This window comes from Ligilactobacillus saerimneri (assembly GCF_036689625.1).
GTDB classification, from domain to species: domain Bacteria; phylum Bacillota; class Bacilli; order Lactobacillales; family Lactobacillaceae; genus Ligilactobacillus; species Ligilactobacillus saerimneri.
This window is the reverse complement of sequence record NZ_CP144759.1, coordinates 477501-535171: the sequence shown is the minus strand read 5'-3', so window position 1 is coordinate 535171 and position 57671 is coordinate 477501. Positions and strand designations below refer to the sequence as shown.

General features: G+C 44.1%; 43 protein-coding genes, 5 tRNA genes, 3 pseudogenes, 1 riboswitch and 1 other annotated feature (2 of these 53 cut by a window edge). Of the genes and pseudogenes, 12 read left to right on the top strand and 39 right to left on the bottom strand.

Going from position 1 to position 57671, the window contains the following annotated elements; genetic code table 11:
- From truB to purB, 12 genes are all read right to left on the bottom strand, one after another.
- On the bottom strand, positions 1-223 hold the 5' portion of the coding sequence (gene truB, locus V3C97_RS02555) for a tRNA pseudouridine(55) synthase TruB (protein ID WP_317294584.1). The gene continues 686 nt to the left of window position 1, outside the view; only the first 223 of its 909 coding nucleotides appear in the window; its start codon is at positions 221-223; its stop codon lies beyond the left edge, outside the window.
- A gap of 121 nt (positions 224-344) precedes the next feature.
- Positions 345-704 carry a 30S ribosome-binding factor RbfA gene (gene rbfA / locus V3C97_RS02550; RefSeq protein WP_009554889.1) on the bottom strand — a complete coding sequence of 120 codons (360 nt, stop codon included), beginning with the start codon at positions 702-704 and terminating at the stop codon, positions 345-347.
- A 14-nt stretch (positions 705-718) separates the two neighbouring features.
- Positions 719-2962: a translation initiation factor IF-2 gene (gene infB, locus V3C97_RS02545; RefSeq protein ID WP_009554891.1), complete on the bottom strand. Its 2244-nt coding sequence runs from the start codon at positions 2960-2962 to the stop codon at positions 719-721.
- Positions 2963-3039: 77 nt separating this feature from the next.
- Complete coding sequence (locus V3C97_RS02540) at positions 3040-3348, bottom strand: L7Ae/L30e/S12e/Gadd45 family ribosomal protein (protein ID WP_009554893.1); 309 nt, start codon at positions 3346-3348, stop codon at positions 3040-3042.
- A complete protein-coding gene (rnpM, locus tag V3C97_RS02535) occupies positions 3338-3637 on the bottom strand; it encodes an RNase P modulator RnpM (protein ID WP_009554895.1) in 300 nt (99 codons plus the stop codon). The genes V3C97_RS02540 and rnpM overlap by 11 nt, the downstream gene beginning before the upstream one ends.
- Positions 3638-3658: 21 nt before the next feature.
- Positions 3659-4795, bottom strand: coding sequence for a transcription termination factor NusA (gene nusA, locus V3C97_RS02530; RefSeq protein WP_009554897.1), 1137 nt, complete (start codon positions 4793-4795; stop codon positions 3659-3661).
- Between the two features lie 20 nt (positions 4796-4815).
- Positions 4816-5295 carry a ribosome maturation factor RimP gene (gene rimP, locus V3C97_RS02525; protein ID WP_009554899.1) on the bottom strand — a complete coding sequence of 160 codons (480 nt, stop codon included), beginning with the start codon at positions 5293-5295 and terminating at the stop codon, positions 4816-4818.
- A gap of 151 nt (positions 5296-5446) precedes the next feature.
- Entirely contained in the window at positions 5447-6772 is a 1326-nt protein-coding gene (locus V3C97_RS02520) for an MATE family efflux transporter (protein ID WP_338434388.1), read from the bottom strand.
- A 232-nt stretch (positions 6773-7004) separates the two neighbouring features.
- Positions 7005-8696, bottom strand: a complete 1692-nt coding sequence (gene argS / locus V3C97_RS02515) for an arginine--tRNA ligase (protein WP_180849486.1) — start codon at positions 8694-8696, stop codon at positions 7005-7007.
- 223 nt (positions 8697-8919) lie between these two features.
- Positions 8920-8990: transfer RNA gene (locus V3C97_RS02510), tRNA-Gly, on the bottom strand.
- Between the two features lie 45 nt (positions 8991-9035).
- Positions 9036-9245, bottom strand: coding sequence for a DUF2187 domain-containing protein (locus V3C97_RS02505; RefSeq protein WP_009554905.1), 210 nt, complete (start codon positions 9243-9245; stop codon positions 9036-9038).
- Between the two features lie 153 nt (positions 9246-9398).
- A complete protein-coding gene (gene purB, locus V3C97_RS02500; RefSeq protein WP_338434387.1) occupies positions 9399-10694 on the bottom strand; it encodes an adenylosuccinate lyase in 1296 nt (431 codons plus the stop codon).
- Between the two features lie 169 nt (positions 10695-10863).
- Here purB and V3C97_RS02495 point away from each other — a divergent pair, with 169 nt between their 5' ends.
- Positions 10864-11601, top strand: a complete 738-nt coding sequence (locus tag V3C97_RS02495) for a deoxynucleoside kinase (protein WP_027826184.1) — start codon at positions 10864-10866, stop codon at positions 11599-11601.
- Between the two features lie 69 nt (positions 11602-11670).
- On the opposite strand, the gene V3C97_RS02490 is transcribed toward V3C97_RS02495, so the two are convergent.
- Together V3C97_RS02490 and V3C97_RS02485 are read right to left on the bottom strand one after the other, a co-directional pair.
- Entirely contained in the window at positions 11671-11865 is a 195-nt protein-coding gene (locus V3C97_RS02490) for a hypothetical protein (RefSeq protein WP_009554911.1), read from the bottom strand.
- 115 nt (positions 11866-11980) lie between these two features.
- Complete coding sequence (locus V3C97_RS02485) at positions 11981-13171, bottom strand: acetate kinase (RefSeq protein WP_338434386.1); 1191 nt, start codon at positions 13169-13171, stop codon at positions 11981-11983.
- Between the two features lie 165 nt (positions 13172-13336).
- Here V3C97_RS02485 and V3C97_RS02480 point away from each other — a divergent pair, with 165 nt between their 5' ends.
- A complete protein-coding gene (locus V3C97_RS02480; RefSeq protein ID WP_338434385.1) occupies positions 13337-13891 on the top strand; it encodes a nucleotidyltransferase family protein in 555 nt (184 codons plus the stop codon).
- Positions 13892-14071: 180 nt separating this feature from the next.
- Here V3C97_RS02480 and lysA read toward each other — a convergent pair whose 3' ends face one another.
- The 9 genes from lysA to V3C97_RS02435 all read right to left on the bottom strand — a co-directional run bounded on the left by lysA (position 14072) and on the right by V3C97_RS02435 (position 23236).
- Positions 14072-15382 (bottom strand): diaminopimelate decarboxylase, encoded by a 1311-nt coding sequence (gene lysA, locus V3C97_RS02475; RefSeq protein ID WP_009554917.1) that lies wholly within the window; start codon positions 15380-15382, stop codon positions 14072-14074.
- A gap of 532 nt (positions 15383-15914) precedes the next feature.
- Positions 15915-17345 carry an APC family permease gene (locus V3C97_RS02470; RefSeq protein ID WP_338434384.1) on the bottom strand — a complete coding sequence of 477 codons (1431 nt, stop codon included), beginning with the start codon at positions 17343-17345 and terminating at the stop codon, positions 15915-15917.
- A 111-nt stretch (positions 17346-17456) separates the two neighbouring features.
- Positions 17457-18023 (bottom strand): TIGR00730 family Rossman fold protein, encoded by a 567-nt coding sequence (locus V3C97_RS02465; protein WP_317294580.1) that lies wholly within the window; start codon positions 18021-18023, stop codon positions 17457-17459.
- 28 nt (positions 18024-18051) lie between these two features.
- A complete protein-coding gene (locus V3C97_RS02460) occupies positions 18052-18444 on the bottom strand; it encodes a hypothetical protein (protein ID WP_009554922.1) in 393 nt (130 codons plus the stop codon).
- A 15-nt stretch (positions 18445-18459) separates the two neighbouring features.
- Complete coding sequence (locus tag V3C97_RS02455; RefSeq protein WP_009554924.1) at positions 18460-18798, bottom strand: hypothetical protein; 339 nt, start codon at positions 18796-18798, stop codon at positions 18460-18462.
- 116 nt (positions 18799-18914) lie between these two features.
- Positions 18915-19361: a universal stress protein gene (locus tag V3C97_RS02450; RefSeq protein ID WP_180849482.1), complete on the bottom strand. Its 447-nt coding sequence runs from the start codon at positions 19359-19361 to the stop codon at positions 18915-18917.
- A 97-nt stretch (positions 19362-19458) separates the two neighbouring features.
- Entirely contained in the window at positions 19459-21246 is a 1788-nt protein-coding gene (locus V3C97_RS02445; RefSeq protein ID WP_317294579.1) for a M3 family oligoendopeptidase, read from the bottom strand.
- Between the two features lie 219 nt (positions 21247-21465).
- On the bottom strand, positions 21466-22620 hold the full coding sequence (locus V3C97_RS02440) for a transposase (RefSeq protein ID WP_338434383.1): 1155 nt from the start codon (positions 22618-22620) through the stop codon (positions 21466-21468).
- Positions 22559-23236, bottom strand: coding sequence for an IS607 family transposase (locus V3C97_RS02435; RefSeq protein ID WP_317294578.1), 678 nt, complete (start codon positions 23234-23236; stop codon positions 22559-22561). Before V3C97_RS02435 ends, V3C97_RS02440 begins: the two co-directional genes overlap by 62 nt.
- A 242-nt stretch (positions 23237-23478) precedes the next feature.
- Between V3C97_RS02435 and V3C97_RS02430 the strand changes: the two genes are divergently transcribed.
- A tRNA-Leu gene (locus V3C97_RS02430) sits at positions 23479-23562 on the top strand.
- A gap of 1008 nt (positions 23563-24570) precedes the next feature.
- Positions 24571-24993, top strand: a complete 423-nt coding sequence (locus V3C97_RS02425) for an NUDIX hydrolase (RefSeq protein ID WP_338434382.1) — start codon at positions 24571-24573, stop codon at positions 24991-24993.
- A gap of 106 nt (positions 24994-25099) precedes the next feature.
- On the opposite strand, the gene V3C97_RS02420 is transcribed toward V3C97_RS02425, so the two are convergent.
- Positions 25100-25549 (bottom strand): hypothetical protein, encoded by a 450-nt coding sequence (locus V3C97_RS02420; RefSeq protein ID WP_278838912.1) that lies wholly within the window; start codon positions 25547-25549, stop codon positions 25100-25102.
- Between the two features lie 220 nt (positions 25550-25769).
- Here V3C97_RS02420 and V3C97_RS02415 point away from each other — a divergent pair, with 220 nt between their 5' ends.
- The 3 genes from V3C97_RS02415 (at position 25770) to V3C97_RS02405 (ending at position 29120) form a co-directional block, all read left to right on the top strand.
- On the top strand, positions 25770-26945 hold the full coding sequence (locus tag V3C97_RS02415; RefSeq protein ID WP_338434381.1) for a phosphoenolpyruvate hydrolase family protein: 1176 nt from the start codon (positions 25770-25772) through the stop codon (positions 26943-26945).
- A 90-nt stretch (positions 26946-27035) separates the two neighbouring features.
- On the top strand, positions 27036-28274 hold the full coding sequence (locus V3C97_RS02410; protein WP_338434380.1) for a Tm-1-like ATP-binding domain-containing protein: 1239 nt from the start codon (positions 27036-27038) through the stop codon (positions 28272-28274).
- A gap of 15 nt (positions 28275-28289) precedes the next feature.
- Entirely contained in the window at positions 28290-29120 is an 831-nt protein-coding gene (locus V3C97_RS02405) for a phosphoenolpyruvate hydrolase family protein (RefSeq protein WP_268889311.1), read from the top strand.
- A 78-nt stretch (positions 29121-29198) separates the two neighbouring features.
- On the opposite strand, the pseudogene V3C97_RS02400 reads toward V3C97_RS02405, so the two are convergent.
- From V3C97_RS02400 to V3C97_RS02385, 4 genes and pseudogenes are all read right to left on the bottom strand, one after another.
- Positions 29199-31093, bottom strand: a pseudogene (locus tag V3C97_RS02400) (DEAD/DEAH box helicase).
- Positions 31074-32366 (bottom strand): annotated as a pseudogene (locus V3C97_RS02395) (hypothetical protein). The pseudogenes V3C97_RS02400 and V3C97_RS02395 overlap by 20 nt, the downstream one beginning before the upstream one ends.
- Positions 32350-35361, bottom strand: a complete 3012-nt coding sequence (locus V3C97_RS02390) for a type III restriction-modification system endonuclease (RefSeq protein ID WP_338434536.1) — start codon at positions 35359-35361, stop codon at positions 32350-32352. Before V3C97_RS02390 ends, V3C97_RS02395 begins: the two are co-directional and overlap by 17 nt.
- A gap of 2 nt (positions 35362-35363) precedes the next feature.
- A complete protein-coding gene (locus V3C97_RS02385) occupies positions 35364-36548 on the bottom strand; it encodes a DNA methyltransferase (protein ID WP_338434379.1) in 1185 nt (394 codons plus the stop codon).
- Between the two features lie 133 nt (positions 36549-36681).
- Between V3C97_RS02385 and V3C97_RS02380 the strand changes: the two genes are divergently transcribed.
- Entirely contained in the window at positions 36682-37605 is a 924-nt protein-coding gene (locus tag V3C97_RS02380; RefSeq protein ID WP_003709292.1) for an IS30 family transposase, read from the top strand.
- A gap of 71 nt (positions 37606-37676) precedes the next feature.
- Here the strand turns inward: V3C97_RS02380 and V3C97_RS02375 are convergent.
- A pseudogene (locus V3C97_RS02375) lies at positions 37677-38372 on the bottom strand (DNA methyltransferase); the annotation flags it as partial.
- A gap of 746 nt (positions 38373-39118) precedes the next feature.
- On the opposite strand from V3C97_RS02375, the gene V3C97_RS02370 reads away from it, so the two are divergent.
- Both V3C97_RS02370 and V3C97_RS02365 read left to right on the top strand, forming a co-directional pair.
- The gene (locus V3C97_RS02370; protein ID WP_338434535.1) at positions 39119-39853 is read left to right on the top strand and encodes a gamma-glutamyl-gamma-aminobutyrate hydrolase family protein; all 735 of its coding nucleotides are present in this window, start codon (positions 39119-39121) and stop codon (positions 39851-39853) included.
- A complete protein-coding gene (locus V3C97_RS02365; protein WP_338434378.1) occupies positions 39850-41223 on the top strand; it encodes an APC family permease in 1374 nt (457 codons plus the stop codon). Before V3C97_RS02370 ends, V3C97_RS02365 begins: the two co-directional genes overlap by 4 nt.
- 87 nt (positions 41224-41310) lie before the next feature.
- Here V3C97_RS02365 and pepV read toward each other — a convergent pair whose 3' ends face one another.
- On the bottom strand, positions 41311-42708 hold the full coding sequence (gene pepV / locus V3C97_RS02360; RefSeq protein WP_338434377.1) for a dipeptidase PepV: 1398 nt from the start codon (positions 42706-42708) through the stop codon (positions 41311-41313).
- A 190-nt stretch (positions 42709-42898) separates the two neighbouring features.
- Here pepV and V3C97_RS02355 point away from each other — a divergent pair, with 190 nt between their 5' ends.
- A complete protein-coding gene (locus V3C97_RS02355; RefSeq protein ID WP_009554953.1) occupies positions 42899-43900 on the top strand; it encodes a D-2-hydroxyacid dehydrogenase in 1002 nt (333 codons plus the stop codon).
- Between the two features lie 195 nt (positions 43901-44095).
- Positions 44096-44941 carry an NAD(P)H-hydrate dehydratase gene (locus V3C97_RS02350; RefSeq protein WP_338434376.1) on the top strand — a complete coding sequence of 282 codons (846 nt, stop codon included), beginning with the start codon at positions 44096-44098 and terminating at the stop codon, positions 44939-44941.
- A 53-nt stretch (positions 44942-44994) separates the two neighbouring features.
- Here V3C97_RS02350 and V3C97_RS02345 read toward each other — a convergent pair whose 3' ends face one another.
- From V3C97_RS02345 to V3C97_RS02305, 9 genes are all read right to left on the bottom strand, one after another.
- Complete coding sequence (locus V3C97_RS02345) at positions 44995-45720, bottom strand: pseudouridine synthase (protein ID WP_338434375.1); 726 nt, start codon at positions 45718-45720, stop codon at positions 44995-44997.
- On the bottom strand, positions 45710-47062 hold the full coding sequence (locus tag V3C97_RS02340) for an amino acid permease (protein WP_338434374.1): 1353 nt from the start codon (positions 47060-47062) through the stop codon (positions 45710-45712). The genes V3C97_RS02345 and V3C97_RS02340 overlap by 11 nt, the downstream gene beginning before the upstream one ends.
- Positions 47063-47279: 217 nt before the next feature.
- Positions 47280-50423 (bottom strand): SEC10/PgrA surface exclusion domain-containing protein, encoded by a 3144-nt coding sequence (locus V3C97_RS02335; RefSeq protein ID WP_338434373.1) that lies wholly within the window; start codon positions 50421-50423, stop codon positions 47280-47282.
- A gap of 306 nt (positions 50424-50729) precedes the next feature.
- On the bottom strand, positions 50730-53144 hold the full coding sequence (gene leuS, locus V3C97_RS02330) for a leucine--tRNA ligase (protein ID WP_338434372.1): 2415 nt from the start codon (positions 53142-53144) through the stop codon (positions 50730-50732).
- Positions 53145-53204: 60 nt separating this feature from the next.
- Positions 53205-53416, bottom strand: a binding site (T-box leader).
- A gap of 50 nt (positions 53417-53466) precedes the next feature.
- The gene (locus V3C97_RS02325; protein WP_338434371.1) at positions 53467-55854 is read right to left on the bottom strand and encodes a LysM peptidoglycan-binding domain-containing protein; all 2388 of its coding nucleotides are present in this window, start codon (positions 55852-55854) and stop codon (positions 53467-53469) included.
- 275 nt (positions 55855-56129) lie between these two features.
- Positions 56130-57323 carry a methionine adenosyltransferase gene (gene metK, locus V3C97_RS02320; RefSeq protein WP_338434370.1) on the bottom strand — a complete coding sequence of 398 codons (1194 nt, stop codon included), beginning with the start codon at positions 57321-57323 and terminating at the stop codon, positions 56130-56132.
- Positions 57321-57413: riboswitch (SMK box riboswitch) on the bottom strand. Its footprint overlaps the gene before it by 3 nt.
- Before the next feature lie 65 nt (positions 57414-57478).
- Positions 57479-57551: transfer RNA gene (locus V3C97_RS02315), tRNA-Asp, on the bottom strand.
- Between the two features lie 4 nt (positions 57552-57555).
- A tRNA-Met gene (locus V3C97_RS02310) sits at positions 57556-57629 on the bottom strand.
- Positions 57630-57642: 13 nt separating this feature from the next.
- Positions 57643-57671: transfer RNA gene (locus tag V3C97_RS02305), tRNA-Glu, on the bottom strand; it runs 43 nt beyond the window's last position.

The window sequence follows — 57671 nt, the reverse complement described above, 5'->3', positions numbered from 1 at the left end:
CAAAACCCAGGGTGATTTCTCCTTGGTAGATTTTACCTGACGCCATCAAATAATTTACTAGCTTAGTTGCTTTGCCGATACATACCGGTAAAACTCCATCAACATTAGGATCTAATGTCCCACTATGGCCGACACGTCGAGTTTGAAAAATTCCCCGACACCGAGCAACACAGGCTGCACTAGTCATTCCGCGCTCTTTAAACAAAGGTACGATTCCGTCCACTCTCCATCACTCCTCAATCACGTGGTAAATCTTTGTTATTATACCATTCTCGATACTGAAAAGGAGTGCTGGATCTGCACAAGGATCCAACACTCCTCAGTAACCTCATCTTAAAGTAACTTTAAAATGAGTTGTTCTTTTTTAAATCATTTAATAATTGGTCGATTCGGTCGCCATAGCGGACAGATTCATCCCGTTCAAACTTGATTTCCGGCGTCACATAAATTGTTAACCGGCGTCCCAGTTCTCCACGAATCAAACCTGTTGCCTTGTCCAAACCTTGTTGCGCTTTTTGCGCATCAGAAGCCTTGTCGGATAAAATACTGTAATAGATAGTTGCATGTTGCAAGTCCCCGGAAACATCTACCCCTGTGATGGTAATGTCTTGAACCCGCGGATCACGCACCCGTTTCAGCAAAATATCGCTCACTTCACGTTCGATTTCCTTGGCTAACCGTCCAACGCGATGTTCTTTAACCATACTGTCACCTCAGACTATTCTACTGGAACTTCTTCCATAACATATGCTTCGATTTGGTCGCCAACCTTGATATCGTTGTAGTTTTCAATCATTAAACCACATTCATACCCTTGCTTGACTTCCTTCACGTCATCTTTGAAGCGCTTCAAACTAGCTAATTCGCCTTCATAGATAACAATCCCGTTTCTGATAATCCGGACACCACTATCCCGACGAATATAACCGTCAGTTACGTAGCCCCCACCGATCGTTCCAAGCCGAGAAACTTTGTAAGTCTGCCGAATTTCCACCTGACCAGTGATCTTTTCTTTGAACTCTGGTTCCAGCTTCCCTTTCATGGCACTTTCGATTTCATCAATAGCTTGGTAGATCACCCGGTGTAAACGAATATCTACCTTATCCATTTCTGCTTGTTTCTTGGCATCAACAGTTGGCCGCACGTTAAAGCCGACGATGATTGCTCCTGAAGCTTCGGCCAAGGTAACGTCACTTTCATTGATTGCACCAACAGCCTGGTGAATGATATTAACGCGGACACCTTCAACATCGATCTTCTTCAAGGACCCAGCTAAAGCTTCAACCGAGCCTTGTACGTCAGCCTTGATGATCACATTTACCTGTTTCATATCTTCTTGTTTCATCGTGTCAAAGAGGTTGTCCAATGTTACCCGTTGGGTTTCAGACCGTTCCTTCATCAATGCCCGTTTAGCTCTTTCTTCACCAGCAGCCCGGGCTGTCTTTTCATCATCAAAGACAACAAACCGTTCCCCTGAGTCAGGCACATCGTTCAAACCAGTAATTTCCACTGGCATTGATGGGGTAGCTTCTTTGATACTGTGCCCATACGCATCGGTCATCGTCCGCACACGGCCGAAGGTATTGCCGACAACGATTGGGTCCCCTACCCGGAGTGTTCCTTGTTGAACTAAGAGGGAAGCTACGGAACCTTTCCCTTTATCTAACCGGGCTTCGATTACAGAACCAGCCCCATTTTGGTCTGGGTTAGCTTTGAGTTCAAGAATTTCAGCTTGTAAAAGAATCATATCTAATAATTCATCCAGGTTCTTGCCGAACTTAGCTGAAATTTGGACGAAGATTGTATCGCCACCCCAGTCTTCTGGAATCAATTCATATTCCATCAATTGTTCCATTACGTGGTTTGGATTAGCCCCAGGCTTGTCAATCTTGTTAACCGCCACAATAATTGGCACGTTAGCTGCTTTAGCGTGGTTGATCGCTTCGATTGTCTGTGGCATTACCCCATCATCGGCAGCCACCACTAAAACAGTAATGTCAGTGATGAACGCCCCCCGAGCCCGCATGTTAGTGAAGGCTGCGTGCCCTGGTGTATCCAAGAAAGTAATTGTCTTATCATCATGCTTGATCTGATAAGCCCCGATGTGTTGCGTGATTCCCCCAGCTTCACTATCAGTAATGTGGGAATGACGGAACTTGTCCAGCAAAGTAGTTTTACCGTGGTCAACGTGACCCATGATTGTTACTACTGGTGGGCGTGGAGCTAAATGCTCAGTATTCTTTTCTTCATCTTGGAAGAACTTATCAATATCAGCCACATCGACTTCAACTTTTTCTTCGGCATTGATGCCATAATCAGCAGCCAATAATTCAATTGTGTCTTTGTCTAAGGATTGGTTTTGGTTAACCATAACCCCCATCATGAACAGCTTCTTGATAATTTCGGCTGGTTCCCGGTGGATTTTCTTGGCAATTTCAGCAACATTCATGCCGACTGTGTAAACCAATGTTTCTGGTAATGGCTTGTTCTTTCTTTGTGGGACTGGCTTCTTGTTTTGTTGCCGGTTGTTGTGGCGGTTCTTTTTATTTTTCTTGTTGAACCGCTTGCGTCCCCCATTTTGAAAGTTGTTATTCCGGTTGAACTTGCCGTTACCACCACGGTTGTTCCGTTGGTTGCTATCTTCATCCCGCATAGCCCGGCGCTCGTCGCGGCCTGCAGGTTGTTCATGCTTCTTGCGGAAATCCCGTGATTTTGGTGCAGATTGCACTGGCTTCTTGTGCTCAGTGTGCTTGTTAGCCGGTGCTTTCTTTTCTGATTTTGGTTGTTGTTTTGGGGAAGTAGTATTACCCTTCATTGCTTTCTTGATAACTTGCTCCTCTCCAGCATTCACAGTTGACATGTGGTTGCCCACCGTCAACCCCTGCTCTTTAGCAATTTTAATTACTTGTTTACTGCTCATCTTGAGCTCTTTGGCTAATTCATAGATGCGTTTTTTAGTCATCTGATCACACTCCTAATCGTAACCTTACGCGGATTCGCCTGTCCTCCAGTCGGTCGACAGGAAAATCCTGTCTGAACCTAGGAGGTTGTTAATAATTGTTTCATTTTGGTACTAAAGCCTTGATCCATAACAGCCAGTAATGACCGTGAACTGCCAATCGCGTAACTCAGCTCTGCACGCGTAAACTCTGTGCACAAATAGACATTGTACGATTGACACTTATCCGTAAATTTCTTACGCGAACTCGCCCCACCATCACTAGCAAAAAAGACCAGTCCGGTTTGACGCCCACGAATAGCTGCTAAAACCCGGTCCTCACCCGTTGTCAGCTTTTGTGCACGCCGGGCAAGTCCAAGCATATTCAAAACTTGTTGCTTATTTTTCATTGCCAAATAACTTTGCACGTTCTACCTGGTGGTCAACATATGCAATTAACTCATCATAGAATTCATCAGCAATTTTCAGTCCAAAAGCCTTATCAAAAGTTCTCTTTTTCTTGGCTAACTTTGCGATAGCAACATCTAAAAAGATGTAAGCACCGCGTCCGGCTTTCTTCCCCGTAGGGTCGATGCTAACTTCATTTTGCTTGTTTTTGACAACTCGCACTAATTCTTTTTTCGGTTTCATCTCGCCGGTCACAATGTCTTTACGCATTGGAATTTTACGTTGTACCATAATAGACTTCTCCTCTAGTAATTATTCTTGGTCCGTAGCATCGTTTTGCGGATAAAAAATAATTGGTTCCAGTGCAGCTTCCTTGGCTGCAGCAATTTCTGCAAGATAATCTTCGTATGAAGGCATCTCACTTTCAGACTTAATATCAATCTTGAAGCCAGTCAACCGGGCAGCTAAGCGGACGTTTTGTCCCTTCTTACCGATAGCCAATGATAATTGGTCATCAGGAACAGCCACTGTACATTCGCGGTCGTTTTCTGGATTGAACCGTACTTCTAAGACATCAGCTGGATTCAGTGCATTGGAGATGAACTCAGCTGGATCTTCTTTCCATTCAACAATGTCCATGTTTTCCCCATGGAGTTCATTGACAATCGTTTGCACCCGTTGGCCTCGTGGTCCTACACAAGTACCAACTGGATCGATATTGTCATCATTAGAACGAACTGCGATCTTGGCCCGATCGCCAGCTTCCCGGGCAATCGAAACGATTTCGACAGTTCCATCGTACAGTTCTGGAACTTCATTTTCAAATAATCGCTTCAACAGGTCTGGATGTGACCGACTTACGAAAACCTGTGGTCCCCGTGTTACGTTTTCAACTTTGTAAACATACACTTTGATCCGTTGGTGGGCCTCATATTCTTCCGTTGGAATTTGGTCCCGCTTAGACATCAAAGCTTCGATCGTCCCAATATTTACGTAGATATTGCCCCGACTGTCACTCCGTTCAACTTCACCCGTAACGATTTCATCTTCGTAGCGAATGTACTTATCATAGATAACACTTCGTTCTGCTTCCCGCATCCGTTGCAAGATTACTTGCTTAGCAGTTTGCGCAGCAATCCGCCCGAAATTCTTAGGGGTGACTTCAAACTTGATCGTATCGCCAATTTCGTAAGCTTTGTTTTTTTGCAAAGCATCCTTCAAACTAACTTCCAACAATGGATCCAGTGCTTCTTCAACCACTGTCTTAACCGCATAAACGTGCATGTCACCTTTGTTTTGGTCAAACTCAACTTCCACGTTTTGGGCCTGGTCATAGTTGCGCTTGTAAGCAGAAACTAACGCTGCTTCCATTGCTTCAATGACGATCTCTTTCTTAACGCCTTTTTCTTTTTCCAGCGTATCTAATGCATTTAGTAATTCCTTACTCATGCTTCTTTGACTCCTTATTCTTAAAACTTAATTGCTAAACGCGCCTTGGCAACCTGTTTGCGGGGAATATCGACTGTTTTCTTGCGTGTCTTATCCATATATTCCAGCACTAAGTGTTCATCATCTAATGCGATGAGGTTACCTTCATAAACTTTCTTACCAGCAATCTGCTGGTACAAGGAAACATTGATATATTCTTGATTTGCTAGTGCCTGTTGATAATCCTGTTCCCGCTTTAATGGGCGTTCTGCCCCGGGTGATGACACCTCAAGGTAGTATGCCTGGGGGATCGGATCAGGGTCACAATTATCAAGTTTTTCGCTCAGTTGATCACTGACTAGGGCACATTCTTCAATGTTGATTCCTCCCGGCTTATCAATGTAAACCCGTAAGTACCAACTCTTGCCTTCCTTAACAAACTCAATGTCAAACAAGTCAAAATGGTGTTCCGCTAAAATTGGGTTGACCATTTCAGTGACTACTTCAACTACGTTACTCACTTGCTAACAGACCTCCTTTACATCCTTTTAAAGAAAAACCCAATAAAAAAAGTGAGCATACTGCTCACTCTTTTACGAGCTATACAATTAACAAACAAAGTATAGCATATTTACGTCTAGTGTTCAAGGACGAGCTCCAATGTCATCCCTATCATTGTTCCTTATTCTGAAATACATACCGGTAGATAAGATATCCACAAAGACAAGTAATCAAGTCTGCCACAGCCTGGGCCCAAACAATTCCGTGATACCCATTGGTCATCTTCAATATTTCCAATGCAATGAAATAGATAATTCCTTGTCGACTAACTGCCATTGCAAAAGCCGCCCAAGCATTCCCTATTGATTGAAAAACTGTTGTATAAACCAGGATCAACCCTACCAGAGGAGTAGTCAGCAGAGTTGCCCGCAACATGTATGCCCCAGCTGTTACGATTTCTGGTTGGTTCATGAACAGTCCTGTTACCGGATGTGCAGCAATAATCAAGACTCCACCAACAATGATGGCATAAACTATCTGAACCAGCATATCAAAGTGTGAAATTTCTTTTAAACGTGACCAATTCTTAGCCCCGTAGTTGTAGCCAATCAGCGGTTGCGCCCCAAAAGTGAAGCCAACAATCACCAAGATGACCACTCCGTAAATTTTTTGCGTAATCCCCATTGCTGCCACTTGCTGGGCTCCATAAACAGCTAACGATGAATTCAAAAGCGCCATCCCAAAGGTCTGCGCAAAGTTAGTAATAGAACTAGGAATCCCAATCGCAATAACCTCTTTGACCGTTCGTCCATCAAGGCAGGCTAAGCGGGGGTCCAAGCTAACATATTGTGCCCGCTGCCAAATGAAATAGACCAAGATAAGATCCGTTACCAGGTAGCCGGTAACATTGGCAATCCCCACTCCTAGAGCGCCCATCTTCAAACCAAAGAGAAATATTGGATCTAAAATAATTGCCAAAATTGTCCCTATCATGCTGGCTAGCATTGCTTGAAAAGCCAGCCCCTCAGTTCGGATAAGATTTTGGGGAATGACTGAAAAAACAACTGCAAACGCTCCAACAGCTAAAACACGATAAAAAGCGGCTGCATCCTGATAGGTTGTTGCTTTGGCCCCTAAGATCAACAGGATTGGTTTTTCAAACCATAAAAGGAGCACCGTCAACACGATGCTAGTGAGTATTCCCCAATAAATGCTAAAACTGCTTACCCGCCGACTTAAGGTATAGTTTTTCTCACCAAACAAGCGCGAGATAACTGAACTACCACCTAATCCAAAGATATCTGCAACCGCTAATAAAAAGGTAAACAGCGGGGCCCCAATGGTAATTCCTGCCACTAGATTCGGATCACCTGTTTTAGCAACAAACATCGTATCTGCCAAACTATAAATCATCGTTGTCAACATCCCCAAGACCACTGGGAGAGCTAACTGAAAGTAAACTTTCTTGACTGGTGCTTTGACAAATAATTCTTCCATTTTCCATCTCCAAAATAAAAACGAATTAAAATAACCTACCACCCGTAGTCCATGAGGTAAGTATTTTAATCGTTTCTTGTATAACACTTATTACGCTAGCATATTTCAGTTGTGTGCGTAAGTAATTTTCACATACTTATCTTATAATATGCCAACTTGAAAAACTTCCTTCCCCTAAAAAATAAAACTGGAAAACACAGCGTTTTTCCAGTTTCTTTCTTATTTTCTAATATTACATTTCGTCTGGTGCTTGGACGCCTAATAGCCGCAAGGATTCCTTCAAAACGATCGTTAAACTCTTAACCATTGCCAACCGGGATGCCTTTTGTTCATCATCAGTTAGGATCCGGGAATGTGCATAGTACTTGTTGAAAGCCTTGGCCAAGTGAATAGCATACTTCGCAATCACAGATGGTTCGTATTCTTCAACTGCCCGCTTAACCGTTGCTGGGAAGTCACCCAATAACCGTAGCGTTTCCCATGCTTCTGGATCGTCCAGGGCGTATGCTTGATCCGTTGGGATGTCCATATTAGCTTTCCGCAGGATACTCATTGCCCGTGCGTGTGAGTATTGAACGTATGGGCCTGTTTCCCCTTCAAAACGGACAACCTCTTCTAGGTCAAAGTCAAAGTTGTTCATCCGGTCATTCTTCAAATCATGGAAGATTACTGCTCCGACCCCAACGTCATGCGCTACTTCTTGCTTGTTAGCCAAGTCTGGGTTCTTAGCTTCGATTTGCTTGTAAGCCAAGTCCACCGCATCATTCAAGACGTTTTCAAGGAGGATTACCCGTCCCTTCCGGGTGGATAACTTCTTACCACCAGAAGTGATCAAGCCGAATGGAATATGCTTGATGTCATCGCTCCAGTCGTAGCCCATTTCCTTGAGAACAGCTTTCAACTGTTGGAAGTGTCCCGTTTGTTCAGACCCCACTACGTATAATGATTGCTTGAAGTTGTATGTCCGATACCGGTACAAGGCAGCAGCTAGGTCCCGCGTGATGTACAAAGTACCCCCATCAGACCGTAAAATTAAAGCTGGGTTGAGGTCATACTTATCTAAATCGACAATTTGTGCCCCTTGACTTTCTTTTAAGAGGTTCTTTTCTCGTAAGAGTTCAATAATTTCATCCATCTTGTCGTTAAAGAAGGATTCCCCATTAAAGGAGTCAAACTCTACCCCTAACTCCTTGTAAATCTTCATAAAGTAATTTAAGGATTCAGACCGGAACCATTGCCAAAGTTCAGTTGCTTCTTGGTCACCATCTTGTAGCTTTTTGAACCATGCCCGTGCCTTATCATTTAGTTCAGGATCCTTGTCAGCTTCTTCGTGGAAGTGAACATAATACTTGAGTAGCGTATTGATTGGGTCGTTTTTGACATCCGCCTCATTGCCCCACATCTTGTAGGCTTGGATCAGTTTCCCAAACTGAGTTCCCCAGTCACCTAAGTAGTCAATCTTGATTGGCTTATAGTTGGTCTTTTTCAATAATTCAGCAATTGAATTTCCAATCACAGTTGACCGCAAGTGTCCCATTGACATTGGTTTAGCAATGTTAGGTGATGACATATCAATTGGAACGTTGCCCTGGTCACCGAGATTTTGATCCCCATAGTGAGCGCCCGCAGTCAACACGTTCTGTAAAATTTCTTGACTGTATGCTTGCTTATCTAAGAAGAAGTTGATATATGGGCCCACTGCTTCGATCTTTTCAAAACCATCTTGCGGTAACTTAGCCACTAAGTCTTGGGCGATAGCTTGGGGTGCCTTACGCAAAATCTTAGCCAGCATGAAAGCTGGAAAGGCATAGTCCCCTAAGTCTAAAGTCTTGGGTACTTCAATCTTGGCACTAATTTGGTCAGCAGTTAATTGATTGTCAACAGCTGCAGCAATTAAATCAGCAATTTTTTGTTTGTAGTCCATTTTTTCCTCCTAAATAAAAAATCTCTTACATCTGAAATGTAAGAGACGAGATTTCCCGCGGTACCACTCTAATTGATAAAAAGTCCACTCAACTATTTACGATGTGATTCATAAGAAGTGCGATTCAGATACTGCCCTCACCTGGCTCCCATCAACCCAGACTCGCTAAAGAGTTTCATATCCTACTAGTTTCTATCATCGAATCAATACCTGACGGCTTATAAGCGGGTAACGAGAATCGAACTCGCGACAGTAGCTTGGGAAGCTATCGTTTTACCACTAAACTATACCCGCATAACGTGGTTTAGTATACCACACAGTTTTTTAAATGTCAGCACTTTATGCACTAATTTTTTTCATTTTCTTCAAGCTAACTACAGCTCGGTTATGAAAGTCACCAACTGCAATCGTATCTTCTTGATGATAGTTGGTAATCTCCACCATAGCAGAGTTTTCGTAAATCTTTTGAATCTTTCCCTCGAAGTCATGATTTAAAGAGGCAAATTTCTGACACTTTACTGTATCACCAATTGCAAACTTCTTTTCCATGTCTATGCTCCTTTTAATTCCGTGATTGAATACTAACAGATTGAAAAACAACTTGCAAGTAATATTTTTACTTCAACAGCCAACTCCAATAAAAATAGCAAAGGAGGCTGGCAAAACCAACCTCCTTTATACAAAATTATCAAATTGTCCTATTTAATCTAAACCAACCCGCCGGAAAATATCATCGACATGGCGTAAATGCCAGTGATAATCAAAGGCATCATCTAAGTCTGCTTTTGATAATTGCTTTTGCACCGTTGGATCGGCTTCTAAAAGTGGTCTAAACGGCACTTGTTCAGCCCAACATTGTGCCGTATACGGCTGGATCAAATCGTAAGCCTCTTCACGACTCAGACCAGATTCGACTAGCTTCAAAAGCACCCGGCCACTATAAATCAAGCCCAGCGTCTTGTCCATGTTTTTCTTCATTGTTTCTGGGAAAACGTCAAGGTTTTTGATAATGCAGGTAAACCGGTGCAGCATATAGTCTAGTAAGGATGTAGTATCCGGTAAGATAATCCGCTCTGCCGATGAATGAGAGATGTCACGTTCATGCCATAAAGTAATATTTTCATAGGCAGTAACAATATGTCCCCGGCACACGCGAGCCAAACCTGAAATGTTTTCCGAACCAATCGGGTTCCGCTTATGTGGCATTGCTGAAGAACCCTTTTGTCCTTTGGCAAAGTGCTCTTCAACTTCATGAATTTCTGTCCGTTGCAAGCTCCGAATCTCGGTTGCAAATTCTTCCAAACTCGTTGCAATCAAAGCCAGTGCAGCGATATATTCGGCATGTAAGTCCCGTGGCAACACTTGGGTTGAAATTTCTTGGGGGCGGATCCCTAATTTATTGCAGACATATTCTTCAACAAACGGTGGCACTTCAGCAAACGTACCAACTGCGCCAGAGATCTTACCTGCTTCAACTCCCCGTGCTGCATGGTCAAAGCGTTCGATATTCCGTTTCATTTCAGAATACCAGCGGGCTAACTTCAACCCAAAAGTTGTTGGTTCGGCATGGACACCATGGGTCCGCCCCATGCAAACCGTATACTTAAATTCTTGTGCACGTTGACCGATCACATCAGCCAATTGTTGCAGGTCTTGACGTAAGATATCATTTGCCTGCTTTAAGCGATAGCCCTGCGCTGTGTCCACTACGTCTGTACTCGTTAAACCGTAATGAACCCACTTTTTTTCTGGTCCTAATGATTCAGACAGGTTCCGGGTAAAAGCAATCACATCATGGTGCGTAATTGCTTCGATCTCAGCAATACGGTCGACATCAAACTTGGCATTTTGCTTGAGCTTGGCAACATCAGCTGCAGGAATGTGGCCGAGTTCAGCCCATGCTTCATCGGCTGCCAACTCTACTGCTAACCAACATTCATACTTCTTATGTTCACTCCAAATAGCCGCCATTTCTGGCCGAGTATATCTTGAAAGCATTCCAAATCTCCTCTTTAAATAAGAATTATTTTTCAATATTTTCATTGTATCATGAAATCATACTAAAGTTGGTTAGGTTTATCTCATCTCGCAGGTTACCGTCTTCTCCGTTGAATGTCCCCTACGAAACGGGTACAATAGCAAGTGCTATAAAAAGGAGTTGTTAAGTTTGATAACCATTGCTGGTGTGATCGGGTCAGGTAAGTCGACCCTCACTAACCTACTTGCTACTGAACTAGGGACAAAGCCATTCTTTGAACCGGTGGCTGATAACCCAGTCTTACCGCTTTTTTACAAAGGAAATGAGATTGCCAATAAAAAACGGGCTGCTGGCGATAAAGACGCCACAAACCCTTATACTTACCTGTTGCAGACATTCTTCTTGAACCGGCGCTTTCAGATGATGAAACAGGCTGCACAAGGAGAAAACAATATCCTCGATCGTTCCATCTACGAGGATGCAATGTTTATGAAGATGAATACCGACCTTGGCAATGCCACCGCATTGGAATATCAGATCTACCAGGAATTGCTTGCAGAAATGCTCAATGAATTAAAGCATATCAAGCAAGACAAGTCACCGGACTTGATGATCCTGATCAAAGTTTCCTATACTACAATGATTAAACGAATTCAAAAAAGAGGCCGCACCTACGAACAATTATCGACTGATCCTGGCTTGGTTGCTTACTACAAGCGTCTTCTCCGTTACTATGACGCTTGGGAAAAAGCCTACGACCTCTCGCCCCTACTGATTATTGATGGTGACCGGTACGATTTTGTGGAGAATCCTAACGATCGTAATACCGTTTTGAATCTGATTGAACAAGAGTTGGTCAACTTGGGTAAGCTCAAACCTGACCGCTTCGCCCAATTAAAGCAGCAACGATCCCTAACCACCAAATAATAATTAAAAGAGTCCCCAACCTAGCATTAAGCTCCTGGTTGGGGACTCTTGTTTTAGCATTATCTTTAATCAATCCTCGGCCACAGCGATCGCCTGCAGGACAACCTCCAGACGGTCACAATTTTTCCATGCTTCTTCTTTCTTATGCTTGTAAACTTGATAAGCAGTTGAATTGGCCGGTGTTTGGGCACATAATTCAGTGTACTTATCAAGTTCCTTCCGATACGCCTGATAATCGGCTTGGATCTCTTTTGTATTACTCATCGGTACACCTCATTTTATGCATTCCTGACATTATAATTATAGCATTTCTCCACTAAAAAAGCAGGCAACTATTGTAGTTCACATCAGTGCAAACTTCCTAGTCCCTGCCTTAATTTTATGCTAAGTAGTCCATCACATCGCGGGCAATGACTAATTCTTCATTAGTTGGAATAGTCATAACTGTTACCTTAGAATCAGGTCCAGAAATAATCACGTCCTGACCGGTAACATCCAGTTTATCCTCAGCAATCGTGATCCCCATAAAAGCTAACCGCTTCATGATTCTCCGCTTGATTGGACCAGATGCTTCGCCGATCCCCGCCGTGAAAATCAGACCGTCGATCCCACCAACTTCAGCTACATACTGTCCGATGAACTTGACAACATTTTTGACGAAGATATCCACTGCCAATTTAGCCCGGTGGTTGGTGTCCATTTGGGCTAACAAGTCACGCATATCTGGCGAGAAACCAGAGATTCCTAGCAAGCCGGACTTGTTATTGAGCAGGTAGATCATTTCATCCATGCTAACCCCAAGTTTTTCGCGCATATAGGCAACCAAGGACACATCTACGTCCCCAGACCGGGTTTGCATCGTAATCCCACTCAGAGGTGAAAAGCCCATTGAAGTATCATAGGACTTACCATTTTTCACAGCACAGATCGAAGCGCCTGACCCCAGGTGACAGCTAATCAACTTAAGATCAGCCAATGGCTTCTTCATCAACTTAGCAGCTTCTCCCACAACATACTTGTGGCTTAAGCCATGGGCCCCAAACCGGCGCACTCCATACTTTTCATACCATTCATAAGGGACACTATATACATAGTTAGTTTCTGGTAGCGTCCGGTGGAAAGCTGTGTCAAAACATGCCACCGCAACTGCATGGGGCAATGCCCGCTCAAATGCCTCAATTCCCATCAAGTTAGCAGGATTGTGCAACGGGGCAAATTCTTTTAACTCTGCAATCTTCTTTTTTACATCATCAGTAACAATTACGGAATGATCGAAATATTCGCCGCCGGCTACAACCCGGTGACCAACACCAGCAATTTCATCATAACTAGTAACGATTTTTAACCGCAAGAGTAGGTCCAGGAGCAACTCAACTGCCCGTTTGTGATCTGGGATATCTTCAGTCTGTTGGAACATCGCCTGACCATCAGCATTCTTAATCGTAACCTGGGGCGCGCTGATACCTATTCTTTCAATCAATCCTGATGCCACAATTCGTTCAGCTGGCATTTCAAAAAGTTTGAACTTTAAACTTGAACTACCCGAATTAATAGCTAGAATTTTACTCAATTCACTAACCTCCATTGAACCTAAAATTGATACCCCTCAACTATACCAAATTGCCCTGCGATTTTCATCTATTATCAATAGCATAGTTAGATTATTGTCTATTCTGGTATTTCTCCTATAAAAAAGTTACAATTAATAGCAGTAATTTTGGAGAGGAAGAAGATCATGAATCTCGAAGAACGCCTACTCACGTTGGTCAAAAACGACCACCACCTGTTGAATGTCATTACCATTCTCCGGCAGCAACACCTACGGGAAGCAACTATCGTTGGCGATCCAATCCGTAACTTAATCTGGAATGCTATAACCAAGCAGCCATCATCTGTGCTATGGGATAAAATCACGGTTTATTACCGTAACATCAGTGAATCTTATGAAGATTTCCTGACTACCCAAGCCCAGCTAAGCCAAAATCACTCCCAGTATTTCTGGGAATTGACTAACCTCGGTCTGCCGGAACATGCCGCTCTAGCGCCCAATCAATTAAGTATCTCTGAAGCAGTAGCGGCCCAACCAGAAAAATGCAGTGCGGTGGGAATTCAGCTTTTACCTGGCGGTGAGCTCACCGTGATTGCTCCTTACGGGTTGGAGGATGCTTTTGCTTTACGGGTGGCCCCGACCCCGGCTTTTGCTGTGGGAACGGAGCAACATCCTAAATACCAACGTCGGTTGCATTTCAACCACTGGCAAGAACGGTGGCCTGACTTGACTATTGGATAAAATAACTATTTAAATATGTAAATTTAAAAGAGGCGGGGAAATTTTCCCGCCTCTTTTTTGACGAACAATTTCTTTGCCTAAACATAAGGAAAGATGCCCACACTTGTCCGCCATTTACCGTATGTCACACTACATAATGGCACTAACAATGGTTACTCCGAGCTAGATATTTCCATATAATTATTGAGCGATCCCTACTTCGCACCGTAACATATCCGCGTACGTTTCCCGTCTAATCACCAAACGTGACTCACCATTTTCACAAAAGACGACTGCTGGACGAGGATTGCGGTTATAGTTGCTTGCCATCGTATATCCATATGCACCAGTAGCTGGCACTGCCAACACATCTCCTGGATGCGTTGGAGGCAAAGGACAATCTTCAACTAGGATGTCCCCTGATTCACAGTACTTGCCCACAACGGTTGCGACCTGCGTATTTTCTGCATGAGGCCGGTCGGCCAGTAAAGCTTCATACTTTGCATGGTAGAGGGCTGGACGGATATTATCCCCCATCCCACCATCAACAGAAATATAGTCGCAGACCCCGGCTACATGCTTGCTAGAACCAATTGTATACAGGGTAGTAGCTGCATCCCCTACTAGGGCTCGGCCTGGTTCAACCCAAATTGCCGGCATTTGCAGATGATACTTGTTAACCTTGTATTCCACCACTTCGATGATTGTCTTTACAAACTCTTCGGCTGGTAGTGGATCATCTTCACCAGTGTACTTGATCCCAAAGCCGCCACCCAAATTCAACACTTGGGCGTCAAAGCCAAATTCCTGGTTCCAATCACGTAATAACAGGGCCATCTTCTTGGCTGCTCCAATAAAACCTTGTACATCAAAAATTTGAGAACCAATGTGACAATGAACCCCAATTACATCTAAATGGTCATCAGCCAACATCTCTTGGAGAGCGCGGGCAGCTTGCCCACTGCGAATATCAAAACCAAACTTGGACTTTTCTTGCCCAGTTGAGATGTATTCGTGGGTTTCAGCTAAGATTCCTGGGGCAACTCGTAACATAACCCGCATTGTTTGTTGGCGGTCAGCCAAAATAGCTTGTAGAGTATGTAACTCCTGGAAGTTATCAACTACAATACAACCAATTTGTGCATCCACTGCATATTCCAATTCATGAGGAAGCTTATTGTTCCCGTGGAACTCAATCATCTCAGGACGCATTCCACCCTTTAGGGCAGCATACAGTTCACCACCTGATACAACATCACAGCCAATATTGCTCTCAGCTGCAAGCTGATACATTGCCAATGACGAAAAAGCCTTGCTGGCATAAACAACCCGGTGAGCAATATTTAAATCTTCAAAGACCCGTTGGAAGCTTCGAATCTGCCGCCGGATAGCACCAGTATCATATGCGATCAGTGGCGTACCGTACTGTTGTGTCAATTTGAGTGCATCCACCCCACCAATGGCAATATGTCCAGCTGCGTTTGTGTCTACCAAATCAAGTCTATTCGTCATTATCTTCACCCTCTCTTTTTGCATAAAAAAAGCTGTATCCTAAGAAAATTCTAAGAATACAGCTAAATATATCTTTTAATGATTTTTGTATTTTATCTTTGAGCAGTTCCTAACTTAAGTTTAGGCGATGCAACACAAAAAGCGTAGATATATCCAGCTGCATTGGTTTAGCTGATTTACCTACGAAACGTTTAGCTTGTGTGTTTGTCATAGCTAATCTTGTTTGCATCGTTCTAACCTCCTCGTTAAGATGTTTATACTATAACTAAAATAAAATGAGAAATCAACCCAAAATCTCATAAAATATCGCTCTGGTTTTGTTTCTTGGGTACAAACCCTTACTATATCAAGCTTTTTTAGCCTTTACTACTTACAATAAAAACGTGAATAAGAATTCATCTTCGCAGCAAGTCGTTCGTTCTTTGCTCTCAAATTTGCGATATTTCCCATGCTATTTGTGGGCTCTTTGCAAATTAAAAAAATGAGACTAACGAGAAAACAGAATTTTCTCCTAGCCTCAATTTAAGTTAAATTATTTTCTATCATTTAGCGCTGAGTGCTTGGCCCCATACGTGAAATACATGACCAATCCGATAATAAACCATACACCAATGTAAATCTTTGCATCAATGTCTAAACCTAAGAACACGATCAACGCCCCTAAAAAGCCTACAAATGGTAATACCGGATAGAACGGCACCTTAAAGCCTGGTTCTGGAATATCCTTACCTTCACGGGGCCGCAAAGCATAGATCCCAATTGAAACAAACATAAAGGCCACCAAGGTCCCTGCTGAAACTAACTGTGACAGGAATTCAAATGGTGAAACAGCCCCTAAGACAACGCCGATGATCGTCAGGACTGTTAAAGCGTTCAAGGGTTGCTTATTTTTACTCAATTTACCTAACCACTGGGGCAACATCCCGTCACGGCCAAATGAATATAACAAACGAGAACCAGCCATCATCATCCCATTTAGCGCCGTGAACATCCCCACAATAGCGATAGTTTGTACAACTGTCGCAACAATTGGGTGACCAGCAGTCCGTAGGGCCCAGCCTACTGGTTCAGCATTATTCGCATAGTTAGTATATTTGAACATTCCCACTAAAACCAGGGAAACCGATACGAACAAAGCAACTGCGATAATCAGTGACCCGATGATCCCCCGGGGCATTGTCTTAGCCGGGTCTTTGGCTTCTGCTGAATTGGCTGCAATCGAGTCAAACCCAATATATGACAGGAAAATAGATGAAACCCCGGCATAAATACCACGCCATCCCCCAAAGACTGTCCCATCAGGGTTAGCTTTGGCAGCAGGAATAAACGGTAAGTAGTTTTCTGGGTGTAAGGCTGTGATCCCTACGAGAATAAAAATAAAAATAGCAATTACTTTTAAAACCACTAAGATATTTTGGATTCGGGCCGCTTCAGAAACACCCCGTGATAACAGATAAGCAATCATAATGATTACCAATGCAGCCACCAAGTCAAACATCCCGCCTTTAACCCCAAAGGCATTGGATAGTTGCGGTGGAAGACTAAAGAGCGGCTGAATCAACCCGCGAAAGTTGGCCGATAAGCCAGATGCCACAAAGGCTACCGCAATAAAATACTCAGCCAACAGTGACCAACCAGCAATCCACCCGAAACCTTCGCCAAAAATCACACTGATCCACGAATATGCTGAACCGGCAAATGGCATCGCTGACGCCATTTCAGCATAGGCTAGAGCAACAAAACCAGCAACAACCGCCGCCAAAATTTCTGAAATTGCTACGGCTGGTCCCGCATAGCGGGCTGCTACCACCCCTGGTAAAGTAAAAATTGATGTCGAAACAATCGTTCCTACCCCTAAGGCCAAGAAATCTTTGACCGTAAGAACTTGCATCAAGTGGGAGTCTTTGTCTTGATATACACTCGGATCTTCTTTGAGGGTAAACCTCTTCCATATCTTATGCATATATTCCTCCTAATAGTTATCTTCGTTTTTTATCGTACATTTCTATAATTATATCTGATTAAAAATAAATAACAAGTTTCATTTTTCAAATGAGAACTTGTTAATCTAAAATCATTTCCACTTGTTTACTTTTTGATAACGGTAATTTTCCGCTTCTTTTAAGCCCTTGGCCACATCTTGGGTAACGATCAAACTATCTAGGTTCGCCTGGGGCATGAAACCGTGGTCGACGACATCCTGCAAGAAAGCAAGTAACTGGTCATAGTAACCATCAATATTAGTCACAACAATCGGCTTGCGGTTGATCCCGAGTTGGTTCCAGGAATAAACTTGGAAGAATTCTTCCATTGTACCTAAACCTCCTGGCAAGATCACAAACGCATCTGCCAACTCCAACATCCGCTTTTTTCGCGCCGACATATCACTAACATATTCTAAAGTTACGCCTGAAGCAGCAGTCACCGCCTCCTTGCGTAAGATTTCAGGCACAATTCCGATAATAGGACAACCTTGCGCCCGCACAGCCGCAAAAATCTCGCCCATCATTCCCAGACGACCACCCCCGTAAACCAAGCTGGCAGCACTGGTTTTCAGGTACTGGGCTAAACGCTGGACTTGCTCCTGATATTGCTGATCGTCACCGGAATTAGACCCACAGAATACACAAATTTTTTTCACGATTCGATTCCTCTCTATGCTAATACAATTAATTCTTACCTAGATAATGATACAAAAAGACAATCGGGGCCACAATTACCAGCAAGGCATTGCGTGCCAACTGAATAAATAAGTCGCTCAAAACGATACTCCGCTCCTGGGCTTCCGCTCGACTTCGGGTCATAGGTTCAGAGTCGGAGTCCATTTCCAACTGGTATTCTTCGCGCGCCCGCCGCAGGGTTTCCTGATGTGAAGTTACTGTTGCCTGCTCTTGTTGCCAGTTTTGCTCTTCATTAAATGGAAAAAAGAATAGATAATTACTCATTATGAAATAATTCAGCACATACCGGTATGCGGCAGTATCAAGCAAGTTGACTAACGCCAACAAAATCACTACTGGTAAGGCTGCGTGGAGCAAAGAACGCCCGTAACGCTTAATCATGATGTTCCTCCTGCATTATTTAGCAAAAAAGCGTGCTAATGATAACTGGTTGGTATGAGCGATTGTCAGGGAAAACAGATATAGCATCATAAAGTAACTCCCCTCTGCTGTCCCCATTACCACCAATGCTACCAGGGTAACTAAAGCCAAGATCCGGCTTAAAGTCCGCCAACGCTTGATCTCATAAGCATGACGGTGTAACTTCTGCTCAATCTTTTTACTGACCCGGTGGGACTTAAACATATCAATTTTACGCTGTTCCCGCTTGATTTCCTGCCGTAACCATGCATTAAAAACGATTAAAGTCAGGATTGTCATCCACAAACAGACTACCAACACTGTCTGAAAAGTCATTCTTTTGTTCCTGCCTTTCTGGCTTAAATTAAAAAGAAGCTGAATAGCTCAACTTCTTTATATCTTATCCAAAATGGTAATGCTCCCGCTTGATCCTTGCAAAGAATAAATACCTCTTAACGGGCAATCATCACATCACAAGCGGCCACCCGGGTTACATAGTCAGTAACGGCCCCGACTAAGACCCGTTCAACAGGGTTTAAGCCCGTTGGTCCCATGACAATCATGTCAGTATGATGATCATTAGGGAATTCCTGGGCAATAACTGTCCGTGGCGACCCAAAGCGTACATGAACACTCACGTCTTTTTGGCCCCGCTTAATAACCTCTTCTTTTAATTCTTCAAGATAGTTTTCAACATCTTCAAATGTTTGGTAAACAACATCACCATTTGTATCAACCATTCCGGCATAGCTAACAGAGAACTGCTTCAATTCGATAACATTTAAGATATCCAAATGTGCTTCGTTCCGCTTGGCAATTTCGATCGCTGTTTCTAATGCTTTCTCAGCAATTTCTGACCCATCAACTGGTACCAGAATATTTTTATATTGTTGTTCCAACCAAATCACTCCTATCTAGAGTCCATTCTTTAGTTATATTTTATCATAATTCCCTGCTGAAATTTAATCTATTCCAAATTAATTTAGGTGCCCGAGCTTATTGTACGTACTTTTCTGTTAATTGCATGAAAGTCTGGATATCATGCAGAACCATGTCGATGCCAGCTTGCCAAAAATCAGCTTGGTGAAGATCCACTCCTAAGTGCTTTTGAGCCAGATCTTCGGTAGTCATGCTGGCAGTATCCCGCAACAAGGCGATGTATTGGTCTTCAAATCCTGGACCGTGTTGCTGTGCGCGGGCATAAATCCCTAAACTAAAGAGGTAGCCAAAAGTATATGGGAAGTTATAGAAAGGAACATCATCAATGAAGAAGTGTAACTTAGCAGCCCAGAAATGTGGGTGGTACGTTGCTAAGCCATTGGCATAAGCTTCTTGTTGGGCTTCCACCATCATCCGCGTGATGTCATCAGCAGCGACTAGTCCTTTTTGACGGGCAGCATAGAAGTTTTGCTCAAAGATGAACCGCGCATGAATATTCATAAACATTGCTACGGCATTTTGAATCTTAACATCTAAAAGGTTGATCCGTTCTTCATCAGTTTGTGCTTCCCGCAAAGTAGCATCAGCCACGATCAACTCCGCAAAGGTGCTAGCTGTTTCAGCCACATTCATTGCATAGTCTTGATTCAAACTAGGAAGATCCCACATCACATCACTGTGGAAAGCATGGCCTAATTCGTGTGCCAGGGTGGCAACTTCGTTGACCGACTCACCATAAGTCATGAAGATCCGTGATTCTTGTAGCTTAGGCAAGCTGGTGCAGTAGCCTCCTGGCCGCTTTCCGGGACGATCCTCTGCTTCAATCCAAGCATTATCAAATGCTCGCTGGGCCAAAGTCGCCATCTTAGGCGAGAATTTGTTGAAATTAGCAACGATAAAGTCAGCAGCTTCATCAAAAGTATACCGGCGTTCTTTGAAATTCCCTAGGAGCACTGGGGCATCTTGGTCTTGCCACTCCATTTTTTCTTTACCAAAAAGTTGTGCTTTTCTAGTCAAGAAATCCACTAATGGTTGCTTATTGCGGGCAACTGTGTCCCACATAGCAGTGAGCGTTTCCTGGTCGATACGGTTATATTCGAGCGGTTCTTTCATGAAATCATCCACCCCGTGGAGACGATAATTATTCAGTCGGAAGCCGTCAAGGTGATTCAATGTGTCGGCAAAAACTGCTGCCTGCGCACTCCAGGCTTGTTCCCATTTAGCAAATAATTCTTGGCGTACCTTAGCGTCCGGACTCGCCATCATCATGTTGAAAGCCTGCCCAGCAGATAACTGTTGATCTTGGAATGGAATCTGAATCCCAGCAACGATTGTGTCATAATGCTGGCTCCAGGCGCTTTGCCCGTCCAGGTTCAAAGTATTGATGATATTTTCGGCATTTTCATCGAGTAATTCTTGGCCGTCACGGCGCATCTCACTTAACCGGAAAGCGACCGGGGCAAAATCTTGCATCAAAGCGTGCCATGCAGTCGCGGTATAACTGGCAAATTTCTTCTTCAATCCCGTTTGCGCCAGTTGCCAGGCGGGCATTTGACTATATAATTGTCCGGTTAATAACTTGGCTTTTTGATCGTGGATGTCAGCTGAATTCAAAGCTTCGATAAAGGCTCCACACTCAGCGAAGTTTTTCTCAATCTCCTCTGCCAAAGCTAATAAAGCTTTGAGATCTGCTTCTTCCGTATTTGTATTAGGGGTAAAGGCTACAACCGCCTGGTGATACTGGTGGATCTGTGTTTGCAAATGTTGCAGTTCTGCTTGTAACGCTGGTGAATTGCTTCCCCCGGCAAAGATGGAATCTAAGTCCCAATTAAGTGCATATTTCATATCTTTTCTGCTATATAAAATGTAGAACAATATAGAAGTTAATAACTTTTATATTGTGAGAAAGAAATATAGTTTTTCCTTTCCTAATTTTATTCACTACCGTCACCAACAGTATCCCCACAACCTTAACAAGAAGGAAGCGACATTGACTGCCTCTGATAGTACTGAAGGAGAGCTTTGGATCACTCTCCGAGCCGTTAGCCCGGCTCATAAATTTTCTTAAATTAACGCCAAAAGATTGGCAACCGCATTTTCATCACGATCCATAACCGCACCACATTCATAACAAATATATTCTTCATGCTTGGTGTGGCACTTCTTATTACCAGCTAAGGTAACCTTATCATCACCTTGTTTGATATGACCGCATACCGAACAGCGTTGTGTGCTGGGGTAGAACCGGTCGGCAACGACTAATTCTCTCTCATACCAATCACACTTGTAGGTCAAAACCTGGCGGAAATAACCAAACAATGATCGATGAAGCCCTTTAGAAGCCACATGCGTCATCTGCATTTTTTTAACGGCTAGGTCTTCAATCACTACTTGGTCGTAATTGTTTACTAGTTTAGTTGTAAATTTTTGGACCAAATCGTGTTGAATATTGGTAACCCGGTGATAATCACGCTGTAACTTGGCTCTCGTCTTAACGTAATTAATACTCTGGGTTGCCCGATCTCCGTTAATCTTGCGCTTGTGGGCTAGTTGCCGTTGATAGTGCTTAATTCGTTTGTAGATTTTTTGGAGCTGACAGGGAAGGGTTCTGATTTTACCATCAGTGTAATTAAGATGACCAACATTCACATCGACCGCTGTTTTTGCGCCGGTTTTTGGCTTTGAAGGTATTGTGACTTCTAGGGGGAAACTAGCCCAATACTGTCCGTTTTCCCGATAGATAGACACAACCCTTAGCTTGCCGGTCAAATCTTTGGCGCCACTAAGTTTAATATCAGACCATTTTTCTTTAACGCCATGTGGCCTATCCAAACGTAACCGCCCATTGACCAACTTAGCACGATCAGTCTTAAACCCCTGACGGGGTGCCTTTTTGGACTTGAAACGGGGCTTGCCCCAATCTGTCTGAGCTTTGTTCAAGAAATTTTTCCAAGCCTTACCAAGGTCAGAAATAGCTAACTGTAAACACCGCGCTGATAGTTGGTACTGCCAGTCAGCTTTGTCAGCAACTAATTCGTCACGTACCTTGCGTTCACTAGGGTGCTGCTTTTTATCATTAAGAATCACTGCAGCGTCATACATATCATTCCAAAGCGCTAAGCCTTGGTTCCAGCAATAGCGCCGATAATCACACAAGTCATCGAGCACCTTTTTCATCGTTCGATTCGGATATAGTTTTACCTTTTGCGTGCGCAGCATACTTATTTCCACCCTTCAAAGAACTATCATCCTGCAACTTCTTTTTATATTTTCGTAGCCCATACAGGCGACATGAAAACACATGAATGATATTTACTAAGTCGTCCACCAATTCTTTATCAGGACTGGTGTCAGGATTATTAAGGACTACAATTTCAGTACCATGCTTTTGACATAAGTGCTCAAACCATTCATACCCAAACCGAATAAAACGGTCTTTATAGGTAATGTAGATCGTTGCGACCTTGTTTTGCATTACCTCATCAAGCAATTGGTTCCATTTTTTCCGGTTATAGTTCAGCCCACTCCCAATATCAGTGATTGCTTCGTCAATAATAACCCCTTTGGCATTCGCAAACTGGCGAATAAATGCAATTTGATCAGCCAAATCATCTTTTTGACCGTAGGTCGAAACTCGAGCATAAGCTACATTTTTTCGAACCTGTTCACTGTCTAAAGGCTTACCGATGTATTGTAAGTATTGTTCTTCTGTGTAGTATCTTCGATTGGTAGGTGTACGATATGCTTTTAGAATCCCTTGGTTATCCCATTTTTGTAAGGTTCTGACCGTTATACCAAGTTTCTCTGCCATATCTTTTGGCTTTAATATTGGCATAATATCATCTCCACATTTTATATTTCTCTATGATATTATACCGTTTTAATGTACATTATTCTATATTTTGGTTAACTGTTATCTCCTCCTTAAAATATTAAATTTATCTCATTATAATGTTACCATATTGCAAACGCAAACAAAGGCACAATGGTTTCCTATCTTACCCTATGGGAAAAATCTAAAAAAGATTGGACAAAGCCTAACTGGTTTTGTATACTATATCAGGTAAGTTATTTGTTGCCCTCGTGGCGGAATTGGCAGACGCGCAGCGTTCAGGTCGCTGTTGGGATTTCCCAGTACAGGTTCGACTCCTGCCGAGGGCATTTTGTTAAAAATTATAACGAATTAGAAAGCAGGAACGTTGATTTATCAACGTTCTTTTGTTTTATAACGTATTAAAAAAGATATTTTTGTTGTTTTGTTGTCTAAATTGTTGTCCTGGTATCATCTTTTTGCGACATAATTTACGTTTTTGCCGGTGTTGGTGGGTGTTAAAAAGCCCGTCATACCGGCGTTTTTATTTTTCACTTAACACTGAAAAACACTAGTTTTTTGATAAACTGTTGCAAAAAAATACAACCGGCTATCAATACGAATGTTTAAAAGCACCGTCTTTATAGGCGGTTTTTTTATTGTCTGAGATATAAAAAATACCAGTCCTGAGCTAGGACTGGTATAAAGAGCTATGATACTCTATACATTTTCATTTATATCTGTAATCACATTGCAATTATAGACGAATAAAAAAGAGCCTCGGTTAAGAGGCCCTATGCCAGCTGGTTGTCCGGGTCACTACTCCGAACGTGCACACTGGTGTAATTATTTTATTAAACTCATTTTAGCACGTAGTTGTCCATGTTACAACAAGGAAGCACACTTTAAGCCAAGAAACACTATCTTGGACTCGTGCGGGAAGGAGGTACCTTCCATGTTTCATGGGTGTGTAATTATTTTATTCGTGCCTAGTCGGCTCGTTAAGTGGTTATTAAATCAGATCATTAAACGTCTGTTCAAGTAATCATAATTAAAAAATACTTCCAGCGCTTTGGTTAGGTAGCCAAGGCGCTGTTTTTTATGCTTTCACAGTTATATGCTCTTTAAACTAAAATAGACATCCATTGACAGCTATTGACATCATTTAATGTATTAATTATAAAATCTTGGTGGCCCCTTACTTTCGATATTTAAGCCATATATGGTATATATTATGTGTGTTATCCATCACATCTGCTCTCTTTCTATTCTTTACCAATAGCAATATTTTTTATTAGCTAGCCACTATTTGTAAATTATGCGATAATTTATTGACTTAAAACTAAGGGGAAAAATTTATGGAAAATAGGTTAATTACACATAGTTTAGTCAAATCTCAAGGAAAATATTTAGTAATAAGACGTACTAGAATCAAGCGTGGTCAGAAAAATGTTTATCCAGCTTATTGGGACATCCCTGGAGGTCAAGTCGAAGTTGGTGAATTACCGAGAGCAGCTGCCATTAGAGAATGTCGCGAAGAAGTTGGTTTAGAGATTGAACTTGAAGACATTATTCATGAAGACAGCAATTTAGACGGTCAGTTAGTATTTACTAGGCTCGTTTACGCTGCCCACTTACTCCCCTCCTCAAAAGCTGATGTTACCTTAGATTTTGAGGAGCATGACCAATACAAGTGGGTTACTACTCTAGCTGACCTATCCGATGAAAAAGTTGTCCCGTATTTACAAAAACTACTCAATAAGCAAGGAAGCAACCTCTGACATCCAAAGATCACCTCGTTACTAGTGATTAGTATGCTCATTTAACTAATCTCAAAATCCATCATGATTAGCAGCTGTAACTTTTTGCTTAAACAGGTCTATTATGCTATAAGTGGAAAATCTTTCCTATAAGCATAATAAATCCAGCTATTCCAAAGAAGAATCCCCAAAAAACAAGCTGAACAAAAAAATCCAATATTTTATCGACCACTGGGATGACATAAATACTAAGGAAGATTGCTATGGGAGCTACAATAATAGCCAGCAATAGTCCTTCTAACCATTCCTTTTTTGTTCTTCTGTGCCACTTTTCCAACAATTCATAACTGTGCAACTTACCACCTTTACGCTTTTCAATGGCATCAATTGCCATAATGGTTGGTATCCAAATAAACATACCGATTATACATGTAAAGCAAAGAAAATCTGCCAAAGTCGGTAAACCTGTATTGGAAAATAAAAATAAGAAAGGCAAAAGCGAAATGAACTCCCACAAACACCAGCCACTGCGAACAATTATTTTCTTGTTAACTATTTTTCTTTTAGCTTTTTTCATATTTCTCCCTCCTCGATTTAAATCTCTTCATCACTCATGATTATAGGAAAAATTTCGCCAATCTAAGGGGCATTTTTCACTCTCCATCCTGCCAACCCCTTCTAGCTGAGGTATAAACTAAAACTTCAATTCTTTAAAATGAAAACGTTTTAACAATTATTGTTTTTATGGGATTTTCTTTCAATAATTGATATAAGACCATATGAATGAGGTGTAAACAATGGACGCCAATTTAATCCGTAAAATCTTTCATGCCCAGATCGCCGTCAACGGCCATATCATCGGAGCATGTGTCGGTTCAGGAATTACCGCTAAATATACTGTTTGGGGTGGGACTGATTTTTTACTAGCGGTTGCAGCCGGTAAATACCGCATCATGGGACGCAGTTCACTCGCAAGTTATCTTTGCTACGGCAACAACAATGACATAGTCATGGAAATGGGCACCCGCGAACTCTTCCCCCTCATCCACAAAACGCCTGTGATCTTTGGCCTCTTTGCCCAAGATCCTAACCTTGACCTAAAAACCTACCTTCCCGCCATCCAGGCGGCCGGCTTTGCAGGGGTTACCAATTTTCCCACTCTTTCTCTAATCGATGGCAAATTTCGGACTGCACTTGAGCAGGAAGGCACTACTTTTGCCCAAGAAGTTACCGCCCTCAAACAGGCTCACGAACTAGGACTCTTTACGGTTGCATTTGTTACCACTATTGCCGAAGCCCGGGCGATGCTGGCTGCTCAGGCAGACATTATCTGTGTCCACTTGGGGTTGACCCTGGGTGGTTATCTCGGAGCCAAACAAAGCCGCAGTATCAATGAAGCTAAAAACACCGCCGCCACGATTTTCCGTTTTTGTAAAAAAGAAAACCCTCAGATCATCACAGCTATTTACTCCGGAATGGCTAATACCGTGATTGATATGGACTATTTCTACCAAAATACCCAGTGTGACTGCTATATTGGTGGGTCGACCTTTGACCGCATTCCGATGGAACAAGCCATCGTTACCACTGCCAAAAAATTCAAAAACCAACGGGTTAAACTTCCTCATCCGGAAAGTAAACCAGACTATGTGTATTTCGTGCAAAAGTACATCGAAGCAAACTATATGCGTAATATTCAACTTGGCGACTTGGCTTTGACACTGCACATTTCACCGGCATACCTCAGTTCATTATTCAAACAAAAAGTAGGGACTTCCTTTACTTCCTACCTCGTTGAGTACCGCCTGAATTTGGCTCAAAAGTTGCTCCGTAAAACTGATTTGTCTTGTAAAGAAATCAGTCACCGGGTCGGCTACCATAACTACGCGCAATTCTCCAAAATCTTCAAAATAAAATTTGGATATAGTCCGCGTAATTATCGTAACTCTATACATAACCACATCATTCCCTAACATAAAGACATGTTATCTCGTTTTGAAAGCGGTTACTATTTATAACGTAAGTTAGCTAACCTACTTAATTTATTTAAGGAGGATCTTTGTTTGAAAAAATTAGCGATTGCCGGAACCTTCGATACGAAAGGAACGGAGTTTGCCTACCTTAAGCAACTCGCCTACGACTTGGGGTTGAAGCCATACATGATTCATACGGGCGTCTTTGCTCCCAAATTTACCCCCGATGTAAGTAACGCAACAATTGCAGCGGCCGCCGGTTATGATATTGCCACCCTAGTTGATCGTCAGGATCGGGCACTGGCAACCCGTGCTCTATCTCAAGGGATGGAAAAGCTCCTCCCCCAGCTTTATGCTGCGGGTGAGTTCGACGGCATCATTACCTGTGGTGGTTCCGGGGGAACTTCCCTTGTAGCACCAGCCATGCGGGCCCTGCCGCTGGGTGTTCCCAAAGTTATTGTTTCCACGATGGCTTCTGGGGATACATCCCAATATGTTGGCACAAGTGACATCATCATGATGCCATCTATCGTTGACGTTGCTGGTCTGAATAAGATTTCTACGACCATTTTCAAAAATGCCATGCTTGCCATTGCAGGCATGCTGCAACTTGATGCCACCTTACCGGCATCAAAAGAAAAAACTAAGCCCCTAATTGGTGCCACAATGTTCGGCGTGACCACACCGTGTGTTGACTATGCTAAAGCTTACCTTGAGAAACAGGGTTATGAAGTCTTAGTATTCCACGCCACAGGTACTGGGGGCAAACCCATGGAACACTTGATCAAGCAAGGATTCTTTGCTGGGATCCTCGACCTAACTACCACCGAGTGGTGCGATGAAGTCTGTGGTGGGGTCCTATCTGCTGGTCCTAACCGTTGTGAGGCGGCAGTTGCTAGCCAAACTCCCCAAGTAGTTTCGGTTGGCGCCTGTGACATGGCTAACTTTGGTCCCCGTGCCACTGTTCCCCCACGTTACCAGGACCGCAACTTGTACCAGCACAATCCAACTGTAACCTTGATGCGAACTAATGAGGTCGAAAGCACCCAAATTGGACAGGAACTGGCACAGCGGTGGAACCAAGCTCAAGCATCAATGAAGGTTCTCCTGCCGACACAGGGCGTTTCGATGATCGATGCTCCTGGACAACCATTTGAAAGCTTGAGCGCTAGAGCGGCCCTTTTTGATGCAATCACTGGTCAGCTTGATAACCCCTTGGTAACAGTCGAAAAAGTCGACCACCACATCAACGATCAAGCCTTTGCTGAATACGCCGCCCAACAATTGCTACAACTCATTGCAGCCCAAGCTGCAAAGCAAGCCGAATAAATTGGAGGAAAAACAATGTTAAACAAGACACGCCAAGAAATTCTCAAAGATTTTGACAACCAAGTAAAAGCCGGCAAGATTTTGGTCGGTGTTGGTGCCGGAACTGGAATTACCGCTAAATGTAGTGAACAAGCTGATGTTGATATGCTGATTATCTACAACTCTGGTCGCTTCCGGATGGCTGGACGCGGCTCACTCTCTGGCTTACTCTCCTATGGGGACGCAAATAAGATCGTTCAAGAAATGGGCCAAGAAGTACTGCCGATCGTTAAAAAGACTCCTGTTCTGGCGGGGGTCTGCGGGACAGATCCTTTCCGTGTCATGGACATCTTTTTGAAACAACTCAAGGAACAAGGCTTCAACGGGGTCCAAAACTTCCCAACTGTTGGCTTAATTGATGGTAAATTCCGGGCTAACCTGGAAGAAACTGGAATGGGATACGATCTTGAAGTCGATATGATTCGGAAAGCACACGAACTAGATATGGTAACCTGCCCATATGTTTTCGATGAAAACCAAGCTGCTGCCATGGCTGAAGCCGGGGCTGACATTCTTGTTGCCCACATGGGCTTGACTACCAAGGGTTCTATCGGAGCAGAAACTGCTTTGACCTTGGATGACTGCTGTGACCGGATCCGGAAGATCATTGTAGCCGGCCGCAAGGTTAACCCTGAAATCAAGGTTATCTGCCACGGTGGTCCGATTGCCGATCCGGAAGATGCTGCTTATGTTATCAAGAATGTTCCTGAAATCGACGGTTTCTTCGGTGCTTCTTCAATTGAACGCTTAGCTTCCGAACGCGGAATGACCAAGCAAGCTGCCGCTTTCAAGGCAATCACTAAGTAGGTTAGTTTTATCTAATTAAATAATTCCACTTAAACAGGGCGGGAAAGTACCTCGAATGGGTGCCTTCCCGCCCTGGTGTTATTTATATCTACCGAGGACAATATTCTTTACTTCTGTCAAATAATCATCGGTATATTCCGGAACCAACATTTGGCCGTCGATTGCCTCAAGCATAGTTTGTTCCTTGTCTTTCAACCGGTGATAAACCGCTTGATCAATAAAACTCATATGAGCCGTGTCCCCTGTTGTCATCAAATAGTAATACCGCGTGTATTGGTCATGCGGCAGGCCCAACCGGTTAATACGGTCACGCGACTGAATCATAAAAGTTAAGTTGAAATTATATTCAAAATATACTGCGTCATGAACTGTCTGGTGCAATGAAATTGATTCTCCTAAAGTATTCGGATTTGAAACCAATACCTGTGCGGTTCCGGTACGAAAATTGTTAATCATTTCTTCGCGTTCTTCTTTGGGAGTAGCCCCATAAATCAACGTGGTGTTGATTCCCATTTCCCGCAAAGTAGTCGTAATTTTCTGCATTGTACCAACAAACATTGCCCATACCAGTACTTTCTTGCCTTCAGCTACTAATTTTCGAATCAAGTCGATTCCCATTTCAAACTTAGGTGAACGAATTTGGTCAAGGTTAAACCTGCGATAGTTATTGCCACTGCTGGCGTTCTCTTGCTTGATCTTCGTGTTATTTTGATTCCAGTCACTAGAGTCAGCATCAACTAGCCCTAATTCGCGGTAATTAATATTATCCCGCAGGAGCATAGGATTAGTTGACGCTTGTAACAAACGAATAAAAGTCGCTAACGTACCTTTTTCAGTTTTATAAATTGCCTGGGCTAATTTCTGCTGTAACACTGTCGGCTCAACCTGCCTGATAATATCAGGATCTGGTTTGGGCACTTGCAAGTCAGCTTTATTTGTCCGCCAGAAAAATGGTGCTAGTTTCTGGTTCACTTCTGGGGCGTCAATTTTATTTAAAGTTGCCAAATCCCAAGCAAAAAAGATGAATATTCGTCTGGATACATCAAATGCAAGAAGTTATAAATATCGCGAAAACCGTTGGGAATCGGCGTTCCGGTTAGAACATACCGGTAATATGGCGCTTTGCTCAACCCTAAAGCTGCCTGAGCACGCTTCCCTCCAACTCCCTTTATCCGATGAACTTCATCAAATACTAGCATGGTTTGGCTGTCAATTAGTTCGTTAAGAACGGTTAGTTTGCTCAGCAATGATTCATAATTAATCGTAACCACATCGGCATTAGCCCAATTGCGTTTAACTGCGCCATCATCATTGCGGTAACGCTCATCCCGCATATTCATATAATTCAAGGTTCTTTTGGGTCCAAAAACAGCTGTAAACTCGGTACGCCAAGCTGCAAAAGCATTCAATGGCGATATTACTAGTAACTTGTTTACTTCCCTTACTTGCGAACTAGAAAGGTAAGCAAAAGCCCCGTACATCATTGCTGTTTTGCCAGCTCCTGGCACTGAAAAGTTGGCCGCCTTTTTCATAACTGCTAAGAAAAAACTGGCCTTAGCTTGTGCCGGTTTTAAAGGCCGGGTCACTTCTGCACTAACGATCTCGTTGAAGCGTTCAAATTCTGCCTGCCACCGCGGGTCATCTGCTTTGATTGTGATCCCTGCTTGACTCTGCTCTTTAATAAAATACTTTCGTTGTTCAATAAACTGCTTGAACTTCTGTCCCATTTCAACCTGGGGAAGGTCTTTTCTGGCTAAACGCCGGTTTAGTTTATCAACTAAATTCAGCAACTGCACATAAGTCAAATCTTGCTTAAAAATTCTTGCGTTTTCATCTGCAAAGTAAGGTGCAAAAATCCGCAAAGCGCGCTGGGCAATCTGCGTTTCTAAAGTATGTTGCTCATCATCACATAGTTGGAAAGATCCCCCTGCTGTTTGAATAATTCTGGGATTACTAGTGGACTTCGTTGCCATACTGCTTAAACAGCTCCTTACTTACTTGGTTGAGATCACGCATATAAGTTTGTAACTCTTGCAATTGTGCATTTGAAAAGTCGGTAAACCGAAGTTTTCCTGCTAATCCACCATCGTTTTTTATTCTTTGGAATTCTTGGACTGATTTTTTCACACTGTTGATGAATTTTTCGACTGATTCCCCGTTCTTAGCATCCCGAAGATAAGTATCATAGACATCACCGAACTCAGTGATTAGATCGTTTTCTTCGGTCAATCCTTTCATCAAGTCAGCAGTTGTATCAATCGAACTCTCCTACAATGAATCGGCCAAGTCTTCGACAACATCAAAGACTGCATCATTAAATTTTTCATTATTTTCGGTGGCAACAATGCACCGCATAAAATCACGGGCATGGTTTCTGGCAGTGTTTCCTGTTACTCCAACATGTATTTGATGGAGAATGAAACCAAAGTAAGATTCCATCGTCTGATTCTTACATACTTGGGATTCAGCGTCATCCGCAAAGTTCTTGGCTAGACTTTTACTCAGCACTAAAAATAATGTCCAAATTTTATTTTCCTTTATGAGCTGAAAATTTTGGGGCGCAGTCCCAATGAATTTCAAGAATTCTCGCATATAAAATGCCCCGTGATAGTATTCGGTAGCTTTTTTGAGCTTCATATTTGCTCCAGCAGCATAGTCAGCCAGGGTCATAATTGGGTCACTACCTGAAGTCGTTTGATAAATATCTACTGCTAAGTCGACCGGATCATAATCTTGGCGCTCCTCAATCCCCATCTGGATAGCTAACTCAAGTTTCTTGATTTTAGCCCGTTCGGCAGAATTGTTATAAGAGAAAGGCAAAACAACAGCTTCAAAGTATGTAGTTTGACCCGTTTCCTGGCAAAGTTCCCGCAAGGCTGTGTACCGCCGATTACCATCAACGATGCGCCCATCATCTAGAACATATCCATACACCTGTTGTCCTGCCGTAGCGATTGATTTCTTAGTCCGTTTTAATGCAGGAGCATTATCCTTTTTAAGGAGACTAGCAACAAAATCATTGTATGCTGGGTCTTCGCGGTCGTTTGCTGGGCGCAATTCTTCATTATACTGAGAAATTCCCGTTGCAATCCGTCCATTGCGATCATTGTAATACAGGTATTCCAAAGGAATTTTATATACATCAAGTGTCGCCGAACTCACCCCATCAATCCTAATTGGAAGTTTCGGTTTCGCCCCCGTTTTCTCAATCGTGCCTGCTTTAGCCAACTCAATGAGTGATATCATCTGGTTCAATCTCCCCTCTTGCAATCTTATTTACTAATGTATGCACCTCATCCTCACTGGTTGCCATCCGGTAATATACCCCACTAGCCTGCAGTTGATCGAAGTACTTCTTTTGAATCACTCGGATTTCTTCGTCCCCTAGTCGCATATTTTCAGCCTTGGTTTCGATAATGACATAAACTGGGTGGTCTTCCCGTTCCACTTTAAAAATAAAGTCAGGTGTCGTGGTCCCCCTGTCAAAACGTGGAATCTTGATTGCACGCTTGGGGAGCTTACCAAAGACAGTAATTTTATCACCATAGGTCCGTTTAAGGATCTTCAATTCAGGGTCACTGCTGTCATACCGGAGTGGTGGTCGGTCATACAAGTACCGGTCATCTTTCGTCGCTTCAGCTGCATAGACCCCCAGCACATTGGCTGGCAACTCATCGACAAATTCTTGTTTTTGGGCATCATAGATCGACGTTGATGCCGAGAATTGTAGCGGGACGTATGAATACCGTTGCCAAACATTTTCTTTGAAGCGCTTATTAAACTCCCGCACAATATTCCCGAGGGTTTTCTCGTTGATGTAATCAGTATCATTGCCCAACCGATCCCGCATAGCTGTAATCATCAATTCGTTAAGTAAAGCTGGCGGTAAATCAGTCTGCAATACTAATTGTTTGAGAAAGGCCCCGTATTTCATCGTCCGGTATTTGCCGTGGTAGTCTTGCTGGGTTTCGCGCAGGACAGCTTCCCCATCAGCAGTCGCAAGTTCCTGGTGAATATTTTGTTTGACATCCTTCACAAAAATACACTGATCCTGGTCTTTAAAGATATCGCTAGCAATAGTAGCACTGGATTGGTTAACCTCATCATCAAACTTAACCATCTGGCGCTGCGCTAACTGTAACCACAAATCTTTAAGTTGGTTCCAGTTTGACTTTTGCAATTTGACGGTTGTTTGGGCGCGGTTGTGCTTCATATTTCGGACCTTATCCTGGGCCACCTGAGTCTGGTGGGCAAGTTCAGGATACATCCGCATAAAGGCTTCATAGCCTGACATTTCCTGTCCTTCAAAGTTCACCTTGGCTTTAAATTTATGGGAAAAATTGATAATTCCCCGGTCACCCAATTCTTCAATAATTTTTTCGGTTAATGCTGATTCATCCTCATCTGGATTAGCCGCTTTCTTGGCCTTAACCACTAACCGCACCATTTCATCCGTTAATTGGGTATGGTCCAAGCTAACTGGGATATCGCTATTGATTTCACCAACGAGCTTTTCAGCAAAGTCATGCTCATCATACCCGATTAAAAACGACAGCCTGCTCGGCCATTCGTCCTGGGTTAACCGGTGGCCCGTTTCGTCAACAGGTAAACGCAGCCCCCGCCCCACTTCTTGAATCTTGCTAATCTCTGAACCAGAGGTCCGAAGCTTGGCAATCACAAAGACGTTGGGATTGTCCCAACCCTCGCGTAAGGTCCACTTGGAAAAGAGGAACCTTCGGGTTAACCAGTTACCATTCGCATCCTTAAAGCTGAGTAGTTTCTCTTTATTTTGCAAGATATCTTCGACTTCAGCTTGAATATCGTCATCACTGCTCCCCCGGTCTTCGCTGAAGTAGCCTGCATACACGTCTTGGTGGTCCGACCGCAGACTAGTCAGGGTGGCCTGGAGGAAACTGCGATATTCTTCTTCCCGCGGATTCATCGTCAGCTCGTAATGCTCGATCAATGTTTGCAACTTCTGCGCCAACAGTTCTTCAAAGTGTTGGGCCAGCCAACCTTTTCCCTGCTCGGCACTGCGAAAACTGCTAATGCTGTCAATGAAAAAGAGCGACAAAGTTTTGATTTTAGGAGCATTAATCCCCGCTTCTGCCCGCAAGAAGTTTCGCTGCTCGGCTTCAAAGTGGCGGTCTAGTGCCTGACTGATGATCTGGTCCTGGTAGGACTCAGCAAAAGTGCCTGGAATCAACTCCATGTCTTTGGCCAGGGCCAAACCGTTAGATAATTCACGGTCCGTCCCGCCGGCATAGGTAATATTTCCCGCAAAATCAGGGTCAATATCAGCTAGGTTTTCCCCGACACTAACCGTGTATTCTTTGCCCCGTTTGGTCAAAATCAACTCCTTCGCCTTGGTGGCTTTGACCCGGTAGCGGTTGTTTGCGTCTGCTTCAGCCATATCAGGATAGTCAATGTCAATCGCCTTCACCAAGCCCTGGTTAAAACTATCGACAGCATTGAGGTCAAATTGCGGATGCCCCCGATAATAATCCGGCTTAGTCACCTTGTTTTTTCCCCGCCCTGTTGTTACCTCTGGGAACGTCGCCCCAAAGCGCACAATTAACTGGGGGTGGAGTTCTTCGATTTTCGTATAAAATTTCTTTCCGCGGGGGAACCGGTGGGGTTCATCGATGATGACAATCGGCCGCGTAGCCGCAATTGCTTTCAGGGGGGAAGTTTCCCCTCCAAGGAGGGTTTGGTCATAATCATCCCGATTCATCGACTTAGAATTCAGCATACCTGCATTGATCAATAACACCTGAATCTGGTTGGCGTTCTGGCGCGTCCCTTCAACAAAGTCCAGTAGTTGGGCGGGAAAATTTCGGCGCTTTGAACGAGAGTTGAAATCCCCGGCATTGATGACATTCAGCTGGATCTGGGTATTTTCATAGAACTGGCCAAAGTGCTGGCGGGCATAGTCACTAGTGATAAAACTCTTGGTTCCTTCTTTGATACTTGGACTAGGAACGGCAATGACGAATTTAAATAAGCCGTACTTTTGATGGAGTTCATACATCAGGCGGGTGTAAACATAAGTTTTACCCGTTCCTGTTTCCATCTTGATATCAATGTTGGCCTTGTCCTGGTAGCGGTATTTGACCAGGGGGTTAGCGTAGATGTATTTAGCGTCAGGATCATTGGTCGTGGTATCAAGCCCTAAAAACGCTTGGTCAATCGCAGCTAAGGCTTCAGTCTGGTGGTGTAAAGTTTCAAGCTTAATCTTCATCATTAGTACCTCTTAATCAAACTGATGTGACGGTCGACCTGTTTGAGTCCATTTTCCAGTTCACGCAGTTCTGCGATATTAAAGGAATAACCAAACAGCACCACAGCCTGAACATCCAACTGGTAAGTGCCCAGTTGGTTCAAGAGTGCTTCGGTGTTCTTGGCACCCCAGCCCGGATTGATCAAATATAGGCGGTTGTCATTAACCAATGTAGCCCGATAGCCCGCAAGGTCAATGTTTTTTGTTTCCGTATCAAAAGCATAGCCATCCTTAGCTAGCCAGGTCGTTAGAATAGTCTGAGCCCCCGTTGCTCCACCAGCTACGCCCAAAGCATCACTGGCATAGGAGTTAAGCATGTCGTTGAACAAGGCCGTCCCTTGGGGATCAAAATCTTCAATTTCAAGTAGGAGTTGCTTTGTGGGCTTGACTACCCGGTAGTGCTTGAAACTACCATCAAAGTCAGCCGGTAAAGTCAATTCATTGTCAGCTTTGATCTTAGCAGCTGCCCGCCGGATCCGTTCACGGGAAATTTCGTCAATAGACCGGAACCCCGCATCATAAGCAGCTTTCCCCCCTTTAGTTGGCACTTCCTTGCCATCACTATTTGTGGTGAAGGTTGGCTCTGGGAGTTGCACCATGATAAATTTGCGGTGGCCCCCATCCTCGGCATTGAGCTGCATAACGGCATCGGCGGTGGTGGCAGAACCGGCGAAGAAGTCGAGTACGGTTGAATCAGATTGACTTGTATATAATATGAGCTTTTTAATGAATTCCAGCGGTTTCGGACTAGTAAACATGTCCTCACCTTTAAAAATATCATCTCTTATATACTTTGTAGCCGTTTGATTCATGTATGCATTATCTATACCAAATAGTGAATCTACTTGTTTATTTTTACTTCGTAATTCCTTTACATACTTTTTTATAAAGAAGCCTCTTTCATTCTCTTCATGACTCTTTTTAAATACAAATTTACCTTCTTCTATCCATTTTTCCATAGTAAATTTTGAGAAAGCCCAGTATCTTCCTTTTGGTGGCAAATCTTTTTTTCCGGTATATGGATTAACAATTTCAAAGTTCGTACTTTCTGAACCACTTCTTGCACTTGGATCTGACATCTTCCAGTCACCATTTGGATCATCATCAGGATTACTATATTGTTTGAAGTCCTTAAGGTCACCTGTCATTTTAAATGAATCTGCATTTCTAGAATAAATATGGCAGATTGTAAAATTTAAGTTGAACATTTTAGTGGACAGAAAAACCCATAAAGGTCTTTAATGGTGTCGTTACAACATTCCATTAGAAAGAAGGACCTTTATGGGCACCACTATCTTATCATTTTCAGACCGCATTGTCATCGAAACGCTTCGTCATGAAAAGCGATCTCTTCGATATATCGCTGATTACCTGGGCTTTAGTAAGACTACTATCTTTAATGAAATTCACCGGTTAAAGGGTGAATACCATGCGACTAGTGCGCAAGCCGACCACGAAACTAAACTTAGTTATCGTGGTCGTAAATGCTCATTAACGGCTAACCTCAAGCGACTAATCGAAGACAAGATCAAGATTCAGAAATGGTCAATTGAACAAGTAGCCCATGTGGTTAGGATCGCCTACAAGACTATCTATAACTGGGTCGATCAAGGACTTCTAGATATTCGGATGACTGATTTACCTGACCATGGTATTCGTCGTAAGCGTGCTAAAGAAACCCGTGGGACTTTCAGTCATGGTCGTTCGATTGAAGATCGTCCAGCTGAAGCTTCTGATCGTAATATTGCAGGCCATTTTGAAGCTGATACAGTTTTATCTGGCAAGCGCAAAGGTCAAGCAGTAGCCACGTTTGTCGAACGCAAGAGTCGCCTTACTATCGTTAAACGGCTTGGTGGACGAGATAGCACTTCAATGACTAAGGCTATCCTTGAGTTAGCTAATCAATTAGGAACTAATCTCAAGACACTGACGGTTGATCACGGGAAAGAGTTCGCCAACTACCAATCAATTGAGAAAAATACCGGCGTGCCGTTGTACTTTGCCCATGCTTATTCTCCGCATGAACGTGGTAGTAATGAGAATCGTAATCGAGTGTTACGGCGATTTATTCCTAAGGGTCAGCCAATTGAAGAGATTAGTGATGATGAATTGATTCAGATTAACTGGTATCTGAATTCACGGCCACTCAAATGTTTGAACTGGCGAACTCCAATTGAGATCTTTTTGCTTAATCTGCGTCATTAAATTTGTTCAAGTTATTTATTGCAATCTACCATATATAAAGATTCATGTTGCTGATTAAATCCATTGTTTGTATCATTTGCAGAAGAACGTGTTTTTCTAATAACCTGTCCCATAAAATTATATTCTCCAAATACATCCATCATTATGGCTTTAAGATTATAATCTTCATTCTCATCAATCGAAATCATTATGCAACCTATATCAGACAACAATCTCTTCGCCACTACCAACCTTGGATACATAAACGTCAACCAGGCCGAATGGCTCGACTTGCCCTGGATACTCTTCAGACGTTCGATCTGGTCATCACTCATCCCCAGCATGTCATGTAGTTGCTTGTCTGAGTATTCGAAAGCATCCGGATAGACAAAGTCCCCGTTCCCTGTGTTGTATGGTGGATCGATGTAGATCACATCAACCTTTCCAGCGTAATTTGCTTGCAGGTGACGCAAGACTTCCAGGTTATCCCCAGTGAAAAAGAGATTGTGACTGTCTTTTCCTGCTCCCTGGTTTTGTTCTTCGTCTGGCACAATAACCGTTGTCGGCATTTCCCCTGCTTGGCGGCGAGCATAGTCCTTACCGATAAAGTTGAGTTGGTAGCCGTCCTTTAGCTCATTAATATTTTTGTCCGCTAACTGTTGCCGGAACTTTCCCATATCAAAGTTGTCTTCCCGGTCAAAAAATTCTGGTAATTTACTTTTTAGCTCAGTTAAAAAGGCAGTGTTTGGCTTTACTTGCGCATTAAATTTTTCGTTATCAGTAAGCAAAGGAAACACCTCCTTCACTTACACAAAAAGAGCCCACTAATTCCTTAGAAATTAGTGAACTCTTGGAAAAAAGCTTGACAAATAAACCTTGACCTAAATAATCAAGGCTGTGCTGTGCTGTGCTGTGCTGTGCTGTGCTGTGCTGTGCTGTGCTGTGCTGTGCTGTGCTGTGCTGTGCTGTGCTGTGCTGTGCTGTGCTGTGCTGTGCTGTGCTGTGCTGTGCTGTGCTGTGCTGTGCTGTGCTGTGCTGTGCTGTACTGTGCTGTGCTGTGCATAATATCTCTCCTACAAATTCCTATCATTTTTTTGTATTTATTTTTAATTATAGCAATTTTCTCGTCCAACTGGGGGTGTTCTTGGTGCCTGCAAACTAGATTCTTTATTTCATTTTATTTTTCAGGATCTAATTTTTACGCTTTTCCCATTTTGCCTAACATGACCCGACCTATCGTAAAATATGCGCCGTTGTATCTGACCGCGCCCGATCAATCTTATTATTCTTTTACTCGCACCTATTTTGCTATATGTCCTGTCTTTATGAACAAAAGTACCCCTTGCCCCAATAATTTTTCTTTACGCTAGCCAATAATTTTTTATCCCCCGAAGACAGTGGCCTTGGCTTGACGGTCCCCGTTTTCCGGAGTATCCTAAACCCATTAACTTTCATAAAATAAGTGACTTTTGCTTACGGGCAATTTTCCTGGCGCCACTTCTTGCGAATGGCGCCTTTACTTTTTAAAGGAGTGATTGATTTGCCAGTTATTGGAATTACCGGCGGGGTCCTCAACGACGCTGGCCCCTTCCCCGGCTACCACCGTAGCTACGTCAATGAAGACTACGTCACTGCGATTAAGCAAAACGGTGGCGTCCCTTTTATTATCCCCATCAACTATGATTTGAATTCGGCTCCAGCGATCATGCGCCATCTTGACGGACTCGTTATCTCCGGGGGCCAAGATGTCGACCCAAGTTATTACGGGGAAGAACCCAGCCAACAAATCGGCGAAACCTGGGCTACCCGCGACGCTTTTGAAATCAGCCTCTTGCGGGCTGCTTCCCACCTCCACAAGCCCGTTTTGGGGATTTGTCGTGGCCTCCAGCTAATCAATGTCGCCCGGGGTGGTTCCCTCTACCAGGACCTCAGTGCTATCCCGGGTAACCCGTATCAACATGCCCAAAAAGGATACCCGGGGCAAACTTCCCAAACTGCCAATCTAGCTGCTGGTTCCCAGTTGCGGACAATCTTTGGTCAAGAAAGCATTCGGATCAATTCTTTCCACCACCAAGCCGTTAAGGAAGTCGGCCTGGGGTTAACCGTCACTGCCCGGGCCAAAGACGGGGTCATCGAAGGCCTCGAAGATCCCCACAACCAGGTCTTGGCCGTCCAATGGCATCCTGAAATGCTCCATAACTTTGTTCCTGAAATGAACAAATTATTCCGAGCTTTCGTCATCCAAGCCAGTAAGGGGGATTTAGCATGACAAGTAAAAAACTCGGTTTCTGGTCGATTGTCCTGTTAGCTATCAATTCGATCGTCGGCTCGGGGATCTTCCTCACTCCGGGCGTAGTCATTACCATGGTGGGGAAGCTTGGCCCCCTCGCCTACATCGCAGCGGCTTTGTTAGCAGCATGTTTAGCCGTAACTTTCGCCGTCGCTGCTAAGTACGTCACAAAAAGTGGCTCGGCATATGCTTATGCCAAAGCTGCTTTCGGGCCACGGTTTGGATTTTACATGGGGACAGTCCGTTATTTCTCCGCCGCTGTGGCCTGGGGGGTGATGGCAGTCAGTGTTATCAAATCAACCCTCTCGATCTTCGGGGGCGATACCAACAACTTCTGGCTCGTTACTGCCTGCTTCATCATCCTGATGGCGATTATTACTCTAATTAATTTTGGCGGTGAGCCCCTGTTTGCTTTCATCAATAACCTCGCAACCATCGGTAAAGTGGCAGCCTTAGCACTGCTAATCATTGCCGGAACGGTCTTAGTAATCAAGAGTGGCCACAGTAACGCCGCTACGCTCGCACACCTAACTGATGGGCACAACCATGCCTTGATCCCTCCGGTTACCACGTCAACCTTTGTTATGGCTGTCGCAACCGCCTTTTATGCTTTTACTGGGTTCGAAAGCGTGGCTTCGGGTTCTGCTGATATGGAAGCCCCAGAAAAGAACCTTCCGCGGGCAATTCCTTTAGCAATCATCTTGATTGCGCTCGTTTACATCGGAACGATCACCGTTGCGATCATGGTTAACCCCCAGGCTATCGTTACTACCAAGCAGGTAGTAGCTTTAGCGGCGATCTTTACTAATCCATGGTTGCGTAACCTCATCTTGACTGGGGCGTTGATCTCCATGTTTGGGATCAACATTGCAGCGTCCTTCAACACCCCACGGATTCTTGAAGCCATGGCTACTGAAGGTCAGGTTCCCCAGTGGCTGGCTCACCGGAACCACCGCGACTTCCCTGCACGGGCCTACCTGATTACGGTCATCTTGGCTCTGATCATTCCGATGGCATTTAATTATAGTGTTCCTGCCATTATCCTCCTCAGTGCCATGGTGCGGTTCTTTGAATTTGCAGTAATTCCGCTTGCCGTCATTATGTTTTACTATGGCAAGGCCCAAGAACCCCTCCTCCCAGCTCCCCACAATTGGTGGACGGACGTTGTGATTCCAGCCTTAGGGATGGTCGTCACTATTCTCCTGTTAATCAAGTATGATTGGGTGGGTGAGTTTACCCTCAACGGAGCCATCAACTGGTATGCTATCGGCGGGATGATCGTTGGCTTTATCCTTTTGCCTTTGGCCTTCGCCTGGTTTGCTCGGCGCGACCATTTGTCCCAAGCGTGAGATTATTTAGTTCAATGATATTAAATAAAGAATCTAAAAAGAGGTTGCCGTAAATTGGCAACCTCTTTTAGGTCTTTAGACGTTTATCTATTTAACTAATTCGTAGATAGCTTCAGCGTAGATTGCAGTCGCCCCGAACAAGTCCTTAAGCCGGATATATTCATTAGCTTGGTGCATCGTATCTGGCGTATCTGGGAACATAGCCCCAAAGGCAACCCCACGTTCTAAGAGGCGGCCATATGTCCCACCACCGACTACCATACCTTCAGCGTTGGAACCAGTTTGGCGGTTATAAACAGCCAACAGTTTTTGGACGATTGGATCACTTGGGTCCACGTAGTGTGGTACCATCCCTTCGCCTGCTTCTAGTTTTACGCCCATAGCAGCCGTTGCCTTAGCCAAACCAGCTTGCAAGTCAGATTCATCCATTCCCTTTGGATAACGGAAGTTCAGAGTGATTGTCCCACCCTTTTCGGCAGTGAAAGTGAAGACCCCAGCGTTCATCGTTAAGTCGCCCATCACTTCGTCAGTGAATGCCATGCCGAGGTGTTCCATCCGTGAATCGTCATGGATATACTTGGCAGTAAAGTTGAGGTAGTTAGCAGCATCGCCTCCAAAGGCAAACTGGGAGAGGAACAATGCTAAGTAAGTAGCCGCATTTTCCCCGTTTCGTGGTTCTTGACCGTGAGCAGCCTTACCGACTACTGCTAATGTCAAGCTATCGCCATTTTCCGTAACTGTCCCTTCGATGGGGTTAGCAGCGACAAAGTCTGCAAAAGCCTGCTTAACTTGGTCAGCATCTGGTGTCGTGATCTCTGCTTGAGCATCCCGTGGCACCATGTTTTCCCGCAAGCCCCCTTCAAAGGACCGCAGTTGCCATGCACCTTCGTTACTTCCAGCAAAGTGTAAGAAGAAGCTGACATTCCCCTTTTCCCCGTTAATGATTGGGAAAAAGGCATCAGGTGAAAAGCCCAGGTCTGGTTGTGGCATAGAAGCAAAGTAGTGCTTCATCCCACGCCAGGAACTTTCTTCGTCAGTCCCCAAGATGAACCGGATTTTCTTGTTCACAGGTAGGCCCAATTCTTTAACAATCTTCATCCCGTAGTAGGCAGCCATACTTGGCCCCTTGTCATCAGAAGCACCACGAGCATACAAGTTGCCATCCTTGATCACTGGTTCAAATGGGTCAGTATCCCAGCCGTTACCAGCTGGCATTACGTCAACGTGGGCCAAAATCCCCAGGTCTGTATCACCTTCACCGTATTGGATGTGACCAGCCATGCCGTCTAGTTCCATTGTTTCGAAGCCGTCACGTTCAGCGATCTTGAGAAATTCGTCCAGGGCTGCCTTGGGACCAGGGCCAAGGGGAGCATCCGCTGTGGCCTGACTTTCATCTCGAACACTCTTTACTCGGAGCATCCGTTCCAAGTCGGCAATGATATCGTCTTTGCGTTTTTCAACTTCTTGTTGCCAATCAATTGTCATAGGATCACCTCTATTTTGTAGTTAATATTATTTTATCATGGATTCTGTTAATTCTCATCTTTGGTCAATTTTCACGCTTTTTGCGGTTTTTTTGCAAAAAATTACTTATTTTTACATTTTTATTTTGAAAAAACCGTATAAGTAGCTATAATAATACTGAAAACTAATTATTTTATTTGGAGGCGGAATCATGACAAAGATTTTTGCTTATGCTATTCGTGAAGATGAACAACCATTCGTAAAAGAATGGGAAAAGGCTCATCCAGAAGTTGAAGTTGAATTTACTGACAAGCTGTTGACACCTGAAACAGCTAGCTTGGCTAAGGGCGCTGACGGTGCGGTTGTTTACCAACAATTAGACTACACTGCTGAAACTTTACAAGCATTAGCTGACAACGGTATTACTAAGATGTCATTGCGTAATGTTGGTATCGACAACATCGACATGGCAAAGGCAAAGGAATTAGGTTTCCAAATCACTAACGTTCCTGTATACTCACCAAACGCTATCGCTGAACACGCTGCTATCCAAGCTGCACGGATCTTACGTCAAGACAAGCGCATGGACGAAAAGATGGCCAAGCGTGACTTACGTTGGGCTCCAACTATCGGTCGTGAAGTTCGTGACCAAGTTGTTGGTGTTGTTGGTACAGGTCACATCGGCCAAGTATTCATGCAAATCATGGAAGGCTTCGGCGCAAAGGTTATCGCATACGATATCTTCAAGAACCCTAAGTTGGAAGAAAAGGGCTACTATGTAGATAGCTTGGATGACTTATACAAGCAAGCTGACGTTATCTCCTTGCACGTTCCTGATGTACCAGCAAACGTACACATGATCAACGATGACACTATCGCTGAAATGAAGGACGGCGTTGTGATCGTTAACGTTTCTCGTGGTCCGCTTGTTGATACTCAAGCTGTTGTTCGTGGTTTAGATTCTGGCAAGGTCTTCGGTTACGTTATGGATACTTACGAAGGCGAAGTTGGGGTCTTCAACGAAGACTGGCAAGGTAAGGAATTCCCAGATGCACACTTGGCTGACCTGATCGATCGTCCAAACGTTCTGGTAACTCCACACACTGCCTTCTACACTACTCACGCCGTACGGAACATGGTTGTTAAGGCATTTGACAACAACTTGGCATTGGTTGAAGGTAACGAACCTGAAACTCCAGTTGAAGTTAAGTAATTAATTTCCTAAACGGATAATTTAGAGGTTGGCTTAGCCAACCTCTTTTTTGTTTCTTATGCCCCCAGATAATGGGGAAAGTAACCACAAGTCACGGGTTAAACGCCTGACTATAAAGCCTAACCCTGCTCAATTTTTAACAACCAACCTGAATCTTGATTATAATAAACTGCAAACAATTTAGAAGGTGAATCCATGGAAAAAATAACTCAGCAACAAGTCCAAGCAGTGCTCACACCCCGCCTAACTGATAGTTACAAGGGGAGCTTTGGCCGGATCTTAGCCGTCGGTGGTAACGAAAACTTTGGCGGTGCAATCACTATGGCGGCCAAAGCCGCTGTTTATTCTGGTGCTGGCCTGGTGACAGTTGCAACCAGTAAGGACAACCTCCCCGCCCTCCATGCTGTTGTGCCAGAAGCAATGTACATCAATTATTTTGACAAAGTCGCCCTTTCGGCAGCCGTCGCCCAAGCAACGGTCACGATCGTTGGTCCTGGCTTAGGCACTAGTAGTCGTTCGCATGAGATCCTGCAAATCGTCCTAACCAACTTTGATCCCGCCCACTATTTGATCGTTGACGGGTCAGCCCTAACACTATTGGCCCAAGATCCTAAACTCCAAGCCCTCCTCCCTGCACAGCACGTAATCTTTACGCCCCATCCCGGCGAGTGGCAACGATTGACGGGGTTAACTGTCACTGAACAAGATGATGTTTCCAACCGCCAAGCACAGCAAAGGTTCCAGGCAACAGTCGTTTTGAAGAAGTACCACACAACAATCTACCATGCCGACGGGAATACCAGTCAATTAACAGTAGGTGGCCCCGCAATGGCGACCGGCGGGATGGGCGATACTCTGACTGGCATCATCGCTGCTTTTCTCGGTCAATTTAGCCCAGCTCCATTAACAGCCGTGGTCAACGCCGCAGTCTACACCCATAGTGCCTTAGCCGACCAGCTGGCATTAACCCAGCACGTGGTGGTCCCCAGTGTCTTGATTGACCACTTACCGACCTTTATCCACCAATTACAAACCCCATAACACACAAAAACCAGGTTCAAATCCTAATAATGCGGATTCAAACCTAGTTTTAATTAATTATTTTGCTTTAATTGGGCCAGTTCAGCTAGTGTTAACGCCCGGTATTGCCCCGGGGGTAAAGCTGTTTCATCTAACTGTAAACTGCCCAAACGTACCCGCTTGAGTTCAACCACCCGGCCCCCAGTGGCCGCAAACATTCGTTTTACCTGGTGGTACTTTCCTTCCTTGATGACCACTCGGACAAGACTGGCCTGTTGCTTAGGATCAGCCTGGATGATCGTCAGGTGGGCGGGTTGCGTTTTTAACCCATCCCGCAGAATTAACCCCTGAGCAAACTGATCACTAGTTGTCTGGTCAACCGGACCGGCAACTAGTGCCTCGTATTCTTTCTCCACATGGTTAACAGGGCTCATCAGATTATGGTTGAGCTTTCCATCATTGGTTAGCACCAACAACCCTGTGGTGTCTTTGTCCAACCGGCCTACCGGCACGATGTCCGCCCGATAGTCATCCTTGGCTAACAAGTCGACTACCGTCCGGTGTTGGGCATCTTTAGTCGCAGTTATCACGCCTTGGGGTTTATTGAGCAGGTAATAGTAATACTTTTGGTAGTGAATAACCTTTCCGGCCACTTGAACAACGTCGTTATTTTCGTCTATTTGTTGTTTAAAGGCCTTAACTACCTGGTCATTGACCACGACCTGCTTTTGCTTGATCAGCTTATGCGCTTGGGACCGGGTCGTCACCTGAGCTTGAACAAGAAACTTATCAATCCGCATGTTCCACCGCCTCCTTGTGGTCAAACACTAAGCTTGCCCCACCGATGAGAATGAACCAGCCGATGGTCCAAAAGAGGGATAAGCGTGTCGCTGGAGTAAAGAGGAGGAGGACCAAAACCGCCCCAAAAAAGGCTATTGTCAGCCAGTTAGTTACTGGGAAAAGGGGCATGGTCATCACATCAGACCCAGCTTGTCCCTGCCGATACTTAATATGGCAAATAAGCAAGATGATCCAGACAAAGATAAAGCTAACCGTTGCCACCCCCGAAATGATGGTAAAGACCGCTGCTGGCAAGACAAAATTCAAACCCACGATCAACAACAAGCACCCACTCGACAAGAGTAAGGCCCGCAACGGTACATTTCGCTGGTTAGTTTGCCCAAAATAAACTGGAGCTTGGTTGTTTTGGGCTAATGAATGGATAATCCGGCTTGTACTGAAGATCGCGCTGTTGCACGATGATAAAGCGGCCGTCAGCACCACAAAGTTAATGATACTAGCAGCTGCTTTGATCCCCAAGGCACCAAACACCTGAACGAACGGTGATCCGGTCACACTTACTTGGTCCCAGGGAATAATGCACATTAAGACAAACAAGGCGCCAATGTAAAACAGGCTGATCTGCGGTCCGATCGAATTGATGGCTTGCGGGATGTCCTTTTCAGGGGTCTTGGTTTCTCCAGCTGTTAACCCCACCATTTCAATTCCCGTATACGCAAAGATTACCATCGGTAAGCAAAGTAACATCCCCTTCATTCCATGCGGGAAAAAGCCCCCGTGCAAACCGAGGTTTTGCAATGCTACCGCTTGTCCCCCTACCTGGAAGTGTCCCCCGAGCAGGACAATTCCGACGGCGATCAGGGCTAGGATCGCAATCACCTTGATACTAGCAAAACCTGCTTCCAAGCGCGCAAACAAGCCCACGTTTGTCAGGTTAATTGCCACTAAAGCGATCAAAAAGATCAAGACAATTAACCACTGGGGAACATGGGGGAACCAGTAGTGCATATAGATCCCACTAGCAGTAAGGTTGGTCATTGCCAAGCTCTCCCAACAAAGCCAATAGGTCCACCCCACGATGAATTCCCATCGCGGTCCCAAATAGGTCCGCACCACTTCAATAAAGGACCCCTTGCTCGGGTCAGCTAGGATCAATTCCCCCAATGCCCGCAACATCAGGTAGGTAAACCCAGCTGCCAACAAGTAGCCGCCCATGATACTCGGTCCTGCTTGTTGGATTGCTGTCCCTGAACCTAAAAACAACCCTGTTCCGATTGCGCCCCCGATTGTCATCATCCAGACATGGCGCCCGCTGAGCTCCCGGGATAAGTCTTTCTTCATGGTTGTACCTCTCTTTTTAATTTAATTGGTACATTTATTCTATGCAAAAAATTTCCCCTTGGCAACCTGGCGGTATGGTACCCCACGTAGGTCAGCCAAACATTTTCCCCGCTATTCCCCGTTTTAATGTGCCCTTAGCAAATTAAAAAACGTAGCTGATGAAGAAATAGAACTTTCTCCCAGCCACGTTTTTGTGGTAGTTTTTTTTACAATTTTATCAGTTTTGCTTCCGTAATCCTAAGGTTGCTCCTAAAGCACTAACCGTTCCCAGAACAGTCAATCCTAATGCACTCAACCAGGAAGATTCATCTTCACCTGTTTGTGGCAAGGTAGTTGTCCGCTTGAGTGTTGTTTCAGCTTTAGTTGGTGTCGCCATTGGTGTCCCGACCTTAGCTACCGCCACTCCTTCGGCATTGTAAATGATCCCTTGGCGGATTGTCCAGCCAGCAACTGGCTTACCATTAGCATCCACTACCCGGCCATCAAGGACATGATACCCAGCAAAGCTGGCTTTTTGTGCATCTGTAATGCCATCTAATGGTTCAATGTTGTCTTGGTGATGACTAGTATTTGGTTGACTTGGTGTTGTTTCTTTAGCTACTGCTGTTACCGTTAACTTAAAGTCAACTACCTTGGTTGTTCCATCTGGGAAGGTAACTAGAGCCTGTTCTGTATACTGACCAGCCTTTTGCATATCAGCTAATGCCTTAGTAGCGTCATTCCAAGCCACGGTTGTTCCGTATGGCAAAGCCGTCAGGCTTTGTGCTACTTGAGCAAACAAGGCCATAGTATTGCGTGCAACTGGTAAAGCCTGTGGGTTAGCTAAAGTCAATTCTGGTAACTCCTTAGCTCCTTCAGTGACGCTTACTGGGTTAACTACTACTTGGTCACCATACTTTTCAGCGTTAGTCTTAGCTGCTTCGATCGCTACAGCTAATTCTTGATCAGCTTGATCCTTATTAGCTTGAGCTGTGTCCAACTTAGCTTGCGCTTGATCGAAGTTGTCTTGAGCTTCTTTCAAGGCTGCTTGTTTAGTAGCTAAAGCATCTTGAGCATCTTTCAGTGCTGTTTGCTTAGTAGCTAAGTCTTGTTGGGCTTGAGCTAACTTATCTTGAGCAGCTTGAACTAACACAGGTGCATTTTGGTAATCAGCTAATTGTTGTTGCAACTTAGTTAATTGATCCCGATCAGCTTGTTCTTGATCCTGAGCGGTCTTAACTGCTGTTTGCTTAGTAGCTAAATCGTTTTGAGCATCCTTTAATGTTGCTTGCTTAGTAGCTAAGTCTTGTTGGGCTTGAGCTAACTCATCTTGAGCAGTCTTCAAGGCTGCTTGAGCCTGGTTAACCGCTTCTTGCTTAGTAGCTTCATCTGCACTCACAGCTGCTAATTTTTCCTTAGCTGCTTGCTCGTTATTGGTTGATGTGGTCAATGCTTGAGCCGCTTGATCAGCAGTAGTCTTAGCAGCGCTAGCTGCTTGTTGTGCTTGCTGTTGGGATGTTCTAGCCGTTGCCAGGTTTTGGTTAGCTGTTGCTAAACCTTTATCAGCTTGTTGTTTTACAGTCAAAGCTTCACTAGCTACTTGTTGCTTGTTGCCCAAATCAGTTTGGTCAGCCTTTAGTTGTGTTTGCAATTGTGCCTTTTGTTCCGCTAACTTGTTAGCATCAGGAGTGGCAAAGGTTGTTTGAGCAAGTTGGTTATACTTACTGTTTTCTTGGATATTGGAGTAAGGGTTTAATGGATCGTATTGCGCCATCTCTTCTTCTTCAACTTGGATGATGTGAACTTGTTCCATGGCATCAACCATGACACCTAAAGCTCTGATATTTTTATACTGCGTTCCCATAGAACGATTGAATCCCATTAAAGAAGTAGCATGTCCCCAGTTACTTTCTCTATCATCAAACAACATTACCTGAATTGCTCTATACACTTTGGCCTTTAAGTCAGCCATAGTTGTCGTTCTTTCTTTTGGTTCTCTATTAAAGTAATCCCCACTCATTAAATTCTCGTAATAATTCATATTCATTTTTGGGGCATACGATAAACCAAACTCTTTAGCAGATTCATTGATAGCTACCTTGTCATGGTCATCTTTATTAAAAATATTCCATTGATCCGCATCGTAACGCATGGAAATATCTTTGGCAAAGGCTAAAGAACCACCATTAATCTTATGTGAAGTTGATCCAAATTGAGCTGCTAAAGTGTCAAGTAATTGAGCAGCAAATTGAGTTAACTCTAATTCAATATCATCGCTTAACGGTTGGTCAGGTGAAAATACTACCTTGCGGTTTTTATCTGTTTCACTAGCATGATACTCATTCAAATCCATTCCTTTTTTACCAAGTTGTGCTAGTAACTCATCGGCTTTCTGAAAATCACCAGTGACTAACTCTTTCAATGCATCTACATAACCATCCGGCAAGTTAATCACGTTTTGGTTAGCCATAGCTTCTTCGACTGCTTTAATGTCAGCTAAGTCCTTGTTAACCTTCTGTTGTGACTGGTTAACCACTTGGTTCTTGGCATCATAATCTGCTTGAGCATTGTCCGCTGTCTTTTGAGCTTCAGTAGCAGTATTTAAGGCATCGCCAACCTTTTGGTTAGCTTGCTCTAATGCATTCTGAGTATCAGTAACAGCTTGCTTAGCGTTAGCATCATCTTGTTGTGCTTGCTTAGTGTTTGCTTGAGCTTGGTTGTAATCATTCTGAGCTTTTTCAACATCATTGTCTGCTAAAGCTTCGTTAGCCTTGTCCAAGTCTTGTTGTGCCTTGTCAGTTGCACTTTGCTTGTCATTAACATTTGTTTGGGCTTGGTCAGCTGTCTGCTGAGCCTGATCAACATTTTGGTTTGCATCCCGTACTGCTTGAGTTGCTTGATCAACGGCAGTAGTGTCTTGTTGAATCTTATCCTGTTGATCTTTAATTGCTTTTTCTGTGTTAGCAATATTTTCTGGTGTTGCGTCCTTAGCGTTTTCTTGCGCCTTAGCAACATCGTCTTGAGCCTTGTTAACTGTCTCTTGTGCTTGATTAGTATCTTTTTGAGCTTGATCAACTTGCCCTTGTTGTTGGTTAACGGTATCTTGGGCTTGATCTTTGTTAGCTTGCGCTTGATCAGCTTCCTTTTTGGCATCATTTAATGCCTGGGTTGCTTGTTCATCTTTAGCCTTTGCTTCGTCTAGCGCTTTTAACGCTGCTTCATGTTGGGCTTGTGGGGTATCTGTTGTTGTGTTAGTAACGTCAGTTGTATCTGGCGCAACAGCGTCAGCGCTAACATTACTACTTAAAACAGAAGAACCTGCTAGGGTTGCTAAACCTGCACCCGCAATCGTCAATGCTTTTTTCGTATTGTGAGAAACCATAGTATGTATCCCCCTCTAATGCTTAAACTTTTGTTAAAACCAATTTAATCAATAACATTATATATATATATATAAATTCAAGCTAATTGTTCGAAAGATTTACTACTAGTCTTTATCCCCCTTCATTGCCCATTCAAAGATTGTCCTCCTAGCCATCAACAGGCTTATTAATCATTTAATATAAGTTATAGCTTTGCATAAAATGATTTTCATCTCTATCTAGCTAAAACAAAAAACCCTAAGCCAGATTCCTCCAGCTTAGGGGTAGCGGACCTTTTTTCAGTCCGCACAGGATTTATTTACTAGTTATTTAACTACGATGTTGACCAACCGGCCAGGAACTGCGATCACCCGCACAATGTTTTTATCGGCTAACTCTGCTTGGATCCGTTCGTCGGCCAAGGCAACCTTTTCTAGGTCTTCCTTATTAGCATCCTTAGCCACTTCGAGATGTTGCCGGACCTTTCCGTTAATCTGTACAACAATTTCAACCGTTGTTTCGACTAACTTGCTTTCGTCATAAGTTGGCCATGGTTGGTAACTAATTGTTCCCACATGGCCTAACTTCGTCCACAGTTCTTCTGCAATGTGCGGTGCGATTGGTGCAACCAACTTGACAAAGCCCTCCATGTATTCCAGTGGTAAAGCGTCAGCTTTGTGGGCTTCATTGACAAAGATCATCATCTGGGAGATGGCTGTGTTGAAGTGCAATTCTTCATAATCTTCAGTGACCTTCTTCACCGTTTGGTTGTAGATCTTATCCAAAGCGCCATCGTTCAGCGTTGTTACCCGGTCCCGCAATTGATCGTTATCATCGATCATTAAGTTCCAGATCCGATGAACGAAGCGGTTAGCCCCACCAAGACCTTTTTCACTCCATGGAATAGAAGCATCCAATGGTCCCATAAACATTTCGTACATCCGGAGGGTATCTGCCCCGTATTCTTCGACGATGTCATCAGGGTTAACCACGTTGCCTTTAGACTTGGACATCTTTTCGTGGTTCTTCCCCAGGATCATCCCTTGGTTAACCAACTTTTGGAATGGTTCCTTGGTTGGAACTACTCCGAGGTCATAGAGGAACTTGTGCCAGAAACGTGCGTACAACAAGTGCAAGACCGCATGTTCAGCCCCACCGACATACAAATCGATTGGCAACCACTGCTTGAGCTTTTCATAGTCTGCCAAAGCTGCCCGGTTGTGTGGATCAATGTAGCGGAGGTAGTACCAGGAACTGCCGGCCCATTGTGGCATCGTGTTAGTTTCCCGTTTCCCTTTCCGTCCATTTTCATCGACCACATTAACCCAGTCATCCAAGTTAGCCAGAGGGCTTTCGCCTGTACCGGATGGCTTGATGTTATCAGTTACAGGTAACTTCAATGGCAATTCTTCTTCTGGCACCAGGGTGGTTTCCCCGTCTTCCCAGTGAATAACTGGAATTGGTTCCCCCCAGTATCTTTGCCGTGAGAACAACCAATCCCGCAGCCGGTAGTTAACCTTGCTGTGGCCAGCGTCATGTTCTTCCAACCATTCAATCATTGTTGCGATGGCTTCTTTCTTGTCCATGCCATCCAAGAATTCTGAATTGATGTGCGGACCTTCACCCGTATATGGTGCTTCTTCCACATCGCCCCCAGCAATAACCGGAATAATTGGCAGGTCATACTTCTTAGCAAAGTGCCAGTCCCGTTCATCATGGGCTGGTGACCCCATCACAGCCCCCGTCCCATAGGAGGCTAAAACATAGTCACTGATCCAGATTGGCAGTTGTTTGCCGTTAACAGGGTTGATCGCATAAGCACCAGTAAAGACCCCAGTCTTGTCTTTGTTCAGTTCAGTCCGCTCCAAGTCAGACCGGTGGGAAGCTGCTTCGATGTATTCATCAACCGCTGCTTGGTGGGCTGGTGTCGTCAACTGCTTAACCAGGTCATGTTCTGGGGCTAAAACGATGTAAGCTGCCCCAAATAAAGTATCTGGCCGAGTAGTGAACACTTCGATCTTGGCATCGTCCATTCCGGCAACGTCAAAGAAGACGCTTGCCCCCACTGACCGACCGATCCAGTTGATCTGTTGGTCCTTGATTGACTTAGGCCAATCGAGATCCTTTAAGTCATCGATTAACCGGTCTGCATAAGCCGTGATCTTGAGCATCCATTGGCGCATTGGCTTTCTGATAACTGGGAAACCGCCCCGTTCTGTCTTGCCGTTGATCACTTCTTCGTTGGCCACAACTGTGCCCAAGTCTGGGCTCCAGTTAACCGGAACTTCGGCTTCATAAGCCAAGCCCTTCTTGTAGAGTTGTTCAAAAATCCACTGAGTCCACTTGTAGTATTCTTCATCAGTGGTATTAACTTCCCGGTCCCAATCATAAGACAAACCGAGTGATTGGATCTGCCGGCGGAAGTTATTGATATTTTTCTTAGTGAATTCCTTTGGCGTATGTCCTGTCTTGAGGGCATATTGCTCTGCTGGCAGACCAAAGGCATCCCATCCCATTGGGTGCAAAACATTGTAGCCTTGCATCCGCTTCATCCGGGCAATAATATCCGTTGCCGTGTACCCTTCAGGGTGTCCTACGTGCAAGCCTTGTCCAGATGGATAGGGGAACATATCTAAGGCATAGAAGTTCTTCTTTTCCGGATCTTCCGTTGTCTTAAATGTTTTGTGCTCTAACCAGTATTTTTGCCATTTCTTTTCAATACTTTTGTGATTATATGCCATTGTCGCTAATCCTTTCTCTATTCTTTCAATCAAAAAAGTCCTATACAGTCTACGACAACTGTATAGGACGAAAACTCGCGGTACCACCTATCATTCCACCATTCTCATGGTGACCCTCAAACCGTTAACGGTGGTTCCGTTTTTGCCTACTGTTAGTTCAGCAAAAAAGCACTAGGGGTGAGTTCAGATCAAGCTCCTTGCAGGGTTCACACCTAACCCCTGCTCTCTGCCAAGTCGCTGTAATCTTACTATTCCTCTGTCAATGCTCACAGATATTGATTTCTTTCATCTTAGCAAATCACCATTTTGATTGCAAGATCAATTAGAAGCGTAGGTGTTGCCCTGGGTAGATCATGCTCCCGGTGATCTTATTCAGTGACCGCAACCGTTCGATAGTGGTCCCGTGTTCCATCGCAATCTTCCACAAGGAATCCCCACTCTTAACTTGGTAAGTCCCTGTGCTTGAGGTGTTGCTATTAGTCTTAGTCGTAGTCTGACTGCTATTAGAACCACTCAACCGTAGTTGTTGGCCTGGATAAATGAAGTTCCCCTGGATGTTGTTTAAGGACCGCAACGTATCCATTGAAACCCCAGTCTTTTGAGCGATGGCCCAGACGCTGTCCCCAGACTTCACAGTGTAAGTTTTGCCACTGTTAGTTGTTGCATTGGTCTTGCCTGGGTTACTTGTATTTGAGCTTGCGTTGCTCAACTTGAGTTGTTGCCCCGGATAGATGAAGTTGTTCTTGATGTTATTCAAGGACCGCAACATATCCATTGACACCCCGGTCTTTTGGGCGATGGCCCAGACACTGTCGCCGGACTTCACAGTGTAAGTTTTACCACTGTTAGTTGTTGCATTGGTCTTGCCTGGGTTACTTGTATTTGAGCTTGCGTTGCTCAACTTGAGTTGTTGCCCCGGATAGATGAAGTTGTTCTTGATGTTATTCAAGGACCGCAATGTATCCATTGACACCCCAGTCTTTTGGGCGATAGCCCAGACACTGTCGCCAGCTTTGACCGTGTAGGTCTTGTTATTCGTGCTGGTATTAGTGTGGGTGTTTTGATTATTATTAGCTTTCTTGGCAATAATTAACTTCTGCCCTGGATAGATGAAGTTATTTTGAATATTGTTCCAAGCCCGCAAGTCACTCATAGACACCCCGGTCTGGTGGGAAATTCCCCAGACGCTGTCCCCGGCTTTAACCGTGTAAGTCTTATCGCCGTTGGTATTAGTTGTATTGGTATTAGTCTGAGTTGTCGTTCCCGGAGCGACTAGCTGTAAGACTTGACCCGGATAGATAAAGTTGTTTTGGATCTTATTCCAGGACCGTAAGTTGTCCATTGAAACCCCGGTTTGTTGGGAAATTCCCCAGACGCTGTCCCCGGCTTGGACTGTATAAGTCTTAGCCGTATTATTCAACGAGTTGCCAGTATTGGTATTGGTACTTGCACTCGCCCCGTCAAACTGTTTCAAATTGTAACTATTGATTACCCGGATCAATGATGAAGCATAGTTAGGAGCCGTTGCATAGGTCCCGTACTTCCCGTTACGGAGGTTTTCAGCTGCCTGTTCTACCGTAGCAGCGTTCGCCTTAGTTGACCGGAAGAAGTTCGAAGCAATCATATTAGCATAGCCCGTCAAGGCATCATAGTAGCTATCATAGCGCTGGAACTTGGCATATACAGTGTGATAACTCCCCCCATAGTATTCCTGGGTTGGCATTGTGATATATGCCCCTCGGCCAGTCCATTTAACCCCGAATAAATTATAAGCCTTGGTTGCCAAGGCACTGTTGCCCCAGGCACTTTCCAATCCCGCTTGGGCAATCATCAACGAAGCATACAGCCCATACTTGTTAGCTACTTGGACGGCTGCATCTTTAATATTATTGATAAAGACCCCAGCCGGTGTATTGGTACTATATGTAACTGTTGGCCGCGCTACCTTCATCTGCTTGAGAGCCGACTGACTGTATGTTGCCTTTTGAATTTGGGCCAACTTCAAGGATGTAGTTGTCTTCAAGGTGACTGTATTCGTCGTTGTCGTGGTGGTAGTTGGCTTAGCAGGCGTGGTAGCTTGACTTGTAGTTGTTTGAGCTGCCGTTGTTGCTTGGGTATTTTGGGTAGCCTGCGTCTGTGGTTGCTCACTTGCCTGGTTAGCAGTAGTCGTTGGGGCCTGGTCAGTAGTGTTTGCTGCTGACGTAGCCTTGTTTGTCAGGTCCTGACTATTAGCAGTGGCAGTCACTACTGCACTGCTCTTGTATTCTTGGACAGTTGGCTTGCCACTAGTAGCTACTTCCTGGACTTGATCTGCTGTAACTAAGTCTGCTGATCCTGTTTTGGCAGACGAATCCGTAGCTGTTTGCTCCTTAGTTTCAGAAGTCAGCGTAGTTTCATCCTGTTGAGTCAAATCTTTGCTAGTGGCTTCTTGCTCTGCTTGAGCACTGTTAGCAGCCACAACTTGTGGTCGTACTTGATCACGCAAGCTGTCCTGTTGCTTTGTCAGGTCCTGTTGGTCGTGATCATCGCTTTGCGTCATTTCTGGACTTCCGCTCTTAACCATATCGGCTTTGGTTTTGCCACCTGCCAGAATCGATGCCCCCATCAGGAGTGTAGTCCCGACAAATGTCGTTGCCTTTTTAAAGTCATTTAAGTTGCGGTTAAATTTATATCTTTGTTGTTCTTCTAAACGCTCTTTTCTCTTTTTCACGATGAACCTCCCTCTCTATTACTCACCAAAATTATAAAAATTTGATACCTAGTATTATTATAAAGCACAAGTTTAAAGAATACATTAATTTTATTGTTTAAATTTAAAGAGCCCCCGCAAAGTTCTCCAGTTTGTTGATTAGGTTATATTATTCCTTGAAAGATTCAAAAACCAGGGATAAAAATTCCAGCTAGTAAATGAACGTAGTTTTCAATTTATAATTTAATCAACTAAATCCTGGAGCTTGCAGAGGCTCCGACTATTAGCAAATTATATTAATCAATATTCAGTTCAGCTTTTAGTGCTGCGACCTTATCCGTGTGTTCCCACGGCAGGTCGACATCAGTCCGACCAAAGTGTCCATAAGCGGCTGTTTGCTTATAGATTGGACGTTTGAGGTCGAGCATTTGGATAATTCCAGCTGGCCGTAAATCAAAGATCTTCCGAATTGCCTTGATCAAGGCAGCTTGATCAACCGTACTAGTACCAAAGGTGTCGACTGCTACCGAAACTGGTTCAGCGACCCCGATAGCATAGGCGATCTGAACTTCTACTTGGTGTGCGATCCCCGCAGCAACAATGTTTTTAGCGATATACCGGGCAGCATAACTAGCTGACCGGTCAACCTTGGTAGCATCCTTACCAGAGAAGGCCCCACCACCATGATGAGCAGCCCCACCATAAGTATCTACAATGATCTTCCGTCCTGTTAAACCGGCATCCCCTTGCGGACCACCAATGACAAAACGCCCGGTTGGGTTGATAAAGTATTTAGTCCGCTCATCCAGATACTTGGCTGGGATTACATGGCGAATGACATGTTCCATCACGTCTCGTTTGATCTGATCCAATGATATTTCTGGATCGTGTTGCGTACTCAAGACCACCGTATCAACTCGGCGCGGATGGTTATTTTCATCATATTCAATCGTAACTTCAGCTTTGGCATCTGGCCGCAGGTAGGTCAAAATCCCGTCCTTGCGTAACTGAGCCGTCCGCTTCATCAACTTATGGCTTAACATCAAAGCCAAAGGCATATATTCTGGTGTTTCATCAGTTGCAAAACCAAACATAAGGCCTTGGTCTCCCGCACCGATCTTGTCCAGCGGATCTTCCCCATTAGCGCGACTTTCAACCGAATCATCAACCCCTTGGGCAATATCTGGTGACTGTTCATCAATTGCTGTGATTACTGCACAGTTGTCAGCATCAAAGCCATACTTACCATCAGTATACCCAATCTCACGAATAGTTCTCCGTACAATCTCTTGGATATTTACATATGCTTTAGTTGAAACTTCCCCAAATACCAGCACTAAACCAGTAGTGACAGATGTTTCTACCGCCACCCGTGAATCCTTATCCTGCTTCAACAGTTCATCCAAGATCGCATCACTAATTTGATCAGCAATTTTATCTGGGTGTCCTTCTGAAACTGATTCCGATGTAAATAAACGTCTTTCTGACATGGTATAAATTCCCCCATTAATAGTTATTATTTGTGGTTACAAGGCATCTTCACACATGGTGAATCCTATCGGGAATGAGTTGTAACTCATCAAGTTTAACACAATAGTAATAAAAAAACACCCTATAAGATAGGATGCTCCATCAAAACTATAAACGGTCCTAACCGGATTTGAACCGGTGATCTCCTGCGTGACAGGCAGGCGTGATAACCCCTACACCATAGGACCAAAATTGCGGGAGCCGGATTTGAACCAACGACCTTCGGGTTATGAGCCCGACGAGCTACCAGACTGCTCCATCCCGCGATAATAATATTGATGACCCGTACGGGATTTGAACCCATGTTA

What these genes read in the sequence shown, in the direction of transcription:
- purB (WP_338434387.1), bottom strand. Translation starts at nt 10,694, where the DNA reads ATGCTTTCAAGATATACTCGGCCAGAAATGGCGGCTATTTGGAGTGAA.
- V3C97_RS02460 (WP_009554922.1), bottom strand. Translation starts at nt 18,444, where the DNA reads ATGATTAAGCGTTACGGGCGTTCTTTGCTCCACGCAGCCTTACCAGTA.
- rbfA (WP_009554889.1), bottom strand. Translation starts at nt 704, where the DNA reads ATGGTTAAAGAACATCGCGTTGGACGGTTAGCCAAGGAAATCGAACGT.
- nusA (WP_009554897.1), bottom strand. Translation starts at nt 4,795, where the DNA reads ATGAGTAAGGAATTACTAAATGCATTAGATACGCTGGAAAAAGAAAAA.
- V3C97_RS02420 (WP_278838912.1), bottom strand. Translation starts at nt 25,549, where the DNA reads ATGAAAAAAGCTAAAAGAAAAATAGTTAACAAGAAAATAATTGTTCGC.
- V3C97_RS02505 (WP_009554905.1), bottom strand. Translation starts at nt 9,245, where the DNA reads ATGGAAAAGAAGTTTGCAATTGGTGATACAGTAAAGTGTCAGAAATTT.
- argS (WP_180849486.1), bottom strand. Translation starts at nt 8,696, where the DNA reads ATGGACTACAAACAAAAAATTGCTGATTTAATTGCTGCAGCTGTTGAC.
- V3C97_RS02340 (WP_338434374.1), bottom strand. Translation starts at nt 47,062, where the DNA reads ATGAAGAAAGACTTATCCCGGGAGCTCAGCGGGCGCCATGTCTGGATG.
- V3C97_RS02480 (WP_338434385.1), top strand. Translation starts at nt 13,337, where the DNA reads ATGAATCTCGAAGAACGCCTACTCACGTTGGTCAAAAACGACCACCAC.
- V3C97_RS02425 (WP_338434382.1), top strand. Translation starts at nt 24,571, where the DNA reads ATGGAAAATAGGTTAATTACACATAGTTTAGTCAAATCTCAAGGAAAA.
- V3C97_RS02415 (WP_338434381.1), top strand. Translation starts at nt 25,770, where the DNA reads ATGGACGCCAATTTAATCCGTAAAATCTTTCATGCCCAGATCGCCGTC.
- V3C97_RS02385 (WP_338434379.1), bottom strand. Translation starts at nt 36,548, where the DNA reads ATGACAGGTGACCTTAAGGACTTCAAACAATATAGTAATCCTGATGAT.
- V3C97_RS02490 (WP_009554911.1), bottom strand. Translation starts at nt 11,865, where the DNA reads ATGAGTAATACAAAAGAGATCCAAGCCGATTATCAGGCGTATCGGAAG.
- rnpM (WP_009554895.1), bottom strand. Translation starts at nt 3,637, where the DNA reads ATGGTACAACGTAAAATTCCAATGCGTAAAGACATTGTGACCGGCGAG.
- V3C97_RS02335 (WP_338434373.1), bottom strand. Translation starts at nt 50,423, where the DNA reads ATGGTTTCTCACAATACGAAAAAAGCATTGACGATTGCGGGTGCAGGT.
- V3C97_RS02355 (WP_009554953.1), top strand. Translation starts at nt 42,899, where the DNA reads ATGACAAAGATTTTTGCTTATGCTATTCGTGAAGATGAACAACCATTC.
- V3C97_RS02445 (WP_317294579.1), bottom strand. Translation starts at nt 21,246, where the DNA reads ATGAAATATGCACTTAATTGGGACTTAGATTCCATCTTTGCCGGGGGA.
- leuS (WP_338434372.1), bottom strand. Translation starts at nt 53,144, where the DNA reads ATGGCATATAATCACAAAAGTATTGAAAAGAAATGGCAAAAATACTGG.
- metK (WP_338434370.1), bottom strand. Translation starts at nt 57,323, where the DNA reads ATGTCAGAAAGACGTTTATTTACATCGGAATCAGTTTCAGAAGGACAC.
- infB (WP_009554891.1), bottom strand. Translation starts at nt 2,962, where the DNA reads ATGACTAAAAAACGCATCTATGAATTAGCCAAAGAGCTCAAGATGAGC.
- V3C97_RS02470 (WP_338434384.1), bottom strand. Translation starts at nt 17,345, where the DNA reads ATGCATAAGATATGGAAGAGGTTTACCCTCAAAGAAGATCCGAGTGTA.
- lysA (WP_009554917.1), bottom strand. Translation starts at nt 15,382, where the DNA reads ATGACGAATAGACTTGATTTGGTAGACACAAACGCAGCTGGACATATT.
- pepV (WP_338434377.1), bottom strand. Translation starts at nt 42,708, where the DNA reads ATGACAATTGATTGGCAACAAGAAGTTGAAAAACGCAAAGACGATATC.
- V3C97_RS02435 (WP_317294578.1), bottom strand. Translation starts at nt 23,236, where the DNA reads ATGCCAATATTAAAGCCAAAAGATATGGCAGAGAAACTTGGTATAACG.
- V3C97_RS02440 (WP_338434383.1), bottom strand. Translation starts at nt 22,620, where the DNA reads ATGCTGCGCACGCAAAAGGTAAAACTATATCCGAATCGAACGATGAAA.
- V3C97_RS02350 (WP_338434376.1), top strand. Translation starts at nt 44,096, where the DNA reads ATGGAAAAAATAACTCAGCAACAAGTCCAAGCAGTGCTCACACCCCGC.
- V3C97_RS02380 (WP_003709292.1), top strand. Translation starts at nt 36,682, where the DNA reads ATGGGCACCACTATCTTATCATTTTCAGACCGCATTGTCATCGAAACG.
- V3C97_RS02540 (WP_009554893.1), bottom strand. Translation starts at nt 3,348, where the DNA reads ATGAAAAATAAGCAACAAGTTTTGAATATGCTTGGACTTGCCCGGCGT.
- V3C97_RS02520 (WP_338434388.1), bottom strand. Translation starts at nt 6,772, where the DNA reads ATGGAAGAATTATTTGTCAAAGCACCAGTCAAGAAAGTTTACTTTCAG.
- V3C97_RS02345 (WP_338434375.1), bottom strand. Translation starts at nt 45,720, where the DNA reads ATGCGGATTGATAAGTTTCTTGTTCAAGCTCAGGTGACGACCCGGTCC.
- V3C97_RS02365 (WP_338434378.1), top strand. Translation starts at nt 39,850, where the DNA reads ATGACAAGTAAAAAACTCGGTTTCTGGTCGATTGTCCTGTTAGCTATC.
- V3C97_RS02455 (WP_009554924.1), bottom strand. Translation starts at nt 18,798, where the DNA reads ATGACTTTTCAGACAGTGTTGGTAGTCTGTTTGTGGATGACAATCCTG.
- V3C97_RS02405 (WP_268889311.1), top strand. Translation starts at nt 28,290, where the DNA reads ATGTTAAACAAGACACGCCAAGAAATTCTCAAAGATTTTGACAACCAA.
- V3C97_RS02390 (WP_338434536.1), bottom strand. Translation starts at nt 35,361, where the DNA reads ATGAAGATTAAGCTTGAAACTTTACACCACCAGACTGAAGCCTTAGCT.